The 44,044-nt window shown below is 68.8% G+C and carries 42 protein-coding genes and 1 pseudogene; 24 read left to right on the forward strand and 19 right to left on the reverse strand.

The window, feature by feature from the left end; all coding sequences use genetic code 11:
* Both V7702_RS05795 and V7702_RS05800 read left to right on the forward strand, forming a co-directional pair.
* Positions 1 to 162 (forward strand): annotated as a pseudogene (locus tag V7702_RS05795) (tryptophan--tRNA ligase); the annotation flags it as partial.
* Between the two features lie 56 nt (positions 163 to 218).
* Entirely contained in the window at positions 219 to 692 is a 474-nt protein-coding gene (locus tag V7702_RS05800) for a universal stress protein (protein WP_335649192.1), read from the forward strand.
* A gap of 3 nt (positions 693 to 695) precedes the next feature.
* On the opposite strand, the gene V7702_RS05805 is transcribed toward V7702_RS05800, so the two are convergent.
* The gene (locus V7702_RS05805) at positions 696 to 1,427 is read right to left on the reverse strand and encodes a lysozyme inhibitor LprI family protein (RefSeq protein ID WP_335649193.1); all 732 of its coding nucleotides are present in this window, start codon (positions 1,425 to 1,427) and stop codon (positions 696 to 698) included.
* Positions 1,428 to 1,548: 121 nt separating this feature from the next.
* Here V7702_RS05805 and V7702_RS05810 point away from each other — a divergent pair, with 121 nt between their 5' ends.
* Complete coding sequence (locus V7702_RS05810; RefSeq protein WP_442958394.1) at positions 1,549 to 2,115, forward strand: GNAT family N-acetyltransferase; 567 nt, start codon at positions 1,549 to 1,551, stop codon at positions 2,113 to 2,115.
* 6 nt (positions 2,116 to 2,121) lie between these two features.
* On the opposite strand, the gene V7702_RS05815 is transcribed toward V7702_RS05810, so the two are convergent.
* Positions 2,122 to 2,961, reverse strand: coding sequence for a LytTR family DNA-binding domain-containing protein (locus V7702_RS05815; protein ID WP_335649194.1), 840 nt, complete (start codon positions 2,959 to 2,961; stop codon positions 2,122 to 2,124).
* A gap of 166 nt (positions 2,962 to 3,127) precedes the next feature.
* On the opposite strand from V7702_RS05815, the gene V7702_RS05820 reads away from it, so the two are divergent.
* From V7702_RS05820 to lpdA, 8 genes are all read left to right on the forward strand, one after another.
* Entirely contained in the window at positions 3,128 to 3,610 is a 483-nt protein-coding gene (locus V7702_RS05820; RefSeq protein ID WP_442958395.1) for a DUF2306 domain-containing protein, read from the forward strand.
* Between the two features lie 127 nt (positions 3,611 to 3,737).
* Positions 3,738 to 4,937: an ADP-forming succinate--CoA ligase subunit beta gene (sucC, locus tag V7702_RS05825; RefSeq protein WP_335649196.1), complete on the forward strand. Its 1,200-nt coding sequence runs from the start codon at positions 3,738 to 3,740 to the stop codon at positions 4,935 to 4,937.
* A complete protein-coding gene (gene sucD, locus V7702_RS05830; RefSeq protein WP_305284156.1) occupies positions 4,937 to 5,815 on the forward strand; it encodes a succinate--CoA ligase subunit alpha in 879 nt (292 codons plus the stop codon). Before sucC ends, sucD begins: the two co-directional genes overlap by 1 nt.
* Positions 5,816 to 5,890: 75 nt before the next feature.
* Positions 5,891 to 8,842 carry a 2-oxoglutarate dehydrogenase E1 component gene (locus V7702_RS05835; protein ID WP_335649197.1) on the forward strand — a complete coding sequence of 984 codons (2,952 nt, stop codon included), beginning with the start codon at positions 5,891 to 5,893 and terminating at the stop codon, positions 8,840 to 8,842.
* 46 nt (positions 8,843 to 8,888) lie between these two features.
* Entirely contained in the window at positions 8,889 to 10,121 is a 1,233-nt protein-coding gene (gene odhB, locus V7702_RS05840; protein WP_335649198.1) for a 2-oxoglutarate dehydrogenase complex dihydrolipoyllysine-residue succinyltransferase, read from the forward strand.
* Between the two features lie 48 nt (positions 10,122 to 10,169).
* Positions 10,170 to 10,409 carry an antitoxin gene (locus V7702_RS05845; RefSeq protein ID WP_335649199.1) on the forward strand — a complete coding sequence of 80 codons (240 nt, stop codon included), beginning with the start codon at positions 10,170 to 10,172 and terminating at the stop codon, positions 10,407 to 10,409.
* Complete coding sequence (locus V7702_RS05850) at positions 10,406 to 10,870, forward strand: PIN domain-containing protein (RefSeq protein ID WP_335649200.1); 465 nt, start codon at positions 10,406 to 10,408, stop codon at positions 10,868 to 10,870. The genes V7702_RS05845 and V7702_RS05850 overlap by 4 nt, the downstream gene beginning before the upstream one ends.
* A gap of 51 nt (positions 10,871 to 10,921) precedes the next feature.
* The gene (lpdA, locus tag V7702_RS05855; RefSeq protein WP_335649201.1) at positions 10,922 to 12,322 is read left to right on the forward strand and encodes a dihydrolipoyl dehydrogenase; all 1,401 of its coding nucleotides are present in this window, start codon (positions 10,922 to 10,924) and stop codon (positions 12,320 to 12,322) included.
* A 273-nt stretch (positions 12,323 to 12,595) separates the two neighbouring features.
* On the opposite strand, the gene V7702_RS05860 is transcribed toward lpdA, so the two are convergent.
* From V7702_RS05860 to fsa, 4 genes are read right to left on the reverse strand one after another with little or no spacing between them, the layout of a single operon-like run.
* On the reverse strand, positions 12,596 to 13,096 hold the full coding sequence (locus V7702_RS05860; protein WP_335649202.1) for a GNAT family N-acetyltransferase: 501 nt from the start codon (positions 13,094 to 13,096) through the stop codon (positions 12,596 to 12,598).
* Positions 13,093 to 14,022: a tyrosine recombinase XerC gene (locus V7702_RS05865; RefSeq protein WP_442958397.1), complete on the reverse strand. Its 930-nt coding sequence runs from the start codon at positions 14,020 to 14,022 to the stop codon at positions 13,093 to 13,095. Before V7702_RS05865 ends, V7702_RS05860 begins: the two co-directional genes overlap by 4 nt.
* A gap of 5 nt (positions 14,023 to 14,027) precedes the next feature.
* Positions 14,028 to 14,714, reverse strand: a complete 687-nt coding sequence (locus V7702_RS05870) for a DUF484 family protein (protein WP_335649204.1) — start codon at positions 14,712 to 14,714, stop codon at positions 14,028 to 14,030.
* Between the two features lie 19 nt (positions 14,715 to 14,733).
* Positions 14,734 to 15,387, reverse strand: a complete 654-nt coding sequence (fsa, locus tag V7702_RS05875) for a fructose-6-phosphate aldolase (protein WP_305284149.1) — start codon at positions 15,385 to 15,387, stop codon at positions 14,734 to 14,736.
* Between the two features lie 93 nt (positions 15,388 to 15,480).
* Between fsa and V7702_RS05880 the strand changes: the two genes are divergently transcribed.
* Positions 15,481 to 17,643: a primosomal protein N' gene (locus V7702_RS05880; RefSeq protein WP_335649205.1), complete on the forward strand. Its 2,163-nt coding sequence runs from the start codon at positions 15,481 to 15,483 to the stop codon at positions 17,641 to 17,643.
* Between the two features lie 123 nt (positions 17,644 to 17,766).
* On the forward strand, positions 17,767 to 18,534 hold the full coding sequence (locus tag V7702_RS05885) for a Crp/Fnr family transcriptional regulator (protein ID WP_335649206.1): 768 nt from the start codon (positions 17,767 to 17,769) through the stop codon (positions 18,532 to 18,534).
* 26 nt (positions 18,535 to 18,560) lie between these two features.
* On the opposite strand, the gene V7702_RS05890 is transcribed toward V7702_RS05885, so the two are convergent.
* Positions 18,561 to 20,204 carry an MDR family MFS transporter gene (locus tag V7702_RS05890; protein ID WP_335649207.1) on the reverse strand — a complete coding sequence of 548 codons (1,644 nt, stop codon included), beginning with the start codon at positions 20,202 to 20,204 and terminating at the stop codon, positions 18,561 to 18,563.
* 143 nt (positions 20,205 to 20,347) lie between these two features.
* Complete coding sequence (locus V7702_RS05895) at positions 20,348 to 21,178, reverse strand: TerC family protein (protein WP_335649208.1); 831 nt, start codon at positions 21,176 to 21,178, stop codon at positions 20,348 to 20,350.
* Between the two features lie 128 nt (positions 21,179 to 21,306).
* Here V7702_RS05895 and V7702_RS05900 point away from each other — a divergent pair, with 128 nt between their 5' ends.
* From V7702_RS05900 to V7702_RS05910, 3 genes are all read left to right on the forward strand, one after another.
* Positions 21,307 to 22,404, forward strand: a complete 1,098-nt coding sequence (locus V7702_RS05900; RefSeq protein WP_335649209.1) for an acyltransferase family protein — start codon at positions 21,307 to 21,309, stop codon at positions 22,402 to 22,404.
* Positions 22,405 to 22,473: 69 nt separating this feature from the next.
* Entirely contained in the window at positions 22,474 to 23,163 is a 690-nt protein-coding gene (locus V7702_RS05905) for a CHAP domain-containing protein (RefSeq protein ID WP_335649210.1), read from the forward strand.
* Between the two features lie 92 nt (positions 23,164 to 23,255).
* A complete protein-coding gene (locus V7702_RS05910; protein ID WP_335649211.1) occupies positions 23,256 to 24,455 on the forward strand; it encodes a pentapeptide repeat-containing protein in 1,200 nt (399 codons plus the stop codon).
* Positions 24,456 to 24,461: 6 nt separating this feature from the next.
* Here the strand turns inward: V7702_RS05910 and V7702_RS05915 are convergent, their stop codons facing one another.
* Together V7702_RS05915 and V7702_RS05920 are read right to left on the reverse strand one after the other, a co-directional pair.
* Positions 24,462 to 25,355: a crotonase/enoyl-CoA hydratase family protein gene (locus tag V7702_RS05915; RefSeq protein WP_335649212.1), complete on the reverse strand. Its 894-nt coding sequence runs from the start codon at positions 25,353 to 25,355 to the stop codon at positions 24,462 to 24,464.
* A 68-nt stretch (positions 25,356 to 25,423) separates the two neighbouring features.
* A complete protein-coding gene (locus V7702_RS05920) occupies positions 25,424 to 25,855 on the reverse strand; it encodes a DUF488 domain-containing protein (RefSeq protein WP_335649213.1) in 432 nt (143 codons plus the stop codon).
* Between the two features lie 114 nt (positions 25,856 to 25,969).
* Between V7702_RS05920 and V7702_RS05925 the strand changes: the two genes are divergently transcribed.
* Positions 25,970 to 26,851, forward strand: a complete 882-nt coding sequence (locus V7702_RS05925) for an alpha/beta fold hydrolase (RefSeq protein ID WP_335649214.1) — start codon at positions 25,970 to 25,972, stop codon at positions 26,849 to 26,851.
* On the opposite strand, the gene V7702_RS05930 is transcribed toward V7702_RS05925, so the two are convergent.
* Both V7702_RS05930 and V7702_RS05935 read right to left on the reverse strand, forming a co-directional pair.
* Positions 26,848 to 27,789, reverse strand: coding sequence for a thioesterase family protein (locus V7702_RS05930; RefSeq protein WP_335649215.1), 942 nt, complete (start codon positions 27,787 to 27,789; stop codon positions 26,848 to 26,850). The genes V7702_RS05925 and V7702_RS05930 overlap by 4 nt on opposite strands.
* 97 nt (positions 27,790 to 27,886) lie before the next feature.
* Complete coding sequence (locus tag V7702_RS05935) at positions 27,887 to 28,054, reverse strand: hypothetical protein (RefSeq protein ID WP_335649216.1); 168 nt, start codon at positions 28,052 to 28,054, stop codon at positions 27,887 to 27,889.
* A gap of 108 nt (positions 28,055 to 28,162) precedes the next feature.
* Here V7702_RS05935 and V7702_RS05940 point away from each other — a divergent pair, with 108 nt between their 5' ends.
* From V7702_RS05940 to V7702_RS05950, 3 genes are all read left to right on the forward strand, one after another.
* A complete protein-coding gene (locus V7702_RS05940; protein WP_335649217.1) occupies positions 28,163 to 29,014 on the forward strand; it encodes a cytochrome b/b6 domain-containing protein in 852 nt (283 codons plus the stop codon).
* Positions 29,011 to 29,790 carry a molybdopterin-binding protein gene (locus tag V7702_RS05945; RefSeq protein ID WP_335649218.1) on the forward strand — a complete coding sequence of 260 codons (780 nt, stop codon included), beginning with the start codon at positions 29,011 to 29,013 and terminating at the stop codon, positions 29,788 to 29,790. The genes V7702_RS05940 and V7702_RS05945 overlap by 4 nt, the downstream gene beginning before the upstream one ends.
* Before the next feature lie 87 nt (positions 29,791 to 29,877).
* A complete protein-coding gene (locus V7702_RS05950; protein WP_335649219.1) occupies positions 29,878 to 30,636 on the forward strand; it encodes a creatininase family protein in 759 nt (252 codons plus the stop codon).
* A 7-nt stretch (positions 30,637 to 30,643) separates the two neighbouring features.
* Here V7702_RS05950 and V7702_RS05955 read toward each other — a convergent pair whose 3' ends face one another.
* From V7702_RS05955 to V7702_RS05975, 5 genes are all read right to left on the reverse strand, one after another.
* Positions 30,644 to 31,837 carry a cell wall hydrolase gene (locus V7702_RS05955; protein ID WP_335649220.1) on the reverse strand — a complete coding sequence of 398 codons (1,194 nt, stop codon included), beginning with the start codon at positions 31,835 to 31,837 and terminating at the stop codon, positions 30,644 to 30,646.
* Positions 31,838 to 32,009: 172 nt separating this feature from the next.
* Positions 32,010 to 32,990, reverse strand: coding sequence for a small ribosomal subunit Rsm22 family protein (locus V7702_RS05960; protein ID WP_335649221.1), 981 nt, complete (start codon positions 32,988 to 32,990; stop codon positions 32,010 to 32,012).
* The gene (gene acs, locus V7702_RS05965; RefSeq protein ID WP_442958398.1) at positions 32,987 to 34,873 is read right to left on the reverse strand and encodes an acetate--CoA ligase; all 1,887 of its coding nucleotides are present in this window, start codon (positions 34,871 to 34,873) and stop codon (positions 32,987 to 32,989) included. The genes V7702_RS05960 and acs overlap by 4 nt, the downstream gene beginning before the upstream one ends.
* A gap of 300 nt (positions 34,874 to 35,173) precedes the next feature.
* Entirely contained in the window at positions 35,174 to 36,232 is a 1,059-nt protein-coding gene (locus V7702_RS05970) for a 1,9-bis(guanidino)-5-aza-nonane synthase (protein ID WP_335649223.1), read from the reverse strand.
* 103 nt (positions 36,233 to 36,335) lie between these two features.
* The gene (locus tag V7702_RS05975) at positions 36,336 to 37,592 is read right to left on the reverse strand and encodes a type III PLP-dependent enzyme (protein ID WP_335649224.1); all 1,257 of its coding nucleotides are present in this window, start codon (positions 37,590 to 37,592) and stop codon (positions 36,336 to 36,338) included.
* A 303-nt stretch (positions 37,593 to 37,895) separates the two neighbouring features.
* Here V7702_RS05975 and phnC point away from each other — a divergent pair, with 303 nt between their 5' ends.
* From phnC to V7702_RS05995, 4 genes are all read left to right on the forward strand, one after another.
* Positions 37,896 to 38,690 (forward strand): phosphonate ABC transporter ATP-binding protein, encoded by a 795-nt coding sequence (phnC, locus tag V7702_RS05980; protein WP_335649225.1) that lies wholly within the window; start codon positions 37,896 to 37,898, stop codon positions 38,688 to 38,690.
* Positions 38,687 to 39,745: a phosphate/phosphite/phosphonate ABC transporter substrate-binding protein gene (gene phnD, locus V7702_RS05985; protein ID WP_335649226.1), complete on the forward strand. Its 1,059-nt coding sequence runs from the start codon at positions 38,687 to 38,689 to the stop codon at positions 39,743 to 39,745. The genes phnC and phnD overlap by 4 nt, the downstream gene beginning before the upstream one ends.
* An 18-nt stretch (positions 39,746 to 39,763) precedes the next feature.
* On the forward strand, positions 39,764 to 40,570 hold the full coding sequence (phnE, locus tag V7702_RS05990; protein ID WP_442958396.1) for a phosphonate ABC transporter, permease protein PhnE: 807 nt from the start codon (positions 39,764 to 39,766) through the stop codon (positions 40,568 to 40,570).
* 406 nt (positions 40,571 to 40,976) lie between these two features.
* Entirely contained in the window at positions 40,977 to 41,318 is a 342-nt protein-coding gene (locus V7702_RS05995; protein ID WP_335649227.1) for a hypothetical protein, read from the forward strand.
* 128 nt (positions 41,319 to 41,446) lie between these two features.
* Here V7702_RS05995 and V7702_RS06000 read toward each other — a convergent pair whose 3' ends face one another.
* Entirely contained in the window at positions 41,447 to 43,231 is a 1,785-nt protein-coding gene (locus tag V7702_RS06000) for a DUF885 domain-containing protein (protein ID WP_335649228.1), read from the reverse strand.
* 354 nt (positions 43,232 to 43,585) lie between these two features.
* Positions 43,586 to 44,044, reverse strand: a 459-nt coding sequence (locus V7702_RS06005; RefSeq protein ID WP_335649229.1) for a glycosyltransferase, incomplete at its 5' end; no start/stop codon positions are given.

A 44,044-nucleotide genomic window follows, 5' to 3' on the forward strand; every position in this document is an offset into this window, starting at 1 on the left:
GCGGTGGCGAAGCTGGGGCCTGTGGGGGCGGAGATGCGCCGGCTGATGGCCGATCCGGCCCAGATCGACGCCGTCCTGGCCAGGGGCGCGGAGCGGGCGCGGGCGGCGGCGGCCCCGACCCTGGCGGAGGTGCGCGCCAAGGTCGGGTTCTGGGGCGCCTGAGGCCCCCGGCTTTTGGCCCTCTTGCTCAAATCCCGCCGGCGGGCCAACGTCGGCCCATGAGTCAGCGCAAGTTCCTCGTCATCGCCGACGATACGCCCGAGTTCCAGACCGCCCTGCGGTTCGCCTGCCGGCGCGCCCGCTCCACCGGGGGCCACCTGGCCATGCTGCGGGTGATCGAGCCGGCGGTGTTCGAGCACTGGTCCGGGGTTCGCGAGGAGATCGAGCGCCAGGCCCGCGCCGAGGCCGAGGCCTTCCTGCAGAAGATGGCCGAGTTCGTCATCGCCGAGACCGGGGCGGCGCCGGAATTCATCATCGTCAACGCCGAGAGCGCCCGCCAGGCCCTGCGCAGCGTCATCGCCGAGGATCCGGACATCAAAATCCTGGTCCTGGGCGCAGCGCCACACGGCCGCGGGCCGGGCCCGCTGGTCTCCTCCATCGCCAAGGAGGGCATCCGCTGGGGCGGCCGCAACCTGCCGGTCACCGTGGTGCCGGGCGAACTCACCGACGCGGAAATCGCTGACCTGGCCTGAGCCTCACCAGGACGACGGCCAGGGTGGGGCCTCCGGCGGCGGCGCCACGTCGGCCTGGGCCTGCAATTCGGCGATGCGCGCCTCATAGACCTCGGCCACCGCCTCGGGGGCGGCGAAGGCGGCGTCCTCCCGGGCGCGCAGCCAGCGCCGCTGCTGCCGTTCCAGCCGCCAGTCGGGCACGCCGGCCTCCAGGGCCTGTTGATAGGCGGTGCTCAGCCGCTGGTCGGCGGCGGCCAGGGCCGGATCGGCGCAGACCACCCGCTCGCCCTGGCTGCGGGCGCGGCGACAGTCGAAGCTGGGGGCGAAGGTCAGGTTGGCCGGCTGGCGCAGGACCGGCCGGGCCGGGGGCTCCGGCTCCGGCGGCGCCTCGGCCAGCTCCGGCGGCGGGTCATAGACGGGCGGCGGATTGTGCGGCGCGGCCTGGGCCATGTCCTCGGGCAGCACGTCCAGGGCCGCCCCGGGCGCCACCGCGCCGGGCGGCGGCGGGGCGGGCTGGTCCGCCACCTCGATATCCAGGGTCTGCGCCCCCTCCGGGGCCATGTCGGGCAGGTCGTCGCCGAAGGTGAGGCCCAGGGCGGCGACGCCGAGCACGGCGACGGCGAGGCCGCCCGCGATCCACAGGCCGCGGCGCCTGGGGGGCGGGGCCGATGGCGCGGTCGGCTCGATCCGCAGGTCGGCGGCGTCGACATAGGCGCCGGGCTTGCCCGCTTCGGGGTCGGAGGCGTCGAGATTCATGGGTCTATCGACCTTGGTTCAGACAGGGCGTCGGCGGGGGACCGGCGAGCCAGTATCGACAAACCTCGCCGCCTACGCCTGAATTGCGGCTGAACGATGCGACCGGGGCGGGAGAATGACCATGACCATGACGATGACAGATAGCGCGGCCCTGGGGCCGACCCTGGAGACCGCCCGGCTGATCCTGCGCCCGCCGGTCCTGGCCGACTTCGAGCCCTGGTGCGCCTTTTCCGCCGACGCGGAGGCGGCGCGCTATATCGGCGGGGTGATGAACCCGGCCCAGGTCTGGCGCTCGATGATGACCATCAGTGGCTCCTGGGCGCTGGAGGGCTTTTCCATGTTCTCGGTGATCGAGAAGGAGAGCGGGCGCTGGATCGGCAGGCTGGGGCCGTGGCGCCCGCACGGCTGGCCCGGGACCGAGGTGGGCTGGGGGATCATCCGCGACTGCTGGGGCCGGGGCTATGCGCCCGAGGGCGCGGCGGCGGCCATGGACTGGGCGTTCGACCATCTGGGCTGGGACGAGGTGATCCACACCATCGAGGCCGATAACGCCAACTCCCAGGCCGTGGCCCGGCGCCTGGGCTCGGCGGTTCTGCGCCAGGCCCGGCTGCCCCTGCCGATGGATGTCGACGTCGATGTCTGGGGTCAGGGCCGCGCAGACTGGCGCGCCCGGCGGAAGGCGCTCTAGGACCAGCTAGTACCAGCCGGCCGCCCGGAGCTGGCGTGAATAGGTGCGGCTGACGGGGACCTCGACCCCATCCTTCAGGGTCAGGACCGCGCGGCCGTCGCCGCGGCGGACACCATCGATGGCGGCCCTGGCCACCCACCAGGAGCGGTGCACCTGGGCGCCCTCCAGTCCCTCCAGCTCGTCCACCGCATCGCCCAGGCGCATGAGGATCAGATCCTGGCCCCGGGAGGTGTGCAGGCGCAGATAGTGATCCTCCGCCTCGATGGCGTGCAGGTCGGCGCCGCGCAGGCGCAGGGGCAGGCGTTCCAGGAACCGCACGGGCTTCGGCGGGGCCGGGACGGCGCTGAGCCTGCGCATGGCCTGCCGACGGCTCTCCACCAGGGTGTTCAGTACTGTCATGGCCAGGGCCAGGATGAAGACGCTGCCGAACAGATAGGGCAGGCCGCGCCAGGGAATCTGGTGGCCGAAGGCCAGCCAGGTGGCGGCCCAGACCAGGCCGGTGAACGGCGCGCCCATGGCCAGGGCGGCCAGGAACGAGCGGAGCCAGAGCCGAGGCGCCGCGCCGTCCGTGATCTCGTCTTGAGGGAAGATGGCGCGGGCGACGAGGCCGCCCCACAGGGCGCCGATCGCCATCATCGGCAGCCAGTAGGCCAGCCGCAGGCCCATGGCGGCGTCCCGGTCGACGAAGGCGCCCGACAGGGCGAGGAATCCCCCTACCGCCACCGCGATGGCCAGCCCCCGGAGCCAGCCGGCCAGATCCTCATAGGGACCCCAGGCCAGGGGCCTTCGCCCCGCCTGCGCTTCGCCAACCGCGGCGGGCGGCGCTTCACGACGGCGAGACGTCATTCGGCGAAACCGCCCTGGTCCCATCTTCGGTCCCCGCCTTGTGTTGCGCCCAGAACGCGGCCTGGCCGCAAAGGCCAGGAGATACCCGATGTCGCTCGCCCCGCAAGACGCCGCACCCTCGGCGCCTGGACCCGCCTGGACCTTCGGCCGCGGCTTTGCGCTCAGCATGGTTGTGGTGGCCGTCATCCTGGGCGCAGCGCTCTGGCGAGGCTGGTCGACGATTCTGGCGCTGCTGGCTGCGGCGCGCCCCCACGCCCCGGATTTCACCCTGCTGGCGGGCCTGTCGCCGGTGATCCAGGTCCACCTCTACACGGCCCTGGCCGCCCTGGTTCTGGGGGCGGCGCTGATGGCGGCGCGCAAGGGGCGGGCCTTTCATCGGACCGCCGGCTGGATGTGGGTGGCGCTGGTGATGACGACGGCGCTCTCCACCCTGTTCATCACCAGCCTGACTCCTGGACGCTGGTCATTGATCCATCTGTTCACCGGCTGGACCCTGATCATCCTGCCGCTGGCGGTGATCTGGGCGAAGCGCCACGAGGTGGCGCGCCACCGCCGCGCCATGATGGGCCTGTTCTATGGCGCCTTTGCGATCAATCTGATCATCGCCTTCATTCCGGGCCGCACCATGTGGAGCCTATTCTTTGGCTAGGCAGGCCTCGTAACTTTGGTGATGGCGTTCAGTCGGGTTAGCGGGTTGCCACGCTCGGGGGCGGCGCCTATAAGCCCGAGAACTCGCCGGTCCGGGCGAGACGATTTCAGCGACAAATCGCAGCCTCATGAACATTCACGAGCATCAAGCCAAAGCCGTCCTCGCAGAGTTCGGCGTGGCGGTCCCGCGCGGCTACGCCGCCCACACGATCGAAGAGGCCGCCAAGGCCGCCGAGCAGCTGGGAGGCCCGGTCTGGGTCGTCAAATCCCAGATCCACGCCGGCGGACGCGGCAAGGGCCGCTTCGAGGGCCTCGGCCCCGACGCCAAGGGCGGCGTCCGGGTGGTCAAGTCCGCCGCGGACGTGAAGGCCAGCGCCGAAGAAATGCTCGGCCGGGTTCTGGTGACGCACCAGACCGGTCCCAAGGGCAAGCAGGTCAACCGCCTCTATATCGAGGAAGGCGCGGCCATCGCCCGGGAACTCTACCTCTCCCTGCTGGTCGATCGCGACACCAGCCGCGTCTCGGTGGTCGCCTCCACCGAAGGCGGCATGGACATCGAAGAGGTCGCCGCCTCGACCCCTGAAAAGATCATCAGCTTCTCCATCGACCCGGCCACCGGCGTCTTCCCGCACCATGGGCGGAACCTGGCTAAGTCGCTTGGCCTGACCGGCGGTCTGGCCAAGGAAGCCGCGACCCTGCTCGGCCAGCTCTATGCGGCGTTCCTCGCCAAGGACATGGAGATGCTCGAGATCAACCCGCTGATCGTCACCGCCGACGATCACCTGCGGGTTCTGGACGCCAAGGTCAGCTTCGACGGCAACGCGCTGTATCGCCATCCCGACATCGTCGAGCTGCGCGACACCACCGAGGAAGACGAGAAGGAAATCGAGGCGTCCAAGTACGACCTCTCCTACATCGCCCTGGATGGTGAGATCGGCTGCATGGTCAATGGCGCGGGCCTGGCCATGGCGACCATGGACATCATCAAGCTCTATGGCGCCGAACCGGCCAACTTCCTCGATGTGGGCGGCGGCGCCACCAAGGAGAAGGTCATCGCGGCCTTCAAGATCATCACCGCCGATCCCAGCGTGAAGGGGATCCTGGTCAATATCTTCGGCGGCATCATGCGCTGCGACATCATCGCCGAGGGCGTGGTCGAGGCGGTGAAGGAAGTCGGCCTGCAGGTGCCCCTGGTGGTTCGCCTGGAAGGCACCAATGTCGAGCTCGGCAAGCAGATCATCGCCGAGAGCGGCCTGAACGTCGTGTCCGCCAATGATCTGTCGGACGGCGCGGAAAAAATCGTCAAGGCCGTTCGGGGCGCCGCTTAATGTCTATCCTCATCGGAAAAGAAACCCGCGTCATCTGCCAGGGCATCACCGGCAGCCAGGGTACGTTCCACTCCGAACAGGCCATCGCCTACGGCACCAAGATGGTCGGCGGCGTGACGCCCGGTAAGGGCGGCTCCACCCATATCGGCCTGCCGGTGTTCGACACCGTCAGCGAGGCGGTCAACCAGACCGGCGCCGAGGCCAGCGTGATCTATGTGCCGCCGCCGTTCGCCGCGGACTCGATCCTCGAGGCGATCCAGGCCGAGATCCCGCTGATCATCTGCATCACCGAGGGCATCCCGGTGGCCGACATGGTCAAGGTCAAGCGCGCCCTGTCGGGCTCCAAGTCCCGCCTGATCGGCCCCAACTGCCCCGGCGTCCTGACCCCGGACGAGTGCAAGATCGGCATCATGCCGGGAAATATCTTCAAGCGCGGCTCGGTGGGTGTTGTCTCCCGCTCGGGCACGCTTACCTACGAAGCTGTGTTTCAGACCACGCAGGTGGGCTTGGGCCAGACCACGGCCGTCGGCATCGGCGGCGACCCGGTCAAGGGCACCGAGTTCATCGACGTGCTTCAGATGTTCCTCGACGACGACGAGACCGAGTCGATCATCATGATCGGCGAGATCGGCGGCGCGGCCGAGGAAGCGGCGGCTGAATTCATCAAGAATTCACCAAAGAAGAAGCCTATGGTCGGATTCATCGCGGGACGCACCGCCCCTCCCGGGCGGCGGATGGGTCACGCGGGCGCAATCATCTCGGGCGGCAAGGGCGGCGCCGAGGACAAGATCGCGGCGATGGAAGATGCGGGCATCCGCGTCTCGCCTTCGCCCGCGAAACTTGGCGAAACCCTGCTCCAGGTGCTCAAGGGCGCCTGACACAATCAAGCGTATGGCGGTCCGCCGTCGGCTCCTCTCACCAAGAAGCTTCGCGGGCCGTCTGGAAGCGGAAGCATGGCGGACGACGCAGGTCTGATTAACGAGGTTCTCGCCGAGACTTCGTTCCTTTATGGCGGCAACCTGGCCTTCGTAGAGGACCTCTACGCCCAGTGGGCGGAGAACCCCGGCGCGGTGGAGCCTTCGTGGCGGGCCTTCTTCGCCTCGCTCCACGAGCGGGCCGAGGAGATCAAGCAGGCCGCCGCCAAGCCCGGCTGGGTCCGCCCCGACGCGCCGTCGGCGCGGCCGGAGTGGCTTTCGGCCCTGGACGGGCTCTGGCCCGCGGTCGAGGCCAAGCTGGAAAAGAAGGTGGCCGAGCGCGCCCCGGCCGCCTCCACCGACGCGGTCCGCGCCGCGACACTGGATTCCCTGCGCGCCATCATGATGATCCGGGCCTACCGGATGCGCGGCCATCTGCGGGCCAATCTCGACCCGCTGGGCATCGCCATCGTGCCCGGCGACGCCAGCGAGCTGGACCCGGCCTCCTACGGCTTCACCGAGGCCGATTATGACCGGCCGGTCTTCCTGGACTATGTGCTGGGGCTCGAGACCTCCACGATCCGCGAAATCCTCGACATCCTGCGGCGCACCTACTGCGGCGACGTGGGCGTGCAGTACATGCACATTTCCGATCCGATCCAGAAGGCCTGGATGCAGGAGCGGATCGAGGGCCGCGACAAGGAGATTGAGTTCACCGAGAAGGGCAAGATCGCCATTCTCAAGAAGCTGATCGAGGCCGAGGGCTTTGAGCGCTTCCTGCACCGACGCTTCCCCGGCACCAAGCGTTTCGGCCTGGACGGCGGCGAGGCCATGGTCCCGGCGCTCGAACAGATCATCAAGCGCGGCGGGGCCTTGGGCGTCCGCGACATCGTGCTGGGCATGCCCCACCGGGGTCGCCTGAACGTGTTGGCCGCGGTGATGGGCAAGCCCTACCAGGTCATCTTCCACGAATTCCAGGGGGGCTCGTCCCTGCCCACCGACATCGAGGGCTCAGGCGACGTCAAGTATCACCTGGGCGCCTCGTCGGACCGGAGCTTTGACGGCAACTCGGTTCACCTGTCGCTGACGGCCAATCCCAGCCACCTGGAGATCGTCAATCCGGTGGTGATCGGCAAGGCGCGGGCCAAGCAGGCCTTCACCCTGCGGGAAAACCCGGACGCCGGCCGTGGCCATGTGCTGCCCCTGCTGCTGCACGGGGATGCGGCCTTCGCCGGCCAGGGCGTGGTGGCCGAGTGCTTCGCGCTTTCGGGCCTCAAGGGCTACGGGGTCGGCGGTTCGATCCACTTCATCGTCAACAACCAGATCGGCTTCACCACCAGCCCGAAGAACAGCCGGTCTTCGCCCTATCCCTCCGACGTCGCCCTGATGGTCGAGGCGCCGATCTTCCACGTGAACGGGGACGATCCCGAGGCCGTGGTCTTCGCCGCCAAGGTGGCCACCGAGTTCCGCCAGCAGTTTGGCAAGGACGTGGTCATCGACATGTTCTGCTATCGGCGGTTTGGTCATAACGAGGGCGACGACCCGACGATGACCCAGCCCCTGATGTACGCCAAGATCAAGGGCCACCCCTCGACGCGGGAAATCTACACCCAGCGGCTGATCGACGAGAAGGTCGTGACGGCTGAGGAGGTGGAGGGCTGGATCGCCGAGTTCGCCGACTTCCTCGACAAGGAGTTCGACGCCGGCAAGGACTACAAGGCCAACAAGGCCGACTGGCTGGACGGCAAGTGGTCGGGCCTGACCCTGCCCACCACCGAGGACCGCCGCGGCGACACCGCCGTGCCCCTGCAGAAGCTGCTGGACCTCGGGCGCAAGATCACCGCCACGCCGGAACGGATCGCTGTCCACAAGACCGTGGCCCGGGTGCTGCAGACGCGGCGCGACGCCATCGAGAGCGGCGAGGGCCTGGACTGGGCCACCGCCGAGCACCTGGCCTTCGCCACCCTGCTGGACGAAGGCTATCCGGTGCGCCTGTCGGGCCAGGACAGCGCCCGGGGCACCTTCACCCAGCGCCACTCGGCCCTGATCGACCAGAAGACCGAGGAAACCTACTTCCCGCTGCGCAACCTCTCGCCGACCCAGGCCCACTTCGAGGTGCTGGATTCGGCCCTGTCTGAAGAGGCGGTGCTCGGTTTCGAATACGGCTTCTCCCTGGCCGAGCCGCGGACCCTGACCCTGTGGGAGGCCCAGTTCGGGGACTTCACCAACGGCGCCCAGGTGGTCATCGACCAGTTCATCTCGTCGGGCGAACGCAAGTGGCTGCGGATGAGCGGTCTCGTGATGCTGCTGCCCCACGGCTATGAGGGCCAGGGGCCGGAGCACTCGTCGGCCCGGCTCGAGCGGTTCCTGCAGTCCTGCGCCGAGGACAATATGCAGGTGGCCAACTGCACCACCCCGGCCAACTATTTCCACATCCTGCGCCGTCAGCTGCTGCGGGAGTTCCGCAAGCCGCTGATCCTGATGACGCCCAAGAGTCTGCTGCGGCACAAGAAGGCCGTCTCGCGCCTGACCGACATGTCGGAGGGCTCGTCCTTCCACCGGGTGCTGCTGGACGACGCCGAGCGGGGCGAGAACACCTCTGTCAGCCTGGTTCCCGACGACAAGATCCGTCGGGTCATCCTGTGCTCGGGCAAGGTCTATTACGATCTGCTCGAGGCCCGGGAGGCCAAGGGGATCAACGACGTCTACATCCTGCGCCTGGAGCAGTTCTATCCCTGGCCGGTGAAGTCCCTGTCCAACGAGCTCAAGCGCTTCAAGGACGCCGAACTGATCTGGTGCCAGGAAGAGCCGAAGAACATGGGCGGCTGGACCTTCGTCGATCCGTGGCTGGAGCTGACCCTGGAGCGCCTGGACGTCAAGACCCGCCGCGCCCGCTATGTGGGCCGTCCCGCCTCGGCCTCCACCGCCGCCGGCCTGATGAGTCGCCACCTGGCCGAGCTTGAAACCTTCCTCAACGAAGCCTTCGCCTAGGGCTTCGTCCGTCTAAAGAACTGAATAAGAACAGGAATCTACCACTATGGCCGACATCATGACCCCCGCCCTGGGCGAGTCCGTCACCGAGGCGACGGTGGCGCGCTGGGCCAAGAAGGCAGGCGATGCCGTCCGCAAGGATGAGATCCTGGTGGAGCTGGAGACCGACAAGGTCAGCCTGGAAGTCGCCGCTCCGGCCGACGGCGTGCTGAGCGAAATCCTGGCCGGCGAAGGCGATACGGTCGAGCCGGGCACGGTGCTGGGCAAGATGTCCGAAGGCGGCGCGGCCGCTGCGCCCCCCAAGGCCGAAGCGCCCAAGGCCGAGGCCCCCAAGGCTGAGGCCGCCCCGGAACCCAAGGCTGAGACGCCCAAGGCGCCGGCCCAGCCTGAAGTCCAGACAACCAAGCCCGCTGCGCCGTCGGCCCAGCGGATCGCTACGGAAAACAGCCTCGACCTTTCCAAGGTCGGCGGCTCGGGCAAGGACGGCCGGGTGACCAAGGGCGACGCCATCGCCGCCCTGGAGGCCCGCGCCAGCGCCCCGGCGCCGGCTGCGGCGCCGGCCGCCCCCCGCGAACTGCATGACCGCGAGGAGCGGGTCCGCATGACCCGCCTGCGCCAGACCATCGCGCGCCGCCTGAAGGAGGCGCAGAACAACGCCGCCATGCTGACCACCTTCAACGAGGTGGACATGAGCGCGGTCATGGCCCTGCGCACGGAATACAAGGATGTGTTCGAGAAGCGCCACGGGGTCCGCCTGGGCTTCATGAGCTTCTTCGTGAAGGCCTGTATCGCGGCCCTGAAGCAGGTGCCCGACGTCAACGCCGAGATCGACGGCCAGGACATCATCTACAAGAACCACTACGACATCGGCGTGGCGGTCGGCACCGAGAAGGGCCTGGTGGTCCCGGTCATCCGCGACGCCGACGACATGAGCCTGGCCGGGGTCGAGAAGGCCATCGGCGCCATGGGCAAGAAGGCCCGCGACGGCCAGCTGGCCCTGGACGACCTGCAGGGCGGCACCTTCACCATCTCCAACGGCGGGGTCTATGGCTCGCTGATGTCGACCCCGATCCTGAACGCGCCGCAGTCGGGCATCCTGGGCATGCACAAGATCCAGGAGCGCCCGATGGTCGTGAAGGGCCAGGTGGTGGTCCGCCCGATGATGTACCTGGCGCTCTCCTACGACCACCGCGTGGTGGACGGCCAGGGCGCGGTGACCTTCCTGGTCAAGGTCAAGGACGCCATCGAAGATCCCCAGCGCCTGCTGCTGGACCTCTAGTCCAGGGGAGCGCTTGTCTGGAGTAGATACGGGGCGTATATACGTTCTATGTCGGACCTTCGTGCGAAGATTTTCACCCATGGCGGCAGCCAGGCTGTGCGGCTTCCCAAGGCGTTTCGCTTCGACGCCTCGGAGGTTCGCATCCGCAAGGAGGGTCAACGGGTGATCCTCGAGCCGATCCAGACGGATTGGGCCGCCGTCTGGCGCGACATAGACGACATCACCGACGCGCCCTTTCCCGATCGCGCGGAGCAACTGATCCCGCGCGAGATCGATTTCGACGAATGAGCATCAGCCTCGATACGAACGCTGCGGTCGAGATCATTCGCGGGCGGCTGCCGCATTTCAGAGACTGTCTGGCGCAAGTCGACCGGGAGGGACAAAGCCTGCATCTCTCCCCCATCGTCTTCCACGAACTCATGTACGGCGCCCACAAGAGCGACCGACCTGTCCATCACATGGCGCAGGTCGATCGCCTGGCGTCTCAGTTGACGTTGGAGAGCTGGACGCCAGAGGATGGCCTTGCGGCCGCCCGGCTTCGCGCGGAGCTTCGCCTTTCGGGCCTGAGCATTGGCGGCTTTGACGTCCTCATTGCGGGTCAGGCTCTCAATCGAGGCTGGACCGTGGTCACCGCCAACATCCGGGAATTCATTCGCGTGAAGGGACTCCCGCTGGAGGACTGGTCCGATCCTGCCGGACCCTTACGCTTCCTCGGCGGCGATCTCACACTACGCCGACCCCGACCCTGACGCTTCGCCCTATCCTCGTTACTGACCCTCTGACCAACGGATCCTAGTCCCATGTCCCAATACGACGTCGTCATCATCGGGGGCGGCCCCGGCGGATACAATGCGGCCATCCGGGCCGGTCAGCTGGGGCTTAAGGTCGCCTGCGTCGAGAAGCGCGAGACCCTGGGCGGCACCTGCCTGAACGTCGGCTGCATGCCGTCCAAGGCCCTGCTGCATGCGTCCGAGCTCTATGACGCCGCCATGGGCAAGGAGTTCGCCACCCTCGGCATCGAGGTGAAGCCCAAGCTGAACCTGTCGCAAATGATGGCCCAGAAGGCCGAGTCGGTGACCCAGCTGACCAAGGGCATCGAATTCCTGTTCAAGAAGAACAAGGCCGACTGGATCAAGGGCGCCGGCAAGATCACCGGCCCCGGCAAGGTCGAGGTCACGGGCGCCGACGGTTCGGTCCAGACCCTCGAAGCCAAGAACATCATCATCGCCACCGGCTCGGAGCCGACCCCGCTGCCGGGCGTCGAGATCGACCAGAAGCGCATCGTCGATTCCACCGGCGCCCTGTCGCTGCCGGAGGTGCCGAAGAAGCTGATCGTGGTCGGCGCCGGCATCATCGGCCTGGAGCTGGGCTCGGTCTGGCGCCGCCTGGGCGCCGAGGTGACCGTGGTGGAATTCCTCGACCGCATTACGCCGGGCATGGACACCGAGACGGCCAAGGCCTTCCAGCGGTCGCTGACCAAGCAGGGGATCGCCTTCAAGCTGGGCGCCAAGGTGGCCGGGGCGACCCCGTCGAAGTCCGGCGTCAAGCTGACCGTCGAGCCCGTCGCCGGCGGCGAGGCCGAGACGCTGGAGGCCGACTACGTCCTGGTGGCTATCGGCCGGCGGCCCTACACGCAGGGCCTGGGGCTTGAGAGCGTCGGCGTCACGCCGGACAAGCGGGGCTTCCTGGAGACCGACCACTTCAAGACCTCGGCGGCCGGCGTCTGGGCCATCGGCGACGCCATCCACGGCCCCATGCTCGCCCACAAGGCCGAGGAAGACGCCGTGGCCTGCATCGAGCTGATCGCCGGCAAGGCCGGCCATGTGGACTACAACCTGGTCCCCAGCGTGGTCTACACCGCCCCGGAAGTGGCCTGGGTCGGCAAGACGGAGGAGCAGCTGAAGGAGGCCGGGGTGGCCTACAAGGTCGGCAAGTTCCCCTTCACCGCCAACAGCCGGGCCAAGATCAACCACGAGACCGACGGCTTCGCGAAAGTCCTGGCCGACGCCAAGACCGACGAGATCCTGGGCGTCCACATCGTCGGGCCGCAGGCCGGCGAGATGATCGGCGAATACTGCGTGGCCATGGCCTTCAAGGCCGCCAGCGAGGACGTCGCCCGCACCTGCCATCCGCACCCGACCCGCTCGGAAGCCGGCCGTCAGGCCGCCATGGGCGTCGAGGGTTGGACCATGCAGGCCTGAGGCGGCTTCTGCGTCCTTCGAGGCTCGCGAACGCGCGCACCTCAGGATGAGGGGCGTGGTGTGAGCTTCAGTCCGTCCTCATCCTGAGGCGCCCTGCGCAAGCAGGGCCTCGAAGGGCGAGGGCGGTCGCAGGGCGGCGACCCACCTTGTCTCTTCGTCATGGTCGGACTTGATCCGACCATTCATGAACACCGACGAACGGCCGTGTGCATGGGCCCTCGGGTCGAGCCCGAGGGTGACGGAAAATCTGTGGGTGACGGGCCAAGAGCCCGGTCAGCTCGCCTGGGCGAGCGCCTCGGCTTCCAGCACCAGGACGTATTCCTCGACCTCTTCGCCGCGACCCGGGGCGAAGGCCTTGTTCTGGCCGCGGATGGCGAAGCCGGCGTGCTGCAGCACCTTGATCGAGGCGATGTTGTCCTTGGCCACCCGGGCCTGGACGGGGCGGACCTCGACCTGCTCGAGGAAGGCGGCCAGGGCGCCGGTGGCCACCCCGTGGCCCCACCAGGGCTTGCCTACCCAATATGAGATCGACGGCGCCCCGTAGGGGGCCTCGTTGATGATGTGGCCGGCCACGTCCCCGGCCACCACGATGGTCCGGGCCGTGACGCCCGGCGTCTTCAGCAGGCGGTCCCAGCGCGCCATGAAGGCGGCGCGGTCCTCAGGATCGGCGGCGCCGAAGGCGGCCATATGGTTGGCGCTTCGGTCCCGCTGCTGCTCGAAGAAGATCGGCAGGTCGGCGGATGTGACGGATCGCAGTCGGATCGGGCAGGTCATGCGTGGGGGTGAGCCTTGGCGTAGGCGGCGAGCAGCCGCTGGGCGTCCACCTCGGTGTAACGCTGGGTGGTGGACAGCGACGCGTGGCCTAACAGGTCCTGAATAGAACGCAAGTCGGCGCCTGCTCCCAGCAGGTGGGTCGCGAAGGAATGACGCAGGGCGTGGGGGGTGGCGCTGTCGGGCAGGCCGAGCCGGCCCCGCAGGATCTGCAGGCTCGCCTGCACGTGTCGCGGGCTGAGCGGACCGCCCCTGCGAGCGCGGAATAGGGCGTCATCATCGGCCAGGACGAAGGGCAGGTCGGCCAGATAGGCCGCGATCGCCGCCGTCACCGCCGGCAGCACCGGGACCAGCCGGGTCTTGCCGCCCTTGCCGGTGATCCGCAGGGTTTCGCCCAAGGGCGCGTCGCTGCGGCGCAGGGACAAGGCCTCGGAGATCCGCAGGCCGCAGCCATAGAGCAGGGTGAAGACCGCCGCATCCCGGCTGGCCTCCCAGGGGTCCAGGTCGGGGTTCAGGCCGGGCTCGGCGATGAGGCCGAAGGCCTGGTCCTCGCTGATCGGCCGCGGGGCGCCGGGCTTGACCCGGGGACCGCGCACCAGGGTGACCGCCGCATTGGCCACGCCCAGCCGGCGGTCGAGAAATCTGTGGAAACCGCGCACCGCCGAGAGGGCCTGGGACATGGAGCGCGGCGACAGGGGATGATCGCCCTGGCGCAGATAGGCCAGCCAGGCGCGCAGCTCGGCGGTCTCGACCCCGCCCAGATCGGCGATGGTCAGGGGGCCGCCGCGGTGCTTTTCCAGGAAGGCCACATAGCGACGTCCGGCCGCGCCATAGGCCTCCAGGGTGCGCGGCGAGGCTCGCCGCTCCTGGGCCAGATGGGCCAGCCAGGCCTGCACCGCCTGGGCGGCCTCGGCGTTCTGGCCGGGCAAGGCGCTCACAGGACCGGCCAACGCTCCGCCGTGCGCTCGATCACCCGGGCCAGGAAGGCCACCAGTTCGGCGCCCATGTCTTCGGTGAAGCCTTCGGGATCGGACGAGCCAAAGGCGACGATGCCTTCGCGGGCCGGCTCCCACATGGCCAGCCGCACCAGGGCCATGGACTTCACCGCCTCGGCCCGGTCGCCGAACAGGCCCAGAGCCGGGGCCCAGAAGCCCATGCGGGTCAGTTTCTGGTGGCCGCCCAGAATCATGTCCACCTGGCCCTCCACCAGGGGCCGCCAGCCGGCCGGGGTGCGCTCAGGTCCCTCGAGCGCCACCACGCCGCTGCACAGGGCGAAGCGCAGCTGGGCCAGGTCGTCCACCCGTCGGGCCAGATCGGCGTGGTTGCGGGCTTCCAGCAGGTCGATGACCGCCCCGTGGGTGTGGGCCTGGGCGGCGAAATTGGCGCGGGCTGTAGATTCCAGCCGCCGGCGGACGGCCGATTCCTTGCGGTGGGCGGCATGGACCCGCGCCAGGGCGGCGGGCCCGAAGGCCACCACATTGTCCGGCAGGGTTTGCAGACCCAGTTGAGCCAGCAGGTCGGGATCGTCCAGCAGGACGCCGGGGTTTTCCAGCAGGAAGCGGCGGACCTCGTCCTTGGCCTCGTGGGCGCTCATCGCCCCGTCGATGCTGGTCCCGTCCATGCGCCTCGCCCCTTGCCCTCTAGAGGATCGACTGGCCGGTCTTGGCCCAGTCGCTCATGAACTGATCAAGACCCTTCTCGGTTAACGGGTGCTTGAACAGGTCGAGGAAGACCGACGGCGGAATGGTCGCACAATCGGCGCCCGCCAGGGCCGAGGCGGTGACGTGGGCGGGGTGGCGCACCGAGGCGGCGAGAATCTCGGTGTCGAAATCATAGTTGTCGTAGATGGCGCGGATCTCGGTGATCAGCTCCATGCCATCGGCCCCGTGGTCGTCCAGGCGGCCGATGAAGGGCGAGATGTAGGTGGCGCCGGCCTTGGCGGCCATCAGGGCCTGGGCGGCGGAGAAGCACAGGGTGACATTGGTCTGGATGCCTTCGCGCGACAGCTCGCCCGTGGCGGTGAGCCCGGCCCGGGTCAGCGGCAGCTTGACCACCACATTGGGGGCCACGCCGGCCAGCTTGCGGCCCTCGGCCAGCATGGCCTCGAGCTCGACGGCGGCGACCTCGGCGCTCACCGGCCCCTCGACGAGGTCGCAAATCTCAGCGATGACCTCCAGCATGGGACGGCCCGACTTGGCGATCAGCGACGGATTGGTGGTGACGCCGTCCACCAGTCCGGTGGAGGCCAGGTCCTTCAGGACGGCCGTGTCGGTGGTGTCGAGAAAGATCTGCATGGCCTGGGCCTCCCTGCGCAATGGATGGCGGTGTGTAGCGCCTGCGCCGGGTCCTCGCCACCCTGAGCGCGTGACAGTCGCAGGCCACGCGTCATGAGCCGCATCGCCTCAGTCCTGCTGCCCATGCCCCTGCCGGAGGCCTTCGACTATGCCGAGCCCGACGGCATGGGGCTGGAGGTGGGCGACCAGGTGGCCGCGCCGCTGGGGCCGCGCACCCTGCGGGGCGTGGTCACCGCCCTGCGCGAAGCCGCCGGGGGCAACCGGCCGCTGAAGCCCCTGGAGCAGCGGCTCGACGACCCGCCCCTGCCGCCCAGGACCCTGGAGTTCATCCACTGGGCGGCCCGCTACGCCGTCGATGCGCCGGGCCAGCCGCTGGCCATCGCCCTGCGCGGCGCCCGCGCGCCCAAGGCTCGGCCCGAAAAGCAGGTGATCGCCACCGGGGCCGCCCCGGCCCGCCTGACCCCGGCCCGGGAAAAGGTGCTGGCGGCCCTGCCGGGGTTTTCGGGCTCGCCCGCCGATCTCGCCCGCCAGGCCGAGGTGTCTGCCGGGGTGGTCAAGGGGCTGATCGACGAGGGTGTGCTCGCCGTGCGCCTGGCGCCGGCGCCGGTGGCCTTCCCCGCGCCCGATCTTTCGCGCCCGCGAAGCCCGCTCAATCCCAGCCAGGCGGCGGCGGTCCAGGCGCTGAGCGCCATGATGGGGGAGGGCGGCTTCAACGTCGCCCTGCTGGACGGGGTGACCGGCTCAGGCAAGACCGAGGTCTATCTGGAGGCGGTGGCGGCGGCCCTGGCGGCCGATCCTTCAGCCCAGGTGCTGGTGCTGCTGCCCGAGATCGCGCTGACCCAGGCGGTGCTGGCCCGCTTCGCCGAGCGGTTCGGGACCATGCCGGCCGAGTGGCATTCCGGCGTCGCCCCGCCGGCCAGGCGCAGGGCCTGGGAGGCCGTGGCCACCGGCGCCTGCTCCATCGTGGTCGGCGCCCGATCGGCCCTGTTCCTGCCGTTTACGAACCTCAAGCTGATCGTGGTCGACGAGGAGCACGACACCTCGTTCAAGCAGGAGGAAGGCTTCATCTACCAGGCCCGGGACCTGGCGGTGGTGCGGGGCAAGATGGAAGCCGCCGCCGTCATCCTGGCCTCGGCGACGCCGTCGCTGGAATCCCTGCGCAACGCCGAGACCGGGCGCTATCGGTGGCTGCGCCTGTCAGCGCGGCACGGCGCCGCCGTGCTGCCGCAGATCGAGCTGATCGACCTGCGGGAGGTTCCCCTGGAGCATGGCCGCTGGCTCTCGCCGCCCCTGGTGGAGGCGGTGGGCGAGACCCTGGCCCGCGGCGAGCAGGCGCTCCTGTTCCTCAACCGCCGGGGCTATGCGCCGCTGGTGCTCTGCCGGGCCTGTGGCGAGCGGCTGACGGCGCCGGACACCGATTCCTGGCTGGTGGAGCATCGCTATACCGGCCGGCTGGTCTGCCACCTCACCGGCTTCTCCATGGCCAAGCCCAAGGCCTGCCCCCATTGCGGGGCCATCGACAGCCTGGTCTCGGTGGGACCTGGCGTGGAGCGTGTGGAGGAGGAGGCCCGCGCCCTGTTCCCCGAGGCGAAGGTGGCGGTGTTTTCCTCCGACACCGTGTTCGACGCCCAGGCCGCCCGGCGGCTGGTGGAGTCCATGGCGGCCGGCGAGATCGACATCCTGGTGGCCACCCAGGCTGCGGCCAAAGGTCACAACTTCCCCAATCTGACCCTGGTGGGGGTGGTGGACGCTGACCTTGGCCTGCGGGGCGGGGACCTGCGGGCGGCCGAGCGGACCTATCAGCTGCTGGCCCAGGCGACGGGCCGCGCCGGCCGTCACGACCGGCCGGGCCGCGCCCTGCTGCAGACCTATGCGCCCGATCATGCGGTGATGCAGGCCCTGGCCGCCCAGGACCGGGACGCCTTCGTGGCCGCGGAAATGGCCGAGCGGGAGCTGGCCGGCCTGCCGCCCTTCGGCCGCCTGGGCGCGGTGATCGTCTCGGCCGAGAACCCGCAGGCGCTTGAGGCCTTCGTCCAGGCCATGGCCGCCAGCGCTCCCAACGCCGAGGGGGTGGAGGTCTACGGCCCGGCCGATGCGCCGCTGGCCCTGATCCGTGGACGGCGGCGCAAGCGGTTCCTGGTGCGGGCCGACCGCAATGTGGATATCTCGGCCTATCTGGCGGCCTGGCGGGCGCGGATGAAGCCGCCGGGCTCGGTGCGGGTGGCGATCGACGTGGACCCCTACAGCTTCCTCTGAGCCACACGGAGGCCGGGCGAGCTTGACCACGCGTCGGGTCGCCGACGGACACGCTGTGTCTGGCGCTGTAGGCCTGATACGCTGCAAAATCCCCTCCAAGCCGACCCCCGAGGCGTTCGCCCCATGTCGATGGGCCAGTCCAGTCCCGATCCGCGCCGCCCGGCGGCGGCGTCAGACCTTTCCGCTTTTCGCGGCAACCGGCTGCTGGCGGCCCTGCCGGCTGCGGTCCTGCGGGAGCTCACGCCCCATCTTCGGCAGATCACCCTGGAGCGGGGCCGGGTGGTCTTCGAGCCCGGCGATGATGTGGAGACCACCCATCTGCCGGCCGGGCCGGCGATCATCTCGCTGGTCCTGGTCACCCGGGACGGCCGCGAGGTCGAGGCGGCCAGCATCGGCCGCGAAGGCGCGGCCGGCGGCATTGTCAGCGCCGGGAACAAGCCCGCCTATGCCCGCGCCGTGGTGCAGGTGGCCGGGCCGGCCATGGCCATCGCCACCGAGGTGCTGGAAGCCGCCAAGCGCCGGCACCCGGAGATTTCCGACCTGTTCTCGCGCTATGCCGACAGCCTGCTGGCCCAGGTGATGCAGTCGGTGCTGTGCAACGCCCTGCATCCAGTCGAGCAGCGGGCCTGCCGCTGGCTGCTGTCGACCCACGACCGGGCCGAGTCCAACGTCATCCGCCTGACCCAGCAGGCTCTGGCCGAGATGCTCGGCGTGCAGCGCACCACCGTCTCCGGCGTCGCCAAGGCCCTGGAACACAGGGGGCTGATCCGCCAGCACCACGGCCATGTGGAGATCCTCGACCGCGACGGCCTCGAGGAGGCCTGCTGCGAGTGCTACCGCGCGGTGGAGGACCACTTCGCCGTGCTATTGCCCGAGGTGGCCGAGGACTGAGGGCGTTCGGATAAGCGCGCGGCGCCTCAGGCCTCCGCCTCGGCGGCCTTGGGCGGCGGCGGCGCGTGGCTATCCTTCAGGGGCACGCCGGGGATCATCAGCATCAGCGCAAAGCCGATCAGCAGCACGGCCAGGCTGAACATGATGCCGTAGACCACGGCCGTGGACAGGCTCTGGCGGATGATCTGGTCAGCGGCCCGGGTGGCCGGATCAGCGGCGCGGGCGGCGGCCTGGGACGGATCGGCGTCCCGCTCCATGGCCATCTGCTGCAGGTCCGACAGCTCCAGGGTCTCCATCTGCAGGGCGGGGTTTTCGGCCGACAGCCGACCAAGCTCGGCGGTCAGGCCCCAGGTGAGGATGGCGCCGAACAAGGCCACGCCCATGGTCGAGCCGATCTGGCGGACGAACTGGCCTGAGCTGGTGGCCACGCCGAGCTGGTGCATGGGCACGGCGTTCTGCACCGACAGGCTGAACAGGCTCTGCCCGGGGCCAAGACCGATCCCGACGATCAGCAGACGCCAGGCGAGGTTCAGCGTGCTGGTGTCCGGCCCGATGAAGCAGAGCGAGAAGACGCCGGCGATCAGCACCGCCCCGCCGCCGATCATGAACGGCTTATAGACCCCGGTCTTGGTCACCAGCCGGCCGTTGAGGGTGGAGGAGGCCACCAGGCCGACCATCAGGGCCAGCATGGTCAGGCCGCTCCGGGTGGCCGGCACGCCCTGGCCCACCTGCATGTAGAGGGGCAGGAAGGAGGTCACGCCCATGAAGGCCATGGAATAGACGAAGGCCGCGCCATTGGCGGTGTTGAAGGTGCGGTTCTGGAACAGGTCCAGGGGCAGGATCGGGTCCCACACCGCCTTCTGTACGAAGAAGAACGCCGTCAGGCTGGCGCCCGCCGTCGCCAGCAGGCCGAGGATCATGGGCGAGCCCCAGCCATAGTCACGCCCGCCCCAGGTGATGGCCAGCAGCAGGGTGGTGAAGCCGACCACGATCAGGGCAGCGCCGACAAAGTCGATCCGCCCTTCGCCCCGGGGGGGCAGGGCTGGCATCTTGATCAGGATCATGGCCACGGCGGCGAGCGCGAATGGCACGTTCACATAGAAGACCCAGCGCCAGCCCTCGATGACGTGGCCGGCCAGTTCGACGGTCCCGTGGTCAGTGAAGAAGCCGCCGATGACCGGGCCGAAGATGCTGGCCACGCCGAACACCGCGCCGAACAGGCCGGAGAACTGGGCCCGCTCGCGGGGCGCATAGAGGTCGGCGATGATGGCGAAGGCGATGGTGAAGAGCGCGCCGCCGCCGATCCCCTGGATGGCCCGGGCGGTGATCAGCTGGACCATGCCGCCGCCGAGCAGGGGCAGGTCGCCGAACTCCCCGGCCAGCCCCGCCAGCCAGGAGCCGCTCAAGAAAACGCCGATGCCGGTCAGCAGGATGGGCTTGCGGCCATAGATGTCGCCGAGCTTGCCCCAGATGGGCACCATGACGGTCGAGGCCAGCAGGTAGGCGGTGGTGGCCCAGGCGTAGAGATGAAGACCAGAGAGGTCCGAGACGATCCGCGGCATGGCCGTGGCCACCACGGTCTGACTCATGGCGCTCAGCAGGAAGACGATCAGGACCGAGATAAGCGTGAGGCGGCGATCAGCCTCGTTAAATACTTGGGGCTCTTGCAACGCAGCGTTTCCAAGGCGGCGTTCGTGCGCCGCCAAATTATGTGGACCTGCGCGACGCGAAAAGGCGCCGCCCATTCCGGTTTTTCTAAATGTCTTTCGTCCGCCCCGGCGCGCCGCGAAGCGCTCCGGGGCGGGGTTAATCCTCAGACGTTATCAGAACCGGCGGGCGATGCATGCCCTGATGCGGCTTTCGCCCCTTTCCGCTTGGCGGCGTTGCGGGACGCCATGTTCAGCCCCTCGACCAGACCGGAGAAGGCCATGGCGGCGTAGATGTAGCCCTTGGGCACATGGAAGCCGAAGCCGTCGGCGATCAGGGTGACGCCGATCATCAGCAGGAAACCCAGGGCCAGCATGACCACGGTGGGGTTGTTGTTGATGAAGTTGGCCAGGGGGTCGGCGGCCAGCAGCATCACGGCGACGGCCACGATGACCGCGACGATCATGATCGGCAGGTGGTCGGTCATGCCCACGGCGGTCAGGATCGAATCCACTGAGAAGACCAGGTCCAGGAGCAGGATCTGTACGATCACCGCACCGAAATTGGCCGCCACGCGCCCCTTCACGTCCATGACGCCGTGGGTGGAGTCCACATCGACCTTTTCGTGGATCTCGGTGGTGGCCTTCCACAGGAGGAACAGGCCGCCGGCGATCAGGATCAGGTCGCGCCAGGAGAAGGCCATTTCGAACATCGGCGCGCCGTGGGCGGGATCCGCCGGCCCCTGGAAGGGCAGGCTGAAGACCGGCTGGGTCAGGCCGACCAGGAAGGCGATGGTGGACAGGAGGGCCAGGCGCAAGACGAGGGCCAGGGCGATACCGATCCGGCGGGCCTTGCTGCGCTGGTCCTCGGGCAGCTTGTTGGAGAGGATCGAGATGAAGACCAGGTTGTCGATGCCGAGCACCACCTCCATCACCACCAGGGCGATGAGGGCGGCCCAGGCGGCGGGGTCGGCCATCAGGGCCATAAGACTATCCATCGGGGGTGATTCTCCTTGCTCCCGTCACGAATTTCTAGCCGAACGCGGATCGCGCTCCAGCGCTAACGCGATGGTGAGGCTTCCGGCGCCAGACTAGGGCGAAACGTCGCGCCAGAAAGCCCCGATCCATGACCGACGCCCAGCATATTCGCCCGCTCACCTCCCTGCGGTTCTTCGCCGCCTTCTGGGTGGTGCTCTTCCATTATTGGCCTGCGCTGGCGACCACGGGGACGCCGCTGTTCGTGGCCAAGGGCTATCTGGGGGTGGAGCTGTTCTTCATCCTGTCGGGCTTCATCCTCTGCCACGTCTATCGCAGCGAGGTCGAAGCCGGGCGCTTCACCTATGGGAGTTTTCTCTGGGCGCGGCTGGCCAGGGTCTATCCCCTGCATCTGGCCACCCTGATCGGCATGGGGATGCTGGCGGCCGGGGCGACGGCGGCGGGCTTCGCCGTCGATCCCAACATCCTGTCTTGGGAGTCGCTGCCGGCCAATCTGTTGCTGGTGCAGGCCTGGGGCCTGGCGCCGCAGGCCGGCTGGAACCATCCGTCCTGGTCGATCTCGGCGGAATGGTTCGCCTATCTCACCTTTCCGCTGTTCGCCTGGGCGGCGCTGGCGCTCAAGGCCCGGCCCCTGGTGGCTGTGGGACTGGCGGCGATCTTCATGGCGGCGCTCTATGCCGGCTTTGAGGCCTGGGCCGGCCATCCGCTCACCCTGGCGACGATCCGTTGGGGCGCTCTGCGCATCGTCCCCTGCTTCGCCCTGGGCTGCGCCCTTCACAGCCTCTGGCGGGAACGGGCGGGACGCGGCCGCAAGGGCGCCCTGGCCGGCGCCGCAATTTCAGGCGCCGTCGCCCTGATAGCGGCCGCCACCGCCATGTCCGACACGATTATCGTCCTGGCCACCGGGGGGCTGATCTTCTACCTGGCCCGCATGGCCCAGGCCGGCTCCGCCGTGCTCAGCGCGCGACCGCTGATCTATCTCGGTGAGATCAGCTATTCGATCTACATGGTCTGCGTGCCGTGGAAGATTGTATTCGTGAACGGCGCAACCAGTGTGCTCAAGCTTGAGGGCGGGCAACTCCCCTGGCCGCTGTGGTGTGTCTTCCTGGCGGGCGTGGTTCCACTGGCGGCGATCTCATATCACCTGATCGAGAAACCGGCCCGGACGCACATGAAGCTGTGGGCGGAGATGTGGAAAGGGCGGGCGCCAACTGTCGCAGGCGCATAAACCCTCTTTTCATTCCCGCGAGGCGAAACTATCCATGAGCCGCGTTCGCGTCAGGGGAGTACGCCCAACATGATTAAACGGACACGCATCGTCCTTGGTTCCATCACCGCCGCGGCGGTCATGGCCTTGGCGCCCGCAAGCTCGGCCTTCGCCGACACCTACTGGCAATGCGTGCCCTTCGCCCGGATGATCTCGGGCGTGCAGATCTTCGGCGACGCCTGGACCTGGTGGAAACAGGCCGCCGGCAAGTACGACACCGGAAACACCCCCCAGGCCGGTGCGGTCCTCTGCTTCAAGCCCACCGGCAAGATGCGCCTGGGCCATGTGGCCGTGGTCAGCCAGGTGCTCACCGAACGGGTCATCCAGATCAATCACGCCAACTGGTCGCGGATCAACGGGACCCGCGGTCAGATCGAGCGCGACGTCACTGTTATCGACGTCTCCCCCTCCGGCGACTGGAGCCAGGTCAAGGTGTGGTACGATTCCATCGGCGACCTGGGCTCGACCACCTATCCGGTGCACGGCTTCATCTATCAGGACTCTACCGCCGCAACGCTCACCAAGACCGGCTTCACCACCGCCCAGAACACGGCCGTCACCGTGGCCCAGTCGGCCGCCAATCAGATGGTCGCCGCGGTTCGTCCCGGTTCGGGTCCGCTCCACATGCTGAGCCAGGCCGCCGACGCCACAGACAAGATCGCCGGCCTTCTGCAGGCCGCTGGCCAGGGCGGCGCTTCCGCTGACGGACCGGAAGAATAGGCGATCAACTTCAGGTTGCGACGAAACGCCGCGGCGCGAACCCTTCCTTAAAGGCCCGGGATCAAGGTGACGGCTTGAGCTGAAAGCCGAGAATGTCCGCCCAAGCCGCCCCTTCCCATCTGCTCCGCCACACGGCGGACGACATCCGCGACGTCCTGGAGGCGCACGGCCGCTATGTGCGTGGGCTCAACGGTGGACGCCGGGCGAGCCTGATCCGCGCCGATCTCTCCGACTGGAACCTGGAAGGCGCCCTGCTGACCGAGGCCGACCTGGCCGGCGCCTGCCTCAGCGGCGCGATCCTGGCCGGGGCTGAGCTCAGCCGCGCCAACCTCTTCGGCGCCGATCTGCGCGACGCTGATCTTCGCGGCGCCAAGCTGGCCCGGGCCGACCTGAGGGGATCGAGCCTGCGCGGCGCCAACCTCTCCGGCGCCGACCTGGCCGAATGCGACCTGCGCGAGGGACGGATCGCCATGCAGGACCGCCAGGACGGCTTTCGCGTGATTACCCCCGGCGAACGGGCCGGGAACCTGGAATACGCCGTGGTGGCCGGCGCCAATCTGCGCGATGTGCTGACGGCCGTCGACTGCACCGACGCCAGCCTGGATGGGGCGATCCTGGTGGGCGCGCGGATGGCCGGCGCTCGCCTGGACGGGGCCGACCTGACCGGCGCGCAGATCGACGGCGCCGACCTCACCGGCGCTTCCCTGCGCGGCGCGGTGGTGGCCGGCGTCAACATGGCCTCGGCCGGCCTGAACCAGGTGGATCTCAGCGAGGTCCTGCGGGCGCCGGCGCCGATCTTCTATGTGGACGATGTGCCGCTCTATGACTTGGTGGCCGAGCACGAGGCCTTCTGCGACAGCAGCGGCGCCCAAGGCCGGGCGGCCGCGGCCACGGAGGTCGATTTCCGGGGCCTGCGGACCCTGCGAAATCGCCGACTGAGCGGGCTTTCCGCCGCCGGCTCGATCTTCTTCGACATGGATATGGAGGGCGTCCAGCTGCAGGGCGCCGACCTCTCGGGCTGTGACCTGCGCAAGGCCAGGCTGCGGGGCGCCGACCTGCGCGGGGCCAGGTTGACCGGGGCCAACCTGATCCGCGCCGACCTGCGCGACGCCCGCCTGGGGCCATTGGAGATCGGCGAGGGCCGGCTGCTGCGCACCGATCTGAACCGCGCCGTCCTGCGCTATGCCGACCTCACCGGCGCCCAGGCCCGCCGCGCTCGATTCCTGGAGGCGGACCTGTCGGGGGCCAAGCTGTCCGGCGCCGATCTGCGCGGCGCCGAACTGGTCCTCTAGATCGCCCTACATCTCGTGGCGCAGGGGGCGCAGATCGGGGAAGTCGGCCGGGCGCTTTTCGGCCTTGGCCTTGAAGGCCTCGCCCATGTGCGAGCCGGCGAACATGCCGGTCTGCCAGACGGCGATATAGTCCAGCCCATCGGCGATGGTGTGGTCGCGGGCATAGTTGATCATCACCTTGGACCCGGTCACCGCCAGGGGCGACTTCTCGGCGATCTCCCGGGCCGTGGCCATCACGTGGTCGAGCAGCGCCTCGTGGGTCGGGAAGACCTCGTTGACCAGGCCGATCTCCTTGGCCCGCTGGGCCGACAGGCGCCGCCCGGTATAGGCCAGCTCGCGAACCCAGCCCTCGGGGATCAGCTTGCACAGCCGCGGGAAGGTGCCGACGTCGGCGGTCATGCCGATATTGATCTCCTGCACGCAGAAGAAGGCGTCCTCGGTGGCGTAGCGGATGTCGCAGGCGCTGGTCATGTCCATGGCCCCGCCGATGCAGCCGCCCTGAATGGCCACCAGGACCGGCATGCGGGCCTCATCCAGACAGCTGAAGCAGTCCTGCAGCCAGCGGATGTGATGACGCTGGCCTTCGGCGGCGATGAAGCGGTCGGGCGCGGCGCCGCCGTCGGCCGCCGAGGTGCCGCCGCCGCCGAACACAGCCAGGTCCATGCCGGCGGAGAAGTGCTTGCCGGTGGACGAAATGACGATGCAGCGGGCCCGGACATTGTCGCTGATGTCGCGCACGATCACCGGCAGCTCGTTCCAGAAATCCCGGATCATGCTGTTATAGGCCTCGGGCCGCTTGAGCCGGATGTGGGCGACGCCCGCCTCGATCTCCACATCGAAACAGGTCCAGGGGCCAAGGGCCGGAATGGCGGCGGCGGCGGTCTGATGGGCGGCGGTCATGGCGTATCCCTGAGCTTGGTTAGGTGTTTGCCCCATCATCGCCCCCTGACGTGGGGAAGGCCAAGCCCTCAGAGATCTTCCACCGGCTGATCCAGGGCCTCGCAGAGGCGTTCGGCGACGATCGCCCGATGGCAGTCGCAGGCCCGGGCCTCGAAACACAGCAGGGCGATCTTCTTCTGGCCGGCCAGCTCCTGGGCGCGGGCCAGCTGAGTCACGGCCTGCGGCTCGGCCAGGTGCGCCTCGAAGATGGCGCGCATCGCGGCGATCCGCCCTGATCGGGCGGCGTCACGGCCGGCCTTGGGCGTGCCCAGGCCGCGCAGGTGCTCATAGCCGATGCCCTCGGCCTCCAGGCTGGCGCCCAGTATGGTCTTCGAGAAGCCGGGCCGGCGCGAGGCGGCCACGGCGCGGACATCGACCACCAGCTCGACGCCGGCGGCCTTCAGCTCCTCGATCATCTTGGCCTGGGTCTTGCCCTCATAGCCGATGGTGGCGATCGCCATGCGAACCTCTCCTTGGGTCAGGGTTGAGACGGGATATATGGAGGTTTCCCGCCCTGACCCAGCTTCACGGCGCAAACGTACGGCTTTGGACGCAAGGATTCGCCGATGGATGGCATGGTCGATTTGACGCCGCGGGGTCGCCGCTTTCCCCTGCCCAGCCGCGGCGGCGAGATGGCGGCCCTCGAGTTCGGGCCGGCCGACCAGCCCCTCGACATCGTTTTCTGTCACGCCAACGGCTTCAACGCCCGGACCTACCGGACCATTCTCGGCCCCTTAAGCGCGACCTTGCGCATCCTGGCCATCGACCTGCGCGGCCACGGGGCCACGACCCTTCCCACCGTGGTGGAGAACCGGCCGGGCTGGGCGGAATATCGCGACGACCTGCTGGCCCTGTTGCCGCACGTGACCAAGGGCCCGGTGGTGGTGGCGGGGCATTCCATGGGGGCGACCACCAGCCTGATGGCCGCGGCCCAGGCACCCGAAGCCATCGCCCGGCTGGTGCTGTTCGACCCCGTGCTCAGCCCCATCCGTACGGAGCTTGCGCCCCCCGACATCGCCCAGTCGCCCATGGTCCAGGGCGCCCTGCGTCGCCGGCCGGTGTTCGACAGCCGCGAAGCCGCCTTCGCCGCCTATCAGGGCCGGGGCGCCTTCAAGACCTGGTCGGACGAGCAACTGGCCGACTATGTGGCCGCGGGCTTCCACGATCTGGAGGATGGCCGCGTGGAGCTGGCCTGCGCGCCGGCCTGGGAGGCCTCGAACTTCTCGGTCTATGACGGCCAGGCCTGGGCTGCGGCGCAAACCTGCCCCTGCCCGGTGCGGATCTTCAGGGCCGAGCAGGGCTCCACCTGCCGGATCGACGACCACATCGAGACCCTGACCGCCACCGGCCGCTACCAGATCGAGACCGTGCCCGGGACCAGCCACTTCCTGCCCATGGAACGCCCGGACCTGGTGCGTGAGGCCCTGGCCCAGGCGGTCGCAGCGGTCGCAGCCTAAAGCGCCATGTCGGGACGGGCCGTGGCCTGAAGCGCCTCCACCGTGGCGGGCGCCAGACGCACCACCTTGCGGGCGTCCAGATCGAAGCCCACGGCGACATTCTCGGCGCTGGCCCAGGGTCGGCCGCTGAGGGGGTCGATCATCCAGTGGCGCAGCAGGCGGAAGCGCTCCTCCACATGGGCGGTGGCCGAACGCAGCTCGAAGCGGTCGCCAATGCGCGGCCAGGCGAAGTGCACCAGGCGGTATTCCAGGGCCGCGCCGCCGATCCGCGGCGCAGGTCCGCCCTCCACCGCGGGCTCGGCCAGGCCTCGATCGGGACCCAGCAGGTGCAGGATGCCGTCGGAAATCTTGCCCATCAGGATCTCGGTGCGCATGCGGCCAAAGCCGTCGCAATCCGGTGCGCCGATGACGCCCAGCCCGATGCGCTTGAGGCCCAGGGCGTCGGCCTTGGCAAGGCTGCCCTGGCTTTCGCCGATGGGACTGAGGGTGATGGAGCGCGGCGCGGCGAAGTCGGGGATCTCCACCTGCAGGGCCTGGGCGGCCTCGACGATCCGTCGGGGCCAGGGAAAGGCCCGGGCGCCGTCGGCGGTGACGTGCCGCACCACGGTCTGGAAGGTGGCGGCCGGGGTCCCGTCGGCGTGCAGGATGACGATGAGCAGCCGGGCCTCATCCTCGCCCATGGCCGCCACCCCGCCGCGGGCGGTGAGCGCCGCGCCGGGCTTGGCCTCGCGCAGGAACCGGATGTGCTGCTCGCGCACCACCAGGGTGGATTGGGCAAGCGGGGAAAACGCGTCGGGCATGCCCAAGGCGGCGGCCAGACCGGCCAGGGCCTCCATGGACTTGGCCACCCAGTGACGCACATTGAGATGACCCATCTCGTCGCATTCCCAGGTGTTGACCCCGCCCACCCAGATTTCGGTTCCGCCGTTCCAGGCCATGCCGCTTCCCCCGCCGCTACGCCCCAAAGGGCGGCGCAGACCTTAGGGGCGCCCGCGCGCCGACGGCAACGCTCGGCACGCCCCCTTTGGCCGGTCATCAGGCCTTGCTGTCGCTTTCACCCGCGACCTTGGGCGCCTCTTCGGTCTCGCCGGTCACTTCTGGGCCGCGACCGGTGCGTTCGATCTGCTCGTCCTGGCTGCGGACGGGCGGCTCCGGCGGCGGATTTTCCACCGGGGTGCGATGTTTCGTATCGGGTCCAGACATCTGAGCCTCCTTGGTTTGCGTATGAAGGCAGAGCGCATAGGGCGGCGGGCCTGTTCCAGCCTGCCCTCCAGAGCTAGTCTGCCGGGGGGCGGATCAGGACCGAAGTTCATGGATGAGACGACACCGGACGTCGCGGCCCCCGACCACCGCCGCCGCCGTCACAGCCTGCCCGTGCGGCTGACCCACTGGATCAATGTGGTGGCGCTCTTCGTCCTGCTGGGCAGCGGGCTGCAGATCTTCAACGCCCATCCGGCCCTCTATTGGGGCCACACCTCGACCTTCGCCGAGCCCTGGGCGGCGATGACCGCCGAGCCGCTGGGCGACCGGCTGGCCGGCTTCACCAAGCTCGGGCCGATCAAGCTGGAGACCACCGGCCTGTTTGGCCTCTCGGATGGGGAGCGCCGGGGCTTCCCGGCCTGGGCCACCCTGCCCAGCTATCGCTCCCTGGCCGATGGCCGGCGGTGGCACTTCTTCTTCGCCTGGGTTCTGGCGGCCAACGGGCTGATCTATCTGGCCTGGGGCCTGGCCTCGGGGCATTTCCGGCGGGACCTGGCGCCGGGGCGGGGTGAGCTTTCGCCGCGCCACCTGTGGGTCGAGATCGTCGACCACGCCCGCCTGCGCTTTCCCAAGGGGTCTGCGGCGCATGCCTATAACAGCCTGCAGAAGCTGGCCTATCTGGCGGTGATCTTCGGTCTTCTGCCGCTGATGGTGCTGTCGGGCCTGGGCATGTCGCCCGGCGTCAACGCCGCCTGGCCCTGGACCTTCGAGATCTTCGGCGGCCGCCAGTCGGCCCGGACCATCCACTTCATCACCGCGGGCCTGATCGTCGCCTTCGTGATCGTCCACCTGGCCATGGTGCTGGCCTCGGGGCCCATCGGTCAGCTGCGGGCCATGATCACCGGGGGGGCGGGTCCGGCGCCCGGGCCCGCCCCCACGCCTCAGGACGGAGACCCGTCATGACCTCTCCCATGCACCGCCGCGGGCTGCTCTCGGGCCTCGGCGCCAGTCTGCTGGGCCTCACCCTGGCCGGCTGCGACCAGCTCAACCGCAACCCGGCGGTCAAGGCGGGCCTTGCCAAGGCGGAGGGCCTGACCCAGGCCGCCCAGCGGCTGATCCTGAACCGGAGCGCCCTGGCCAGGGAGTTCGAGGCCAAGGACATTTCGCGAGACTTCCGCGCCAATGGCACCCGCCGCCCCGGCGAGCCGGCCTATCAGGCGCTGGTCGAGAGTAGCTTTTCCGACTGGCGGCTGCAGATCGACGGCCTGGTGGAGCGGCCCCTGGCGCTGAGCCTGGATGACCTGCGCGCCCGGCCGGCGCGGACCCAGATCACCCGCCACGACTGCGTCGAGGGCTGGAGCTGCATCGGCCAGTGGACCGGGGCGAGGCTCTCGGCCCTGCTGGATGAGGCCGGGTTGAAGCGGGAGGCCCGCTACATCGTCTTCCACTGCGCCGACCGGCTGGACCCCAATGCGGCCGGCGATCGGGGCCTCTATTACGAGAGCATCGACCTGGTCGACGCCTTCCACGAACAGACCATCCTGGCCTACGAGATGAACGGCCAGGTCCTGCCGGTGGCCCATGGGGCGCCCCTGCGCCTGCGGGTGGAGCGCCAGCTGGGCTACAAGCACGCCAAATATGTGATGCGGATCGAGGCGGTGGAGAGCTTCGCCCAGATCGCCGGCGGCCATGGCGGATTCTGGGAAGACCGCGGCTACGAATGGTATGCGGGCATCTGAGGCGGCCGCGGCCCTTACCTCGCCGGCTCGGAAGGCCTATGTCGAAGTCCTGACAACGACACTGCCATCGACCGCGGAGACCCTGCCATGCTGTTGCACATGTCCACCTGGGCTGAGGTCGAGGGCTTCCTGCACCGTTCGCGGACGGTCGTGGTTCCCATCGGCTCCAACGAGCAGCACGGCCCTACGGGCCTGCTCGGCACCGACTGGCTGTGCCCCGAGATCATCGCCCACGAGGCGCAGAAGAGCGGCGACATCCTGGTGGCGCCGACCTTCAATATCGGCATGGCCCAGCACCATCTGGGCTTCCCGGGCACCATCTCCCTGCGGCCTTCGACCTTCATCGCCGCCATCGGCGACTGGTGCCGGTCCCTGTCGGCCCACGGGTTCGAGAAGATCTATTTCCTCAACGGCCACGGGGGCAATGTGGCCACCATCGAGGCAGCCTTCTCCGAGCTCTACGCCGAGGCGAGCTTCGCCGGCAAACCTCGCGGCTTTTCCTGCAAGCTGAAGAACTGGTGGGAGCTGAAGGGCGTGATGGGCCTGGCCACCCGCCAGTTCCCGGTCGGCCATGGGGGCCATGCGACGCCATCCGAGATCGCCGTGACCCAGTGGGCCTATCCGGACTCCATCAAGACGGCGGACTATTCGCCCAAGATCGCGCCGTCCGGGCCCATCCGGGAGGCCCTGGACTTCCGGGCCCGCTATCCCGACGGCCGCATGGGCTCAGACCCCGCCCAGGCCACCCCGGAAAAGGGCGGCGAACTGGTGCGGATGGCGGCCGACGGCCTGCTTGAGGACGTGGCGGCCTTCACCGCCGAGCAGAATCCGCGGCTCGCCGGCTGAGAGGACCCTAAAAGACGCCGCTGGAGGGCATGGCCAGGCGGGCCGGGGCGCGGGGCTTGACCCGTCCGGCCCAGTCCAGCTCATCGGCGGGCACCAGGCCTTCGGCCTGGGCCACAACGGCCTGCGGTTCGGCCACCAGCTCGTGGTCGATGGTCGCCACCTCGACCACCTGGACGTTGCGCTCGCCTTCGCCTTGTCCGGCGCCATCGCCGCCGACCTGGGTCGCGCTCAGGGCGTCCACCGCCTCGGTCAGGGCCACCATCTGGACCTCTCCAGGCCCCGAGAGACGGTTGAGGGCCGCGACCCGGAAGCCGACGGACTCATCGCCGCTATAGGCGCCGCCAAAGGCGCCGGGCAGACCCCAGCCGCCCATCCAGCGATAGAAGATGTGCGCGCCGACCGTGGCCACCTTCATCAGGCTGGGGCTCCAATAGGGGGCGACATAGCTGGCGTGGTAGTGGGTGGCGTTGCCGACGTCCTTCATCACATAGCCCGACAGGGCCGCTTCGGCGATCTGGCGCGAACGCATCCAGCCCTCGGGATCGGGGGCGCGGGCCAGCGCCCCGTCGCAGGTGAAGGTGAACTGGCACCCGGTGGTGCGCTCGGACCCCTGGAACACCACGCCGCAGACCGAGGCCGGATAGGCCGGATGGCGCACGCGGTTCAGCACCACCTGGGCCACGGCCCGCTGGCCCTCGACGGACTCGTAGCGGGCTTCGTAATAGATGGCGGCGGCCAGGCAATCGAGGGCGCGGGCCTGGTGCGAGGCGCCGCCGGAAATGCGGAAGGGCCGGGCAGCCGGATTGGGCAGGGTCGAGGTCGGATTGGACGCGTTCCACAGCCGCGCCTCGGCCTCGTCCATGTCTTGCAGGCGCAGAACCGCGGGCTCGGGCGCGCCGTCGAGGCCTTCCATGACGCCGGTGGCGCGATTGATATGGCCGAAGGCCAGGGAGACAGGGGTCGGCGCGAACCGGTCGGCCAGGCTCAGCATGGCCGGGTCCATGGCGCCAGTCAGGCGGGCGAAGGCCACGGCGTCCATCTGGCCCGAGGTCAGCTTGGCCACCCGAAGTTCGGGGCGCTCCTGGCCGATATAGGGCGCGGCCATGGCCAGGCCGCCCGCCAGCAAAGCTACCAGGAAGACCTGGAAACCCGCCAGATAATGGTGATGCTCGATGTCGAATACGCGACGTAACTTCAGCACGCTCAGCTCCCTGACGCGCCCGCCCCCGTCGCCGTCACCCCATAGGACCAAAGCTACCTGGACGCGAGTCCCAAAATGAACCGGGTTCGCTCGGATAGACCTATTTTCGGCGACGACGCAGGCAGCAGGCGCCTCACGCCAGCAAATGCGGCGCCGCGAGGGGCGGACGGCTTTAGAGTGCGTCGCCCCAGTCCAGGCGCCGGGCCTTCGCAAAGGCGGGCTTGTCGCGCCTGGGGACGAAGCGGTGTTCCAGAGCGCCTGTTTCAACGCAGAGCTTCAGGTCGATACCGGGCTTGGCCTGGCGCGGGGGGCTGAGCACCCGGGCGGCGAACGGCGCGATGGCGATGCTTGGCTGCGCCGCGGCGAGCCAGATGAACTTCTCGTCCTCGAACGGGACCTCCGCGCCCTTGGCCAGGCGATGGTCGCGGGACCGCGGCAGACGCTGGACGAAGTGGCACCAGTCGGGCGCGATGAGCGGACAGGTCTTGGCGTGGGGGCAGGGCCCGGCCAGACGCGCCCCGGCCTCGATCAGCTGGGTGCGGGCGGCCAGGATACGCTGGTAGCCGGCCGGCGTGCCCGGCTCCACCAGGACGAGCATTCCCTCGCAGGCGGCCCAAAGCCGATCCACCAGGGCGCCCTGCGCAGGGGCCGGGATTTCGGCCAGGACGTAGGAGGCGACCACCAGCTCGGCCTGCGGCCAGGCCTCGGCCTGGACCGCCGTCAGATTGGCGCGCCGGCGCTCGGCGCCGGCCAGCACCGGGGGGCCGGCCTCGGCCAGGATGCGGGCGAGGTCCAGGAAGGGTCCGCTTTCGTCCAGCAACAGGGCCGCCTCGATCTGCGGCCAGACCTCCAGGGCCGCCCAGCTGGCCGTGCCGGGGCCAGCCCCGGCGTCCAGCACGGTTGCGGGCGCAAAGTCCGGACAGGCCTCGGCCGCGGCGGAGAAGGCGGCCATGTCGGCGGCATAGGTGGCCGGCAGGCGGGCCAGCGCATAGGCCAGCGCATCGTCCGGGGTCAGCACCACCCCTGACGAGCCGCCCCCGCCGCGATAGGCGGCCGAGACCCGGGCCGCCCGCTCGGCCAGGTCGCGGCGCGACACGCCCTCTAGCCGGGCTTCGATGGCGCCGCGCAGCGGTCCCGGAAGATCGGGGCTCAAACCGCGACGCGATTCTTGACGAGGTCGTCCACCACCCCGGGCTCGGCGAGCGTCGAGGTGTCGCCCAGCTGGTCGGTCTGGTTCTCGGCGATCTTGCGCAGGATGCGGCGCATGATCTTTCCCGACCGGGTCTTGGGCAGGGACGGGGCGAACTGCAGGGCGTCGAGAGCCGCGAAGGCGCCGATCTCCCGGCGCACCCAGCCCTTGATGTCGGCCTGCAGGATGTCGGTCATCTGGACGTCGGCCTTCAGGGTGACGAAGGCGTAGATGCCCTGGCCCTTGATGTCGTGCGGATAGCCGACTACGGCGGCCTCGGCCACGGCCTCGTGACCCACCAGGGCGCTCTCGATCTCGGCGGTGCCCAGGCGGTGGCCCGACACATTGATCACGTCGTCCACCCGGCCGGTGATCCAGTAATAGCCGTCGGCGTCCCGGCGGCAGCCGTCGCCGGTGAAGTACTTGCCGGGATAGGTGGTGAAATAGGTCTGGATGAAGCGCTCATGGTCGCCATAGACCGTGCGCATCTGGCCGGGCCAGGAGTCGGTCAGGCAGAGATTGCCGCTGGTCGCGCCGTCGAGCACCTTGCCGTCGGCGTCCACCAGTTGGAACTTCACGCCCGGAAGCGGCTTGGCGCAGGAGCCGGGCTTGGCCGGGGTCGCGCCTGGCAGGGGGGTGGCCAGGCAGGCGCCGGTCTCGGTCTGCCAATAGGTGTCGACGATGGGGCAGCGGCCGTCCCCCACCACCCGGTGGTACCAGAGCCAGGCCTCGGGATTGATCGGCTCGCCCACCGTGCCCAGCAGGCGCAGGGATTCCCGGCTCGTCCTCTTCACCGGCTCGTCGCCGTCGCGCATCAGGGCGCGGATGGCGGTGGGCGCGGTGTAGAAGATCTCCACCTTGTGCTTGTCCACCACCCGCCAGAAACGGGAATTGTCGGGATAGGTGGGCACGCCCTCGAACATCACCGTGGTCGCGGCATTGGCCAGCGGCCCATAGACCACATAGGAGTGGCCGGTGACCCAGCCCACATCGGCGGTGCACCAGAAGACCTCGCCAGGGCGATAGTCGAACACCAGCTCATGGGTATGGGCCGCCCAGGTCAGATAGCCCCCGGTGGTGTGCAGCACCCCCTTGGGCTTCCCCGTGGAGCCGGAGGTATAGAGGATGAACAGCGGGTCCTCCGCGTTCATCGGCTCAGGCTCGCAGGTGTCGGCGACGGTCTTTTTCAGCTCGCCATAGAAGGCGTCGCGACCTTCGACCATCGGCACGTCGGCCCGGGTGCGGCGCACGACGATGACGTCGGTCACGTCCGGGCAGGACTTCAGAGCCTCATCCACATTGGCCTTCAGCGGCACGGTCTTGCCGCCGCGCACGCCTTCATCGGCGGTGATGACGATGCGGGAGTCGCAGTCCTGGATACGGCCGGCCAGGCTGTCGGGGGAAAAGCCGCCGAACACCACCGAATGCACAGCCCCGATCCGCGAACAGGCCAGCATGGCCACGGCCGCGGCCGGGATCATCGGCAGATAGATGGTGACCCGGTCGCCCTTCTTGACCCCCTTGGCCTTCAGCACATTGGCCATGCGGCAGACCTCGGCGTGCAGCTGGCCATAGGTCAGGGTGTCGTAGACCTCGGGATCGTCGCTTTCCCAGATGATCGCCACCTGGTCGGCTCGCTGCGGCAGATGCCGGTCGATGCAGTTGACGCTGACATTGAGCTCGCCGTCGGCGAACCACTTGATGTGGAAGTCGGAGGCGGCGAAGGAGACGTCCTTGACCTGGGCGAAGGGCTTGGACCAGTCCAGCCGGCTCCCGACCTCGCGCCAATAGCCGTCCGGATCCTGTTCGGCGCGCTGGCAGGCGGCCTCATAGGCCGCGGCGTCCATATGCGTGCGCTTGGCCCAGGCCTCGGGCACCGGAAAAATCTCGCCATCACTCACGGCGCTACTCCCTTATCGACTTTGGCGCGGAGTATGCGGAGTGAGGGGCCTGTGGCAACCGTTGAGCGGTTGAGTCCTGGGGCCGCGGTCTCCTGGCCCACCATGTTTCGTCGCCCTCGGGCTTGACCCGAGGGTCCATGCGCACAGCCGTTCGCCGGTGTTCATGGATGGCCCGGTCAAGCCGGGCCATGACGGTGGGGGCGTTTCCTGAAAAGAAAAAGGCCCCGCCGGAGCGGGGCCTGAGGCTTAGGCTTTCTTTTCGAAGAGCTTGTTCCAGCGGCGGCGTTCGCGGGTCTTCCAGGAGCCGCGGTGCCAGGCGTCCGAGGCGATCAGCGGGACCACCGTGGTGGCTTCTGCGAAGACCATCTGTTCCCAGGTGACGTCCACCTTGCCCCAGGAGCAGGCCTCCTGCAGCGTCGAGGACGAGCAGGCGCCGTCGCGCACATCGGCCACCGTCAGCTGGATGGCGTATTTGTGCATGTCGACCTCTTTCCCGAGGATTTCGGCGCAGACCACCGTGTCCTGGGCGAAGTTCTTGGGCACGCCGCCGCCGACCATGAACAGGCCCGTGGTGCCAGCCGCGATCTTCACGTCGGTCAGCTCGCGGAAGTCGGCGATGGAGTCGATGGTCAGATACGGCTTGCCCGCCTTCATCTGTTCCACCTGATGCTTGACCAGGCCAAAGCCGGCCGAGCTATCGGTGAAGGCCGGGCAGAAGATCGGCACGCCTTCCTCATAGGCCGTCTGGATCAGCGAGCCGGGCTTTTTGGCGTTGCCCGCCGCCAGCCACTTGCCCATTTCCCAGATGAATTCCCGCGAGGAATAGGGCCGCGGCTCCAGCTGGTCGGTGATCTCCTTGATCACCGCGTCGCAGGTCTGCAGCTCTTCCTCGTCGATATAGGTGTCGTAGATTCGGTCGATATAGAGGGCGCGCAGGTCGCGGTCGTCCACCGGTTCCTTGGCCTGGTAGTGCTTGAAGCCGAGGGCCTCGAAGAAATCCATGTCGACGATGGAGGCGCCGGTGGCCACCACGGCGTCGATCAGGCCGTACTTCACCATGTCGCGATAGATGTGCATGCAGCCGCCGGCGCTGGTCGAGCCGGCCAGCGTCAGCCAGGTGGAGCAGGAGGGATCTTCCAGCGCCATGGAGAAGATGTCGGCGGCGCGGGCGGTGTCGCGGCTGGTGAAGCTCATCTGACGCATGGCGTCGATGATCGGCCGGGCGTCGTACTGGTCGATGGCCACATGCTCGACGGTGGACGACAGCAGCTCGGCCTTGCGGTTGGACTGAACCTCAGCGTTCATTCTCTTGGTGTCCTAGAGTTTGAGCGCCCGTCCATGAATGAAGGACGCGACCGGGACGGAGCGACCGGTCGCGTCTTATGCGGTGTCAGAGCGCCTAACGCCCCTAGCGCCGCCGACGTTTCTTGCTCCGCGCCCGCGACAGCTTGACGACATTCTGGCTTTCGCTGCGCGGGGCCGGAATGGCGCGGGGCGCAAGGCCGAACATGGAGGCCATGGGCGGGTCGTCAACCGCCACGGTCTCGGTGTCGCCGAAGCCGTTGAAGCGGGTGTTCATCGCCACCCCATAGGCGCCCAGCATGCCGATCTCGACATAGTCGCCTTCACGCACATCCTCGGGCAGCCAGAAGGGGCCGGGCATGTGATCCAGGGAGTCGCAGGTCGGGCCATAGAAGCGATAGGGCTTCAACGGACCGTCCACTTCGCGGGTTGCGCCGTCCGCCTCGCGGCGGATCAGCTTCACCGGGAAGGGCCACTTGGTGTGGGTGGCGTCGAACAGGCTGCCGTAGGAGCCGTCGTTCAGATAGAGGGCGTCGCCCTTGCGCAGCTCGACGGCGGTCAGCACCGAGGAGGATTCCGCCACCAGGGCCCGGCCGGGCTCGCACCACAGCTCGGTGGTCTCATGGACCATCATCTCGGCGAAGCCGCGGTCGATGGAGTCCATGTACTCGGCCAGCGATGGCGGGGTCATGCCCGGATAGACCGACGGGAAGCCGCCGCCCACATCGACCACATCGGCGAACACGCCGGCGCGGACCAGGGCGCGGGAGGCCTGCGTCATGGCCGCCTGGAAGGCGGTCGGACGCATGCACTGGCTGCCCACATGGAAGGAGACGCCCATCAGCTCATTGGTGGCGCGACGGGCGGCGAGCAGCAGCTCGGGCGCCTCATAGGCGTCGACCCCGAACTTGCCGGCCAGGGAATAGGCCGCGCCCTCGGCCGAGACCCCCAGGCGCACAATGAGGTTCAGGTCCGCGGCCTGGCCCGTGGCGTCGAGGATCTTGGCCAGCTCTTCGTGCGTATCCAGCGCGAAGGTGCGGACCCCATGATCGAAATAGGCCGACGAGATCGCCCGACGGTTCTTCACCGGATGCATGAAGGCCATGCGCGCGCCCGGCACGAGCTGGGAGACCAGCTCGACCTCGGGCAGGCTCGCCACGTCGAAAGACCGCACGCCGTTCGCCGCAAGAGTCTCGATGACCCACGGCGAAGGATTGGCCTTCACAGCGTAGAAGACGTCGCCTTTAAAATTGTCCTGGAACCAGCGCGCCGCTAGGGCCACGGCGTCCGGTCGCGCAAAGGCGACAGGACGTTCCGGTGACCGCTCACGGACCAGGTCCAGGGGCGTATGGTACTTATGCACCTCACGCAACCCCCAACAGATTGTTGAACCCAATCCGGCGTTAGCAACGCTTAGGACAACGGGGTCCGCCGGAGCCATGCGAAATAGGGGCATATGGATCGGATGTAAAGGGCGCGGGCCACAGAACCTTGCCCGGCCAAGGGTTGGCGCGGGTTAAATCCGCCTGCGACACCACGATCCCGGGCGCGCGGGGGCCACGTGCTGGACCCCGCCCGGCGCCCATGTCATGAAACCGTCGTGGGGCTCGGCGACACACGCGGGTTATGAGTCCGGCCGCCGACGTCCAGGGGATATTCGCCGTACATGTCTGACGCTGCCGTCCTTTCGGTGCGCCAAGTGTCGAAGAGTTTCGGAGCCCGGCGCGCGCTGGACACCGTCTCGATCGACGTCGCCCGTGGTGAGATGATCGCCCTGATCGGCCCCTCTGGATCGGGCAAGTCCACACTGCTGCGCGCCATCAGCGGCCTGGCCCCCATCGACAAGGGCGCCGGCCGGATCGAGGCCTTTGGCGACCAGGTGCAGTCGGACGGCCGGGTGGACCGCAATGTGCGGCGCACCCGCATCCGCATCGGCATGATCTTCCAGCAGTTCAACCTGGTGGGCCGGCTGACCCTGTTCACCAATGTGGCCATGGGGTCGCTGGGCCGGATCGGTTTCCTCCGCGGCCTGCTGGGCTTCTGGCCGGCCGAGACCAAGGGCGCGACCATGGCCGCGCTCGCCCGGGTGGGCGTGGCCGAATATGCCGGTCAGCGGGCCGGCACCCTGTCGGGCGGCCAGCAGCAGCGCGCGGCCATCGCCCGCGCCCTCGTTCAGAAGGCCAAGATCATCCTGGCCGACGAGCCGGTCGCCTCGCTGGACCCCGTCTCGGCCCGTCGGGTGATGGAGATTCTGCGCGACCTGAACCGGGCCGACGGCCTGACCCTGATCGTCACCCTGCACCAGGTGGACTACGCCATGCGCTATTGCGACCGGGTGGTGGCGCTGAAGGCTGGCAAGGTGGTCTATGATGGGCCGGCCCAGGACCTGACCCGCAAACAGCTCATCGACATCTACGGTCCGGAATTCGAAGACGTCTTCTGGGAAGGAGCCCCCCAATGATCCGCCGCAGCCTCCTCGCCGCTAGCCTGCTGGTCGCCCTTGGCTTCAGCGCCTGTTCGGAGCGCGCCGACACCGCCGGCGACGCCCCCGAAGTGCTGAACTTCTCGGTCCTGGCGACGGAGAACTCCACCAGCCTCGACACCTTCTGGAAGCCGATCCTGGCCGACATGGAGAAGGAGATCGGCATTCCGGTGAAGCCCTTCTACGGCTCCAACTACACCGCGCTGATCGAGGCCCTGCGGTTTGGCCAGACCGATGTGGGCTGGTTCTCCAACCTGTCGGGCCTGGAGGCCGTGCGCCGGGCCGACGCCGAGATCTTCGCCCGCACCTTCGATCCCTCCGGCGAGGACGGCTATCGCTCGGTGCTGATCACCACGGCGGCCAGCGGCCTGACCCTGGAAGACGTGCTCAGGTGCGACCAGAGCCTCGACTTCGGCATCGGCGACGCCAAATCCACCTCTGGCACGCTGGCGCCCATGACCTATCTGTTCGCGCCAGAAGGCATCGAGCCTGAGAAGTGCTTCAAGCAGGTCCGCGCCGCCAATCACCAGGCCAACCTGTTCGCCGTGGCCAATGGCGTGCTCGACGTGGCCACCAACAACTCCACCGCCATCCGCCTGCAGGGCATCCGCGACGAGGAAAACCGCGCCAACGACCAGCCCACCGTGGCCGACAAGGTCAAGGTGATCTGGGAATCGCCGAAGCTGCCCGAGGACCCCATCGTCTGGCGCAAGGACCTGGACCCGGCGGTGAAGGAAAAGGTCCGCCAGTTCTTCCTGACCTATGGCAAGGGCGAAGGTCCCGAGGCCGAGCGTCAGCGCAAGCTGCTGTCGGCCATCTCCATCGGCGGCTTCCTGCCGGCCGACGCCACCCACCTGCTGCCGGTGCGGGAGATGGAGGCCACCGAGGCCCTGCTGAACGCCAAGAACGCCGGCGACCAGGCCCGTATCGCCGAGGCCCAGACCAACCTTGCGGCCATCCAGGCCGAGCGGGAGGCCCTGGAGGCCCGGGCGGGCGAGGCCCCGGCGGCGCCGACTCAGACGCCTGCGCCCTAGACGAAGAGCCTGACGCCTGTGACCGACACCGCGACCAGCGCCGCCCTGAAGCCGCCCGCGCGGCCCATGGGCCAGTGGATCTTCGACGTCCTGCTATGGGGCGGGATCGCCATCGTCCTGGCGCTCAGCTTCGGCCCCGCCGAGATCGAGAAGTTTCCGCGGCTGTTCTCAGGCTCGGACAATATGCGCGAGTTCGGCCGGGCCTTCGTCAATCCGGACTTCGAGCTTCTGCCCTTCTTCATCAGCCAGATGTGGCTGACCATCCAGATGGCCATGTGGGGCACGGCGCTGGCGGTGTTCATCGCCGTGCCGCTCGGCCTGCTGGGCGCCCGCAACATTGCGCCTGCGGCCATCCAGTGGCCGGTGCGCCGGGTGATGGACATCCTGCGCTCGGTGCCCGACCTGGTCATCGGCATGGTCTTCGTGGTCGCCGTCGGCCTTGGCCCCTTCGCCGGCGTCATGGCCCTGGCGCTCAACACCGGCGGGGTGCTGGGCAAGCTGTTCTCGGAAGCCGTTGAATCCATCGACAAGGGCCCTGTGGAGGGCGTGCGCGCCACCGGCGCCCACAAGCTGCAGGAAATCGCCTGGGGCGTGGTCCCGCAGGTCGCGCCGCTCTGGACCTCGTACGCCCTCTATCGCTTCGAATCCAACAGCCGGGCGGCCACCATCCTCGGCCTCATCGGGGCCGGCGGCATCGGCCAGATCCTGTTCGATAGCCTGAACAGTTTCAACTATTCCCGCGTCGCGGCCATCGCCGTGGTGATCGTCGTCGCCGTGACCCTGATCGACATCCTGTCCCAGGCGATCCGCTCGCGGCTGATCTAGGATGGCGGTCAAGCGACCGGACCTGGCGTATTGGCCGGGAGCGCTGCTAGGATGCGTTCTCCTGCCGCTTGTCCTTCCGGTCGCGCTTGTCGTTCAGCTACTGCCCCTGAAGAAGACCCGCGATCACACGCCTGAGGAAGTGGCGACCCAATTACGCGCGTTCCTGAATAGGACCGAGGGATCCCATGACTGGGACGACTTCGAGTGCGGCGGGCCCTTTACCGATCGGGCGCTTGAATCCATTCGGGAAAGAGCGATTGTCGCTGCGCCGCCCGACGGTGATCTTGAGGCGCTCCATAGTCTGATTGCCGAATGCGACGCCCTGGCGGACGCCCGGAAAACGGCGCTTTAGACGAACCTATGCTCGCCGGCTTGAGCCGGGCGCCAAACCTGCCAAGCTGGCGGCATGTTCAGCGCGCCCTTCGTCACAGGCATTACGGTTCTGGTGCTGGCGGCCATGTCGCTGGCCTTTGCGCGGCGGGCGCCGGCGGGGATGAAGCTGCCCATGCAGTGGGGGCTCGATCGCCGGCCGACCTGGTCGGCGCCGCGGGGGATCGCCCTGTCGTTCACGCCGCTGCTGGCGGCCTTTACGCTCATGCCGTTCAGCCTGGCCAGCCTCTGGGTGGAGCCTGACCAGCGGCTGACCTTCCGCCTGGTCCTGGCCTTTGTCAGCCTGGCCTACATCGCCGCCCACGCCCTGCACCTGTATCTGCTGAGCCGGTGGCTGAGGTCGCAGGGCGAGGGCTAGGCGCAAGCCCACCCTCCACCCCCTCGTCACCCTCGGGCGTGTCCCGAGGGTCCCTCGTCGGGGCGGGCGCAAGCGGCGCAAGGGACCCTGGGCACAAGGCCCAGGGTGACGGCCTGTGGGGGGACGCCTCACCCCACCGGCAGGTCGAACATCAGCTGGTGGGAGACTCGCACCGGCGGGGAGCCATGGCCCAGCAGCTCGTCGTGATAGGCCTTCATGTCGAAGGCGGCGCCGGCCTTCGCCTCGGCTTCCCGGCGCAGGGACCAGTGTTCGCGCCAGCCGACGAAATAGGTGGGCAGCTGGGCCGAGGAGACGCGGGCCCGGGTCCATTTGCCGGCCGCCTCGCGCTCCTGCTGGAAGGCGTCGTGGGTCATCAGATGCATGGCGCGGGCCTCGTCCCAGCCCTCCACATGGACGCCGATGTCGAGAATGGCGTTGGTGATCACCCGCAGCAGGAACTTCAGGTTGGCGAGGCGATAGAGGGGATGGCCGTCCCGGTGGCCGGCCTCGACCATCACGTCCTGGGCGTAGCAGGCCCAACCCTCGACGAAGGTTCCAGACCACAGGACCGAGCGCAGCACCGAGGGGTGGCGGTTGGAGATGGCGAGCTGGAGGTAGTGGCCCGGCGTGCCCTCGTGGACCGTCAGGCCCTCCAGCGTCCAATTGTTGTATTCCCTCAGGAAGGACTCCGCCTGCTCGGGCGTCCAGTCCTCTGGAATGGGCGAGATCTTGTAGAAGGTGGGAAGGCCGCGATCGAGCGGGCCGGGCGGATCGCAATAGGCCACGGCCACGCCCCGCTGGAACTCCGGCGTCAGGACCAGCTCCACCGGCTCGGTGGGCGGGGTGACGATGGGGTGGCTGGCGACGAATTCGATGGCGGCGTCCAGCTTGGTCCGGGCGACCTCGATCAGGGTCTCCGGCGTGGCGCGGTCGGCATAGACCAGCTCCAGCGCCGCGGCGATGGCCGCCTGCTCCTGATCTTGGGTCGGCTTGGCTGGCGTTGGCGGCGCGTCGTCGCTCACTAGGACCTGGCGGGCGATGTCGTACATTTCGGCGCGCACCTGGGCGAGCGCCGCCTCGGCCGCGGTCTTGATCTCGGCGCGGGTCAGGGGGCTGTCGAGGGCGAAGGCGAGCTTGGCGTCATAGAGGTCGGCGCCCAGGCGCCATTCGCCGGCCGCCTGAGGGACCAGGGTCTCATCGATCCAGGCCTGATGCTCGGCGATGGCGGCCTTGGCGAGGTCGGCGGCGGCGCGCAGGCTCACCTGGGCTTCAGACTCAAGGGCGCCGGCTTCGGCCAGCAGCAGGTCGACCAGGCTCACCAGGCCAGCGTTCTGGCCTGAGACCGTCTCGGCATGGATCTTCGGCGTCCGGGCCGGGTCGAGGCTGACGCGCACCTGGGCCAGCAGGCCCGGAAAGCCGCTCATCCGCGAGGTCGCCGAGGCCAGCCGCTGCGGCAGGGGCGCAAAGTCCCGGGCGATCAGCCCATAGAGGGCCGAGCCCACCAGGGACTGATAGATCAGCGGGTCCCACCGGTGGGCCTGAAGGGTGTCGTGGGTCCAGACCTCGCCGGCCAGGCTGTTGCGCAGGATGGCCGCGTCCACCTGCCGCTCGCGGGACAGGTCGGTCGGGGTGAAGGCGTTCAGCTGCGCCAGGAAGGCCGCGGCGCTGGCCCGCCGGGCGGCCCAGCCTGCAAGGCTCAGATCATCCAGCCGGTCGTCATGGCGATGATCCCCCCACAGCGTCGCGGTGATCGGGCTGAGCCGCAGATTGGCCTCCAGCCAGGCGGCGCCCAGGGCGTCGAAGGCGGCGTCGGCGGGGCTTAGCGCCGGCGCCTGGGCGCGGGCGGCCGACAGGGGGAGGGCTGCGGCGGCCCCGAAGGCCATCAACATGCGACGGTCGAACAGAAGGGGCATGGCGGTGATCCCAAGACGCGCCGCAACCTTCCGGCGCAGCGGCACTGTCGGTCAGGGGCGCATGACGGGCAAGCGCGCGTGCCCACAGCTGCGTCACCCTCGGGCTTGTCCCGAGGGTCCCTGTCGAGGGCTAAGCGCAAGCGGCGCGAGGGATCCCGGGCACAAGGCCCAGGATGACGGCGTTAGGGGGGTGAGGGGGTTCGTAGCCAACTCCCCAACATCGTCACCCTCGGGCTTGACCCGAGGGTCCATGAACACCGCGGCTTCTCCGGTGTTCATGGATGGTCGGGTCAAGCCCGACCAAGACGGGTTAGAGGGGAAAGGCCGAAGAACGCGACTTGGGCGCTCGCGCTCTCAGGCCGCCTTCGGCCGCCGCCGCACCCGGGCCAGGCGGCGCAGTCTCCGCCAGAAGCGGGTCTTTTCCGGCTCGGGATAGGGCTGCAGGTTGCGCACGAAGTCCTCGGCGCAGGCCTTCCAGGAAAAGGTTTCGGCGAAGGCCCGCACCGCCTTCCGGTCGAGCGCCAGGGCCTCCATGCAGGCCTCCTTCAGCCCCTCGGTGGCCGAGGTGGCGAGCGCGCCAGCGCCAGAGCCCGGGATGATGTCGATGGGGCCAGGCGCCGGATAGGCCGCCACCGGCGTGCCCGAGGCCATCGCCTCCAGGATCACCAGGCCGAAGGTGTCGGTGAGCGAGGGGAAGACGAAGACGTCGGCGCAGGCGAAATGGGCCGACAGCTCCTCGCCGAACTTCGAGCCGGTGAACACCGCCGTCCGATAGCGCTCGGCCAGCTCGTCCTTCTGCGGGCCGTCGCCCAC

Origin of the sequence: Phenylobacterium sp. (assembly GCF_036963605.1) — a bacterium.
GTDB lineage: Bacteria > Pseudomonadota > Alphaproteobacteria > Caulobacterales > Caulobacteraceae > Phenylobacterium.

Excerpts from the sequence above, each read along its gene's own strand:
- V7702_RS05925 (WP_335649214.1), top strand. The coding sequence starts at position 25,970 with ATGGTCGATTTGACGCCGCGGGGTCGCCGCTTTCCCCTGCCCAGCCGC.
- V7702_RS05860 (WP_335649202.1), bottom strand. The coding sequence starts at position 13,096 with ATGACCTGCCCGATCCGACTGCGATCCGTCACATCCGCCGACCTGCCG.
- phnD (WP_335649226.1), top strand. The coding sequence starts at position 38,687 with ATGATCCGCCGCAGCCTCCTCGCCGCTAGCCTGCTGGTCGCCCTTGGC.
- V7702_RS05880 (WP_335649205.1), top strand. The coding sequence starts at position 15,481 with ATGAGCCGCATCGCCTCAGTCCTGCTGCCCATGCCCCTGCCGGAGGCC.
- V7702_RS05910 (WP_335649211.1), top strand. The coding sequence starts at position 23,256 with ATGTCCGCCCAAGCCGCCCCTTCCCATCTGCTCCGCCACACGGCGGAC.
- V7702_RS05835 (WP_335649197.1), top strand. The coding sequence starts at position 5,891 with ATGGCGGACGACGCAGGTCTGATTAACGAGGTTCTCGCCGAGACTTCG.
- V7702_RS05845 (WP_335649199.1), top strand. The coding sequence starts at position 10,170 with ATGTCGGACCTTCGTGCGAAGATTTTCACCCATGGCGGCAGCCAGGCT.
- V7702_RS05815 (WP_335649194.1), bottom strand. The coding sequence starts at position 2,961 with ATGACGTCTCGCCGTCGTGAAGCGCCGCCCGCCGCGGTTGGCGAAGCG.
- V7702_RS06000 (WP_335649228.1), bottom strand. The coding sequence starts at position 43,231 with ATGCCCCTTCTGTTCGACCGTCGCATGTTGATGGCCTTCGGGGCCGCC.
- V7702_RS05930 (WP_335649215.1), bottom strand. The coding sequence starts at position 27,789 with ATGGCCTGGAACGGCGGAACCGAAATCTGGGTGGGCGGGGTCAACACC.
- V7702_RS05850 (WP_335649200.1), top strand. The coding sequence starts at position 10,406 with ATGAGCATCAGCCTCGATACGAACGCTGCGGTCGAGATCATTCGCGGG.
- V7702_RS05950 (WP_335649219.1), top strand. The coding sequence starts at position 29,878 with ATGCTGTTGCACATGTCCACCTGGGCTGAGGTCGAGGGCTTCCTGCAC.
- V7702_RS05895 (WP_335649208.1), bottom strand. The coding sequence starts at position 21,178 with ATGGATAGTCTTATGGCCCTGATGGCCGACCCCGCCGCCTGGGCCGCC.
- V7702_RS05810 (WP_442958394.1), top strand. The coding sequence starts at position 1,549 with ATGACCATGACGATGACAGATAGCGCGGCCCTGGGGCCGACCCTGGAG.
- V7702_RS05885 (WP_335649206.1), top strand. The coding sequence starts at position 17,767 with ATGTCGATGGGCCAGTCCAGTCCCGATCCGCGCCGCCCGGCGGCGGCG.
- V7702_RS05915 (WP_335649212.1), bottom strand. The coding sequence starts at position 25,355 with ATGACCGCCGCCCATCAGACCGCCGCCGCCGCCATTCCGGCCCTTGGC.
- acs (WP_442958398.1), bottom strand. The coding sequence starts at position 34,873 with ATGGACGCCGCGGCCTATGAGGCCGCCTGCCAGCGCGCCGAACAGGAT.
- V7702_RS05820 (WP_442958395.1), top strand. The coding sequence starts at position 3,128 with ATGGTTGTGGTGGCCGTCATCCTGGGCGCAGCGCTCTGGCGAGGCTGG.
- V7702_RS05900 (WP_335649209.1), top strand. The coding sequence starts at position 21,307 with ATGACCGACGCCCAGCATATTCGCCCGCTCACCTCCCTGCGGTTCTTC.
- V7702_RS05935 (WP_335649216.1), bottom strand. The coding sequence starts at position 28,054 with ATGTCTGGACCCGATACGAAACATCGCACCCCGGTGGAAAATCCGCCG.
- phnC (WP_335649225.1), top strand. The coding sequence starts at position 37,896 with ATGTCTGACGCTGCCGTCCTTTCGGTGCGCCAAGTGTCGAAGAGTTTC.
- V7702_RS05940 (WP_335649217.1), top strand. The coding sequence starts at position 28,163 with ATGGATGAGACGACACCGGACGTCGCGGCCCCCGACCACCGCCGCCGC.
- V7702_RS05800 (WP_335649192.1), top strand. The coding sequence starts at position 219 with ATGAGTCAGCGCAAGTTCCTCGTCATCGCCGACGATACGCCCGAGTTC.
- V7702_RS05995 (WP_335649227.1), top strand. The coding sequence starts at position 40,977 with ATGTTCAGCGCGCCCTTCGTCACAGGCATTACGGTTCTGGTGCTGGCG.
- V7702_RS05945 (WP_335649218.1), top strand. The coding sequence starts at position 29,011 with ATGACCTCTCCCATGCACCGCCGCGGGCTGCTCTCGGGCCTCGGCGCC.
- odhB (WP_335649198.1), top strand. The coding sequence starts at position 8,889 with ATGGCCGACATCATGACCCCCGCCCTGGGCGAGTCCGTCACCGAGGCG.
- V7702_RS05970 (WP_335649223.1), bottom strand. The coding sequence starts at position 36,232 with ATGAACGCTGAGGTTCAGTCCAACCGCAAGGCCGAGCTGCTGTCGTCC.
- sucD (WP_305284156.1), top strand. The coding sequence starts at position 4,937 with ATGTCTATCCTCATCGGAAAAGAAACCCGCGTCATCTGCCAGGGCATC.
- fsa (WP_305284149.1), bottom strand. The coding sequence starts at position 15,387 with ATGCAGATCTTTCTCGACACCACCGACACGGCCGTCCTGAAGGACCTG.
- lpdA (WP_335649201.1), top strand. The coding sequence starts at position 10,922 with ATGTCCCAATACGACGTCGTCATCATCGGGGGCGGCCCCGGCGGATAC.
- V7702_RS05870 (WP_335649204.1), bottom strand. The coding sequence starts at position 14,714 with ATGGACGGGACCAGCATCGACGGGGCGATGAGCGCCCACGAGGCCAAG.
- V7702_RS05905 (WP_335649210.1), top strand. The coding sequence starts at position 22,474 with ATGATTAAACGGACACGCATCGTCCTTGGTTCCATCACCGCCGCGGCG.
- sucC (WP_335649196.1), top strand. The coding sequence starts at position 3,738 with ATGAACATTCACGAGCATCAAGCCAAAGCCGTCCTCGCAGAGTTCGGC.
- V7702_RS05920 (WP_335649213.1), bottom strand. The coding sequence starts at position 25,855 with ATGGCGATCGCCACCATCGGCTATGAGGGCAAGACCCAGGCCAAGATG.
- V7702_RS05805 (WP_335649193.1), bottom strand. The coding sequence starts at position 1,427 with ATGAATCTCGACGCCTCCGACCCCGAAGCGGGCAAGCCCGGCGCCTAT.